The sequence below is a fragment of the Flavobacterium plantiphilum genome (assembly GCF_046000495.1).
Classification (GTDB): Bacteria; Bacteroidota; Bacteroidia; order Flavobacteriales; family Flavobacteriaceae; genus Flavobacterium; species Flavobacterium plantiphilum.
On record NZ_JBELQA010000002.1, the window covers coordinates 57672 to 115342 of the forward strand.

Annotated in this window: 48 protein-coding genes and 2 tRNA genes (3 of these 50 running past the window's edge); 22 read left to right on the forward strand and 28 right to left on the reverse strand. The window is 35.2% G+C overall.

What is annotated here, in order from left to right; translation table 11 throughout:
- The 4 genes from ABS764_RS03015 to ABS764_RS03030 all read left to right on the forward strand — a co-directional run.
- Positions 1 to 657, forward strand: the 3' portion of a protein-coding gene (locus ABS764_RS03015) for a patatin-like phospholipase family protein (RefSeq protein ID WP_408079841.1). Its footprint begins 129 nt before the window's first position; only the last 657 of its 786 coding nucleotides appear in the window; the start codon falls outside the window, past its left edge; its stop codon occupies positions 655 to 657.
- A 61-nt stretch (positions 658 to 718) separates the two neighbouring features.
- Complete coding sequence (gene pyrH, locus ABS764_RS03020) at positions 719 to 1426, forward strand: UMP kinase (protein ID WP_408079843.1); 708 nt, start codon at positions 719 to 721, stop codon at positions 1424 to 1426.
- A 64-nt stretch (positions 1427 to 1490) separates the two neighbouring features.
- A complete protein-coding gene (gene frr, locus ABS764_RS03025; protein WP_408079845.1) occupies positions 1491 to 2054 on the forward strand; it encodes a ribosome recycling factor in 564 nt (187 codons plus the stop codon).
- Between the two features lie 115 nt (positions 2055 to 2169).
- Positions 2170 to 4662 carry a DUF5686 family protein gene (locus ABS764_RS03030; RefSeq protein WP_408079847.1) on the forward strand — a complete coding sequence of 831 codons (2493 nt, stop codon included), beginning with the start codon at positions 2170 to 2172 and terminating at the stop codon, positions 4660 to 4662.
- On the opposite strand, the gene ABS764_RS03035 is transcribed toward ABS764_RS03030, so the two are convergent.
- Both ABS764_RS03035 and ABS764_RS03040 read right to left on the reverse strand, forming a co-directional pair.
- On the reverse strand, positions 4659 to 4988 hold the full coding sequence (locus ABS764_RS03035) for a DMT family transporter (RefSeq protein WP_408079851.1): 330 nt from the start codon (positions 4986 to 4988) through the stop codon (positions 4659 to 4661). The two genes, ABS764_RS03030 and ABS764_RS03035, sit on opposite strands and share 4 nt — an antisense overlap.
- Before the next feature lie 3 nt (positions 4989 to 4991).
- Entirely contained in the window at positions 4992 to 7262 is a 2271-nt protein-coding gene (locus ABS764_RS03040; protein WP_408080738.1) for a cation:proton antiporter domain-containing protein, read from the reverse strand.
- A gap of 191 nt (positions 7263 to 7453) precedes the next feature.
- Between ABS764_RS03040 and ABS764_RS03045 the strand changes: the two genes are divergently transcribed.
- The 7 genes from ABS764_RS03045 (at position 7454) to rpoN (ending at position 19842) form a co-directional block, all read left to right on the forward strand.
- Positions 7454 to 9853 (forward strand): efflux RND transporter permease subunit, encoded by a 2400-nt coding sequence (locus tag ABS764_RS03045; protein WP_408079853.1) that lies wholly within the window; start codon positions 7454 to 7456, stop codon positions 9851 to 9853.
- A 110-nt stretch (positions 9854 to 9963) separates the two neighbouring features.
- Positions 9964 to 10800 (forward strand): mechanosensitive ion channel family protein, encoded by an 837-nt coding sequence (locus ABS764_RS03050; protein WP_408079854.1) that lies wholly within the window; start codon positions 9964 to 9966, stop codon positions 10798 to 10800.
- Positions 10801 to 10932: 132 nt separating this feature from the next.
- Positions 10933 to 12069 carry an MORN repeat-containing protein gene (locus ABS764_RS03055; protein WP_408079856.1) on the forward strand — a complete coding sequence of 379 codons (1137 nt, stop codon included), beginning with the start codon at positions 10933 to 10935 and terminating at the stop codon, positions 12067 to 12069.
- A gap of 201 nt (positions 12070 to 12270) precedes the next feature.
- On the forward strand, positions 12271 to 14895 hold the full coding sequence (locus ABS764_RS03060) for an MGH1-like glycoside hydrolase domain-containing protein (RefSeq protein ID WP_408079858.1): 2625 nt from the start codon (positions 12271 to 12273) through the stop codon (positions 14893 to 14895).
- Between the two features lie 270 nt (positions 14896 to 15165).
- On the forward strand, positions 15166 to 15822 hold the full coding sequence (locus ABS764_RS03065; RefSeq protein ID WP_408079860.1) for a hypothetical protein: 657 nt from the start codon (positions 15166 to 15168) through the stop codon (positions 15820 to 15822).
- A gap of 999 nt (positions 15823 to 16821) precedes the next feature.
- A complete protein-coding gene (asnS, locus tag ABS764_RS03070) occupies positions 16822 to 18255 on the forward strand; it encodes an asparagine--tRNA ligase (RefSeq protein ID WP_408079862.1) in 1434 nt (477 codons plus the stop codon).
- A gap of 126 nt (positions 18256 to 18381) precedes the next feature.
- A complete protein-coding gene (gene rpoN, locus ABS764_RS03075; protein WP_408079864.1) occupies positions 18382 to 19842 on the forward strand; it encodes an RNA polymerase factor sigma-54 in 1461 nt (486 codons plus the stop codon).
- 67 nt (positions 19843 to 19909) lie between these two features.
- On the opposite strand, the gene ABS764_RS03080 is transcribed toward rpoN, so the two are convergent.
- Complete coding sequence (locus ABS764_RS03080; protein WP_408079866.1) at positions 19910 to 20329, reverse strand: YMGG-like glycine zipper-containing protein; 420 nt, start codon at positions 20327 to 20329, stop codon at positions 19910 to 19912.
- Positions 20330 to 20432: 103 nt separating this feature from the next.
- Complete coding sequence (locus ABS764_RS03085; RefSeq protein WP_408079868.1) at positions 20433 to 21023, reverse strand: thymidine kinase; 591 nt, start codon at positions 21021 to 21023, stop codon at positions 20433 to 20435.
- 212 nt (positions 21024 to 21235) lie between these two features.
- Between ABS764_RS03085 and ABS764_RS03090 the strand changes: the two genes are divergently transcribed.
- The 7 genes from ABS764_RS03090 (at position 21236) to ABS764_RS03120 (ending at position 28089) form a co-directional block, all read left to right on the forward strand.
- Positions 21236 to 22261: a hypothetical protein gene (locus ABS764_RS03090; protein ID WP_408079870.1), complete on the forward strand. Its 1026-nt coding sequence runs from the start codon at positions 21236 to 21238 to the stop codon at positions 22259 to 22261.
- 35 nt (positions 22262 to 22296) lie between these two features.
- The gene (rsmI, locus tag ABS764_RS03095; RefSeq protein WP_408079872.1) at positions 22297 to 23022 is read left to right on the forward strand and encodes a 16S rRNA (cytidine(1402)-2'-O)-methyltransferase; all 726 of its coding nucleotides are present in this window, start codon (positions 22297 to 22299) and stop codon (positions 23020 to 23022) included.
- Between the two features lie 86 nt (positions 23023 to 23108).
- Positions 23109 to 23453, forward strand: coding sequence for a HopJ type III effector protein (locus ABS764_RS03100; RefSeq protein ID WP_408079874.1), 345 nt, complete (start codon positions 23109 to 23111; stop codon positions 23451 to 23453).
- 74 nt (positions 23454 to 23527) lie between these two features.
- Positions 23528 to 25219, forward strand: a complete 1692-nt coding sequence (gene recJ, locus ABS764_RS03105) for a single-stranded-DNA-specific exonuclease RecJ (protein ID WP_408079876.1) — start codon at positions 23528 to 23530, stop codon at positions 25217 to 25219.
- On the forward strand, positions 25219 to 26499 hold the full coding sequence (locus tag ABS764_RS03110; protein ID WP_408079878.1) for an MFS transporter: 1281 nt from the start codon (positions 25219 to 25221) through the stop codon (positions 26497 to 26499). The genes recJ and ABS764_RS03110 overlap by 1 nt, the downstream gene beginning before the upstream one ends.
- Before the next feature lie 120 nt (positions 26500 to 26619).
- Positions 26620 to 27660, forward strand: coding sequence for a glycosyltransferase family 9 protein (locus ABS764_RS03115; protein WP_408079880.1), 1041 nt, complete (start codon positions 26620 to 26622; stop codon positions 27658 to 27660).
- A gap of 75 nt (positions 27661 to 27735) precedes the next feature.
- Positions 27736 to 28089: a hypothetical protein gene (locus ABS764_RS03120; RefSeq protein ID WP_408079882.1), complete on the forward strand. Its 354-nt coding sequence runs from the start codon at positions 27736 to 27738 to the stop codon at positions 28087 to 28089.
- On the opposite strand, the gene ABS764_RS03125 is transcribed toward ABS764_RS03120, so the two are convergent.
- The 3 genes from ABS764_RS03125 to ABS764_RS03135 all read right to left on the reverse strand — a co-directional run bounded on the left by ABS764_RS03125 (position 28086) and on the right by ABS764_RS03135 (position 30329).
- Positions 28086 to 28829 (reverse strand): UDP-2,3-diacylglucosamine diphosphatase, encoded by a 744-nt coding sequence (locus ABS764_RS03125; protein WP_408079884.1) that lies wholly within the window; start codon positions 28827 to 28829, stop codon positions 28086 to 28088. The two genes, ABS764_RS03120 and ABS764_RS03125, sit on opposite strands and share 4 nt — an antisense overlap.
- 88 nt (positions 28830 to 28917) lie before the next feature.
- Positions 28918 to 29370 (reverse strand): 6-pyruvoyl trahydropterin synthase family protein, encoded by a 453-nt coding sequence (locus ABS764_RS03130; protein ID WP_408079886.1) that lies wholly within the window; start codon positions 29368 to 29370, stop codon positions 28918 to 28920.
- 191 nt (positions 29371 to 29561) lie between these two features.
- Positions 29562 to 30329, reverse strand: coding sequence for an enoyl-CoA hydratase/isomerase family protein (locus ABS764_RS03135; RefSeq protein ID WP_408079888.1), 768 nt, complete (start codon positions 30327 to 30329; stop codon positions 29562 to 29564).
- A gap of 171 nt (positions 30330 to 30500) precedes the next feature.
- Here ABS764_RS03135 and ABS764_RS03140 point away from each other — a divergent pair.
- Positions 30501 to 30574: transfer RNA gene (locus ABS764_RS03140), tRNA-Ala, on the forward strand.
- Between the two features lie 61 nt (positions 30575 to 30635).
- Here ABS764_RS03140 and ABS764_RS03145 read toward each other — a convergent pair.
- The 6 genes from ABS764_RS03145 to mtgA form a co-directional block, all read right to left on the reverse strand.
- Positions 30636 to 31118 (reverse strand): hypothetical protein, encoded by a 483-nt coding sequence (locus ABS764_RS03145; RefSeq protein ID WP_408079890.1) that lies wholly within the window; start codon positions 31116 to 31118, stop codon positions 30636 to 30638.
- A 131-nt stretch (positions 31119 to 31249) separates the two neighbouring features.
- Entirely contained in the window at positions 31250 to 33736 is a 2487-nt protein-coding gene (locus ABS764_RS03150; protein WP_408079892.1) for a glycoside hydrolase family 31 protein, read from the reverse strand.
- 108 nt (positions 33737 to 33844) lie between these two features.
- Complete coding sequence (locus tag ABS764_RS03155; RefSeq protein ID WP_408079894.1) at positions 33845 to 37837, reverse strand: ATP-binding protein; 3993 nt, start codon at positions 37835 to 37837, stop codon at positions 33845 to 33847.
- A 107-nt stretch (positions 37838 to 37944) separates the two neighbouring features.
- Positions 37945 to 39009 (reverse strand): formylglycine-generating enzyme family protein, encoded by a 1065-nt coding sequence (locus ABS764_RS03160; RefSeq protein WP_408079896.1) that lies wholly within the window; start codon positions 39007 to 39009, stop codon positions 37945 to 37947.
- A 123-nt stretch (positions 39010 to 39132) separates the two neighbouring features.
- Positions 39133 to 40095 (reverse strand): lipid A deacylase LpxR family protein, encoded by a 963-nt coding sequence (locus tag ABS764_RS03165; protein WP_408079898.1) that lies wholly within the window; start codon positions 40093 to 40095, stop codon positions 39133 to 39135.
- On the reverse strand, positions 40096 to 40839 hold the full coding sequence (mtgA, locus tag ABS764_RS03170; RefSeq protein WP_408079900.1) for a monofunctional biosynthetic peptidoglycan transglycosylase: 744 nt from the start codon (positions 40837 to 40839) through the stop codon (positions 40096 to 40098).
- 219 nt (positions 40840 to 41058) lie between these two features.
- Here mtgA and ABS764_RS03175 point away from each other — a divergent pair, with 219 nt between their 5' ends.
- Both ABS764_RS03175 and ABS764_RS03180 read left to right on the forward strand, forming a co-directional pair.
- On the forward strand, positions 41059 to 42912 hold the full coding sequence (locus ABS764_RS03175) for a S9 family peptidase (RefSeq protein WP_408079902.1): 1854 nt from the start codon (positions 41059 to 41061) through the stop codon (positions 42910 to 42912).
- Positions 42891 to 45368 carry a hybrid sensor histidine kinase/response regulator gene (locus ABS764_RS03180; protein ID WP_408079904.1) on the forward strand — a complete coding sequence of 826 codons (2478 nt, stop codon included), beginning with the start codon at positions 42891 to 42893 and terminating at the stop codon, positions 45366 to 45368. Before ABS764_RS03175 ends, ABS764_RS03180 begins: the two co-directional genes overlap by 22 nt.
- Here the strand turns inward: ABS764_RS03180 and ABS764_RS03185 are convergent.
- The 10 genes from ABS764_RS03185 to pdxA form a co-directional block, all read right to left on the reverse strand.
- On the reverse strand, positions 45365 to 46702 hold the full coding sequence (locus tag ABS764_RS03185) for a sigma-54-dependent transcriptional regulator (RefSeq protein ID WP_408079906.1): 1338 nt from the start codon (positions 46700 to 46702) through the stop codon (positions 45365 to 45367). The genes ABS764_RS03180 and ABS764_RS03185 overlap by 4 nt on opposite strands.
- Before the next feature lie 372 nt (positions 46703 to 47074).
- Complete coding sequence (locus tag ABS764_RS03190; RefSeq protein ID WP_408079908.1) at positions 47075 to 47428, reverse strand: hypothetical protein; 354 nt, start codon at positions 47426 to 47428, stop codon at positions 47075 to 47077.
- A gap of 49 nt (positions 47429 to 47477) precedes the next feature.
- Positions 47478 to 47840, reverse strand: coding sequence for a hypothetical protein (locus ABS764_RS03195; RefSeq protein ID WP_408079910.1), 363 nt, complete (start codon positions 47838 to 47840; stop codon positions 47478 to 47480).
- Between the two features lie 61 nt (positions 47841 to 47901).
- A complete protein-coding gene (locus ABS764_RS03200) occupies positions 47902 to 48207 on the reverse strand; it encodes a hypothetical protein (RefSeq protein WP_408079912.1) in 306 nt (101 codons plus the stop codon).
- 250 nt (positions 48208 to 48457) lie between these two features.
- Positions 48458 to 49804 (reverse strand): acetyl-CoA carboxylase biotin carboxylase subunit, encoded by a 1347-nt coding sequence (gene accC / locus ABS764_RS03205; RefSeq protein ID WP_408079914.1) that lies wholly within the window; start codon positions 49802 to 49804, stop codon positions 48458 to 48460.
- A gap of 87 nt (positions 49805 to 49891) precedes the next feature.
- Positions 49892 to 50371, reverse strand: a complete 480-nt coding sequence (accB, locus tag ABS764_RS03210) for an acetyl-CoA carboxylase biotin carboxyl carrier protein (protein WP_408079916.1) — start codon at positions 50369 to 50371, stop codon at positions 49892 to 49894.
- Between the two features lie 24 nt (positions 50372 to 50395).
- A complete protein-coding gene (locus tag ABS764_RS03215; RefSeq protein WP_408079918.1) occupies positions 50396 to 51394 on the reverse strand; it encodes a beta-ketoacyl-ACP synthase III in 999 nt (332 codons plus the stop codon).
- 176 nt (positions 51395 to 51570) lie between these two features.
- Entirely contained in the window at positions 51571 to 51768 is a 198-nt protein-coding gene (rpmF, locus tag ABS764_RS03220; RefSeq protein WP_073242095.1) for a 50S ribosomal protein L32, read from the reverse strand.
- Between the two features lie 9 nt (positions 51769 to 51777).
- Positions 51778 to 52320, reverse strand: a complete 543-nt coding sequence (locus ABS764_RS03225) for a YceD family protein (protein WP_408079920.1) — start codon at positions 52318 to 52320, stop codon at positions 51778 to 51780.
- A gap of 100 nt (positions 52321 to 52420) precedes the next feature.
- The gene (gene pdxA / locus ABS764_RS03230; RefSeq protein WP_408079922.1) at positions 52421 to 53464 is read right to left on the reverse strand and encodes a 4-hydroxythreonine-4-phosphate dehydrogenase PdxA; all 1044 of its coding nucleotides are present in this window, start codon (positions 53462 to 53464) and stop codon (positions 52421 to 52423) included.
- Positions 53465 to 53521: 57 nt separating this feature from the next.
- On the opposite strand from pdxA, the gene ABS764_RS03235 reads away from it, so the two are divergent.
- On the forward strand, positions 53522 to 54109 hold the full coding sequence (locus ABS764_RS03235) for a riboflavin synthase (RefSeq protein ID WP_408079924.1): 588 nt from the start codon (positions 53522 to 53524) through the stop codon (positions 54107 to 54109).
- Positions 54110 to 54129: 20 nt separating this feature from the next.
- Here the strand turns inward: ABS764_RS03235 and ABS764_RS03240 are convergent, their stop codons facing one another.
- Positions 54130 to 54438, reverse strand: coding sequence for a hypothetical protein (locus ABS764_RS03240; protein ID WP_408079926.1), 309 nt, complete (start codon positions 54436 to 54438; stop codon positions 54130 to 54132).
- A gap of 309 nt (positions 54439 to 54747) precedes the next feature.
- Positions 54748 to 54821: transfer RNA gene (locus ABS764_RS03245), tRNA-Ile, on the reverse strand.
- Between the two features lie 129 nt (positions 54822 to 54950).
- Positions 54951 to 55358: a methylmalonyl-CoA epimerase gene (mce, locus tag ABS764_RS03250; protein ID WP_408079928.1), complete on the reverse strand. Its 408-nt coding sequence runs from the start codon at positions 55356 to 55358 to the stop codon at positions 54951 to 54953.
- A gap of 30 nt (positions 55359 to 55388) precedes the next feature.
- Positions 55389 to 57671, reverse strand: the 3' portion of a protein-coding gene (locus ABS764_RS03255) for a hypothetical protein (RefSeq protein WP_408079930.1). 9 nt of this gene lie beyond the right edge of the window; the window shows 2283 of its 2292 coding nt (coding positions 10-2292); the start codon falls outside the window, past its right edge — the gene reads right to left on this strand; it ends in the stop codon at positions 55389 to 55391.
- Positions 57640 to 57671, reverse strand: the final stretch of a protein-coding gene (locus tag ABS764_RS03260; protein ID WP_408079932.1) for a hypothetical protein. The gene runs 970 nt beyond the window's last position; 32 of the gene's 1002 nt are visible here — the last part of the coding sequence; the start codon falls outside the window, past its right edge — the gene reads right to left on this strand; it ends in the stop codon at positions 57640 to 57642. The genes ABS764_RS03255 and ABS764_RS03260 overlap by 41 nt, the downstream gene beginning before the upstream one ends.

The window sequence follows — 57671 nt, forward strand, 5'->3', positions numbered from 1 at the left end:
GCAGGTTCGATTGTGGGAGCCATGTATGCCTGGGGAAAAACACCTGAAGAAATTTTAAGCTTTTTCAAATCAATTTATTTATTTCACTGGAGACATATTACTTTTATTAAAGCAGGACTAATCGATTCAGAAGCTTTCAGAGATTATTTTCATGTGGTTTTTGAAGATGCCAGAATAAGTGATTTAAAAATCCCAACCCAAATCACTGCTACTGACATGATTAAAGGTAAGTTAAAAATATTTGAACCTGAAACCAGAATTGTTGACGCCTTAATTGCTTCCTGCTCTTTTCCGGGAATAATTTCACCCTATGAAATTAATGAAAATTATTATAGCGATGGTGGTATCTTAAATCATTTTCCCACTGATTTAATACGAGAAAGCTGCGACATGATTATTGGTGTATATGTAAGCCCGATAAACATGATCACGGCCAAAGATTTAAATTCCATCCGGGCAGTCACAACCAGAGCTTTTGATATCCTTTCTGAAAATTCCAACAGCACTAAATTTATGCAGTGTGACTGGATTATCCAGCCTAAGGAACTAAGCATCTACAGCACTTTTGAAACTAATAAAGTTAAAATGGATACTATTTTCAACCTGGGCTATCAGGCGGCAAAATACAGTTACGAAAACAAAATTTATAAAATTTAAGTCGTCCTATTTCAGAAAAAAAGAATATCCCTATATTTGCACCAATCAACGCAACAAAGACATGAAATACAAAAGAATTCTTCTAAAATTAAGCGGAGAAGCATTAATGGGAGAACGTCAATACGGAATAGATCCTGTAAGATTAGCTGAATATGCTGAAGAAATCAAAAAAGTTCACGACAAAGGTGTAGAAATTGCCATCGTAATAGGGGGAGGAAACATCTTTAGAGGCGTTGCAGGAGCCAGCAACGGAATGGACAGAGTGCAGGGAGATTATATGGGAATGCTTGCTACCGTGATTAACGGAATGGCTTTACAAGGTGCTCTGGAAGAAAAAGGCATGAAAACACGTCTGCAGACCGCCTTAAAGATGGAATCTATTGCTGAACCTTATATTAAAAGAAGAGCCGACCGTCATCTGGAAAAAGGAAGAATTGTAATTTTTGGTGCCGGAACGGGAAATCCATACTTCACTACTGACACAGCCGCTGTTTTACGTGGAATTGAAATCAATGCTGATGTAATCCTGAAAGGAACCCGCGTAGACGGAGTTTACGATTGTGATCCGGAGAAAAATGCTTCGGCAGTGAAATTTGACTACATATCTTTTGACGATGTAATCAAAAAAGGATTAAATGTAATGGATACTACAGCTTTTACATTAAGCCAGGAAAATAAACTACCTATTTTAATTTTTGATATGAACCAAAACGGAAACTTAGAAAAAATCTGCGATGGGGAAAATATTGGAACAGTAGTAAATATTTAATTAGCAGAAAGCAGTTTTCAGATAACAGAAAAATCCGGAATCTAAAATCTAAAATCTAAAAAAAATGACTGAAGAAATTGAATTTATATTAGATAGCACACAAGAATCTATGGAAGGTTCTATCGCTCATTTAGAAAAAGAATTTCTAAATATTCGTGCTGGAAAAGCTTCTCCTGCTATGTTAGGAAGTGTTTTTGTGGATTATTATGGCTCATCAACACCGTTAAACCAGGTTGCTAAAATAAGTGTTCCGGATGCCCGAACCATCACTTTACAGCCTTTTGAAAAAAACATGCTGCAAACTATTGAAAAAGCCATTATGGTGGCAAATCTTGGTTTTAATCCTATGAACAATGGAGACGTAATTATTATCAGCGTACCTCCTTTGACAGAAGACCGTCGTCGCGAACTGGCAAAACAAGCTAAAGCAGAAGCCGAAGATGCTAAAATCGGGATTAGAAATGCCCGAAAAGATGCCAATACGGATATTAAAAAACTGGAAAAAGAAGGAACATCAGAAGACATTTGTAAAAGTGCGGAAGAAGATGTTCAAAATCTGACCAATACCTATATCAAAAAAATAGATGAACTTCTTGTTTTAAAAGAAGCAGAAATTATGAAAGTCTGATTTACAAAAAAACAACTTTAAAAATCCGTTCCGATAGTTTATCAGGACGGATTTTTTATTATTACTTTTGCGATACCAAAACGGCTTTACAGGCGTTTTGATACAAATATCCCTTATGAAGCAGCTTTTCTTATTCCTTTTGTTCACGGTTTCGCTTCAGGCACAATTTCAAATCAACGGAATTGTAAAAGAATCTTTTTCTAATCAGGCATTAGCTTTTGCTACTATTACTACTAATAACGGCATCAGCAGTGTTACTGATGTAGATGGGAAATTTTCTGTTAGTTCGCTGAGCCCTATTACTTTTTTCACAGTTTCTTATATTGGTTATAATACCAATAAAACGACTGTTCAAAGAAACAATAGCTTTTATAACATCTCCCTGAAACAACAAACGGATCATTTAAACGAAGTTGTAATTAATCCCGAAAATGCGGCTTTATCTGTTATAACAAAAACAATTGCACTCAAAGACAACAATAATCCGCAAAAGAGACTGCCTCACTTTACGTATAAAACATACAACAAACTCATTGTTTCGGCAAATCCTGATTCTATTTCAGGGCAGATTGATTCTATTGTTGTTAAAAGAACTAAAAACGGCATATATTATAAAATTGACTCCACTAATTACAAATTTAAGAATACAGTAAGCACCCGGCATTTGTTTCAAACCGAAAAAGTATCCCAGTTTCAGTTTGACGACAACACCTTAAAAGAAACTATTTTAGGAACTAAAATGGCAGGCCTAAAACAGCCTTTATACGAAATCCTGTCTTTTAATCTGCAATCATTTTCTATTTATGATACTAAATACGAATTGTTTGAAACCAAATACATCAGTCCGATAGCCGATAATGCAGTAGAAGAATATCATTATAAATTACTGGACACCGTCACCATTAACGGTCGGAATTCCTATATGATTTATTTTAAAAATAAAAAGAAAAATAAGTCCAAAGGGCTTGAAGGTGTTTTATATATTGATCAGAACAGTTATGCTGTGGCAAAAGCTATCCTGCGGATTCGAGGCTTATTAAACATTAGCAGCAATCATGAATTTGAATATTTCCCGGATGAAAACATCTGGTTTCCTGTACATAAAAACTTCCGGATTATAAAAGGAAAAAATGACGATGACATCAGAATATTTGGAGGAACCATTCAGTTTGACGGCGATGTGGATGATTTTAAATCCCGAAAAAAGCAGCCTTCGGATTATATCTACCTGCATTCAGAAAGCTATAATTTTGACCTGGAAAAAAACAAAAAAACGGTTCTAAAAAATCCTTATTTTGCCGTAGAAATAGAACAAAATGCCTTTGATAAAACAGAACCTTTCTGGAATAAATATCGCAAAGACAGTATTGACAATCGTTCCAAGCAAACTTATATAGAATTAGACAGCATCGCATCCAGAAAAAAAATTGCCAGCAGAGTCCGTTTAGGCAAGAAAATTATCAATGGCTATTTACCCATTGGTATTTTTGACATGGATTTACGCAAAATTTTCAGTTATAACAACTACGAAGGATTCCGTTTAGGCTTAGGAGGTGTTACAAATGAACGTCTTTCGAAAAATTTCAGAGTAGAAGGTTATTATGCTTATGGTACTAAAGACGGAATATTTAAAGGTAGTCTGGGCGCAGCGGTAAGACTTGAAAAACAAACCAATTCCTGGCTTGGTTTTGCCTATACGGATGATGTCAGAGAAATTGCGAGCACTACTTTTTCAATCGAAAAAAAACCTTTTAAAATATACGATCCAAGACCCATTAACATCAGTACTTTTTATAATTATATAAGTTGGAAAGCCTATTTTGAAACCAGAAAAATTCCAAAAACAGAAAGCATCTGGGAAGTTAATCACAGCCTGATTGAACCTAAATTTAATTATGCTTTTCTTTATAACGGAAAATTACATACTTCATACACCATGACGACCGCAATGGTTTCTATACAATGGAGTCCGTTTAGTGATTTTATGCAAACCCCAACCGACCGGATTGAAACCGAAAAACGCTTCCCTAAATTCAGTTTTCAATACAGCCAGTCCTTAGGGAGATTATGGGATAATGATTTTAATTTCAGCAAATTTGATTTCAAAACTGAATATGAGAAGAAATACTTAAATGGGCAGAAAACCAGCTTGCTGCTTCAGGCGGGCTATGCTTTAGGCAACATTCCTATTACACATTTATACAATACTTCACCTAACAACATCACTAAAGAAACCATACTGGAAAGAATTACTTTTGGAGGTAAAAACAGTTTTGAAACGATGTTTTTCAATGAATTTTTCTCTAATAAATATGCTTTTTTCCAATTCAAACATGCTTTTAACCGTGTTACTTTATTTCAAAAAGTAAAACCTTCACTTGTGTTAGTGACTCGTGCAGCCTGGGGAAATTTAGATCATCCGGAGCAGCATGCCGGCCTGAATTTTAAAACGCTGAAAGATGGCTTTTTCGAATCGGGTATCGAATTGAATCAAATTTTCAACGGTCTGGGTTTAACCACTTTTTACCGTTATGGTCCTAATCAACTGCCAAAATTTGAAGACAATATTGCTATAAAACTAAGTTTTGTACTGAATTTAGGATTCTAATGATTCGAGACAAATTTTAATCCGATGATAGAAGCTATAAGTGTTATAATAAAAAAGATTCTCCAGAAAGTAGCGGGTTCTTTAAACACTAAAATTCCAACTAAAACAGTTCCTACAGCTCCTATTCCTGTCCAGACCGCATAAGCTGTACCAATAGGCAATTCCTGTGTCGCTTTATACAATAAAAACATACTTACTGTTAAACTCAGTAAAAAACCAATCATCCACCAGGCCGATTCCATTCCGGTCGTTTCTTTGGCCTTACCCAGACAGGAAGCAAAAGCTACTTCAAACAATCCGCCTATTATCAAGAAAATCCAACTCATCTTTTATGATTTTATAATTAAAACAGAAGAAACATTTACTAACCAGTCTGCTTCACTATCGATGATGCTTTTCCAGCTTTCTAAACTAATCAGCATCAGATCCTGCTGTTCAAAAAAAGTAGTATTCAAATCTGAATTTGTAATTACTGTTATATTGTTAGGGAATTTTTGCAACAAAGTAACAACTGTACTTTGAATCACAAAATTATTTTTCACAAAATCATTGCTGTCCAGAATATTGATTTTAGAATTGTTGTTTAAAATCATCTTCTGAACATAATCCATTAATATAGCATCATCTGATTTTAAAAGTGGTACAAAAACCTGATTTAATGCTTCAAAATCATTATCAATTAAAATTCCCAGTGGTTTTTTAGTTTTGGCCACGATTTGCCTTGTTCTTTCATCAAAGGGAGAATTTTCAAATAAGCCCTCCTTTCCTTTGAATTTATCCAGCAAGCGGTCGGGATTGATTATCCGGGTAGTAAAACCAATCACTTTTCCCAACAAACTCCCTTCAAAAATTGATTTTCCCAAACCTACTAAAAGCAAATCATAGTCGCCATTATTAGCTACATCGGCAATTTCATTTTCAATATCATTCGTCACTTTAAAAATAGAAAACAGTTTTACCCCTAACTGCTCAGACTCATCAAATATAGGTTCGAAACTTTCTTTTTCTATTTCTTCCATATTAAATGAATGCAATTCATCACTTTGACAAAGATGCATTGCCGTAATTACCGAAGCTGTTTTTTGTTTTTTGGTTAAACTATTAGCCAGACGCAGTAATGATTTGCCTTTTTCATTATTCCCAAACGAAATTAAAATCCGGTATTTATTTTCATCAACAACTTCTACGGACTCTGTTTCATTTTTATGCTTAAAAACAAAACCAAGTACATTTAGTGCAGGTCCGGTCATAAAAGTAGTAACCAATGCCATAATGACCATCATGGTGAAAACTTCCGGTGTCAGAACCTTTAATTCCAAACCGATGTTCAAAACAATCAGTTCCATTAAACCTCTGGTATTCATTAAAGCACCAATAGTTAAACTGTCATGCCAATTTTGCCCTACAAATCTCGCCGCAAAAGCACTTCCTAAAAACTTACCTATGACAGCCACTGCAATAATAGCTCCGGTCACTTTCCATAAATAAACATCATTAATTAAGCCCACCTGAGTATGCAGACCGGTAAAAACAAAAAATAACGGCAACAATAATATCACCGATACATCTTCTACTTTTTCAATAAATATCATTCGGAATTTAGCAATATCAGGCATTATAGCTCCCATCATAAAACCTCCGAAAAGCGCATGAATTCCTATTACTTCAGTGGCATAAGAGGAAAGAATCAGCAGCAACAGAAACAAAGCCATAACGGGTTTTCCGATATTTTCTTTTTCTGCATACAAATCTCCTATCCTTTTCAAAAAAGGTTTTACGATATAAAGCATGGTTAAAACATACAGTAAAGCCAGCGAAATTACATAAAGTGATCCCACAAAATCCCCCGCTTTTACAATGGCAATTACCACAGCCAGCAAACACCAGGCGGTTATATCATCGGCCGCAGCGCAGGTAATCACAATAGCACCCAAACGTGTTTTATGAATTCCGCGTTCCTGAACAATACGTGCCAGAACAGGAAATGCGGTAATACTCATCGCAATACCCATAAAGAGACTGAACGATAAAAACTCGACACCTTCCGGCGCAAACTGATTGTAGACAAAATATGACAGGCCAATTCCCATAGCAAAAGGAATTATAATACTGGCGTGACTGATAACAATGGCCTCACTAGCCTTATTTTTCAGGACTTTTACATCTAATTCCATTCCGATGACAAACATGAAAAGAATCAAACCTATCTGACTTAAAAACTTGAGGTTTCCTAAAGATTCTTCGGGAAATAATGCAGCTGAAAATTCCGGAAAATACATCCCTACCAGAGAAGGCCCCAGCACTATTCCGGCGATTATTTCTCCAATAACCGTAGGCTGACCGATTTTTTTAAAAAACCATCCAAAAATTCGTGCCGTTAAGATAATCATAACGATTTGTGCCAGTAAGATTGCCAGCGGATCTTTAAAATTATGCAGCATCGAATCTATAAAATCATTAAAAGAGTCATTTTGAATATGAACTGCAATATTTGACTTCTTTAATTCCAGTAATTTCCCTTTTTGGATGATCCAGTAAATCAATACCGAGAAGGCTCCCGTAACCCCAAAATAGAACAACGAATTTTTATATTTTTTCAAAACCATATCGCCACAATAATTGATTTAATTCCACACAAAGATGCTAAATTCTTTGATAGAATTTACACGGCTGATATTAATTTCAAAATAAAAAAACAGGCCTGATAAAACCCTAAAATTGATTTAAAATTTACAAAAAAATTACTCCTTTGCTATGGTTTTCACTACATTTGCAGCCATTTTAAAACTTTATGAAAAAGAAATTAAAAGTGGGATTTTGGGAATTTGTAGCCCGAATTGTACTTAAAAACCGTATTGCCATTTTAGGACTTATTTTTCTGATAACTTTATTTTTAGGTTTACAATGGAAAAATATCCGTTTTTCATTTACTGAAGCTAATTTACTTCCTGACAACAATATTATAAATAAAGAATACAATGCTTTTTTAAAAGAATTTGGAGAAGAAGGAAATTTAATTGTCGTAGGTGTAAAAGACGATGTTTTCTTTACCCCGAAAGTTTTTACTGCCTGGAATAAATTAATGCTGGATTTAAAATCGAACAAAGAAATTGATTTAGTAGTCTCAGTAAGTGATTTAAAGAAGCTGCAAAAAAACGAAGTGATAGAAAGTTTTGAGCTGGTTCCCTTTGTAGATCAGAGTAAAACGAAAGATCAGGCGTACCTGAACAGCCTTAAAAAAGATTTGTTTACCAAACTCCCTTTCTATGAGGGATTGCTTTTTAATAACAAAGAAACGGTTCGCTCAGCCATTTACATGGATAAAGAAATTGTAAATACTGCCGCCCGAAAAGATTATATTTTAAATGATTTTATTCCTAAAATTGAAGCATTTGAAAAAGAAACCGATGTAGACCTTCGTGTTTCGGGAATGCCTTACATCCGAACACTGAATGCCAAAAGTATAACTGATGAAATTAGTCTGTTCATAGGGGCTTCTCTGTTAATTACTTCATTGATATTCTTTTTCTTTTTCCGCTCTTTCCGTGCCACTTTAATTTCGATGCTCATTGTTATTACAGGGGTTATGTGGACTTTTGGATTACTGGGACTATTCCATTATGAAATTACAGTACTTACTGCTATTGTTCCCTCATTGGTTATTGTTATCGGAATCCCGAACTGTATTTTCCTGACTAACAAATACCAGCAGGAATTTCGTGCTCACGGAAACAAAGCACGTGCTTTACAACGGGTAATTACTAAGGTGGGAACAGCAACTTTAATGACTAATTTAACCACTGCCGCGGGTTTTGCTACTTTTATCATCACCCAAAGCGAATTATTAAAAGAATTTGGTATTGTTTCTTCGTTAAGTATTATTGCTTTATTCTTTTTATGCCTGATTGTAATTCCTATTTATTACAGCTACCAGCCGGTTCCTAAGGACAAACATTTAGAACACCTGAGCCGGAATTACACCAAAGTTTTTATTTCCTGGATAGAAAAAATGGTCCGCTACAACCGCAGATATGTCTATGCTGTGGCGATATTTTTATTTCTTATAAGCTGTATCGGTGCTTTAAAAATTCAGACATCGGGAAGTTTAATAGAAGACATGCCGAAAAACACCGGTTTTTTTAAAGACATTTTGTTTTTCGAAAAAGAATTCAATGGTGTCATGCCTTTAGAAATTACTATTGATACCCAACGCAAAAAAGGGGTAATGAAACTTTCGACCATGAGAAAAATGGACGAATTTCAAAAAACCATTGAAGAAATCCCTGAATTATCCAAGCCAATTTCGATTCTTAATCTGGTTAAATATTCTAAGCAGGCCTATTATAATGGAAATCCGGAATATTATGATTTGCCGACTTCGCAGGAACAAAGTTTCATTTTAGGCTATGCTAAAAACGGAACTAAAAATTCCCAAGAAAACATCATGAAAAGTTATGTGGACAGCACGGGACAAGTAGCCCGTATTACCACTTTTATGAAAGACATCGGCACCGGAAACATGGCTAAAATCGAAGACAGACTCTGGGCTAAAATCAATACTATCTTCCCTAAAGACCGCTATAAAGTTTCCATGACCGGAAAAGCGCTGGTTTTTGAAAAAGGAACCAAATATTTACTGGATAATCTGGTAAGTTCTATCCTTTTTGCTATATTTTTAATTTCACTGTTAATGGTTTTCATGTTCCGTTCCTTCAAAATGGTGGTGGTTTCTTTAATCCCCAATTTACTTCCGTTGATGATTACTGCCGGATTAATGGGGTATTTTGGAATTCCGTTAAAACCTTCCACTATATTGGTTTTTAGTATTGCATTCGGACTTTCAGTAGATGATACGATTCACTTTTTAGCACAGTACCGTCAGGAATTAACAAACAACAACTGGAAGATAAAAAAATCTGTTTTTGCCACAATTAAGGAATCCGGAATCAGTATGTTCTATACTTCGGTAGTACTTTTTGCGGGGTTTTCTGTCTTCATGCTTTCTGATTTTGGAGGAACAGTTGCCCTTGGCGGATTAATCGCTATTACCCTTGCTTTTGGAATGTTGTCTAATTTAATGTTACTGCCTTGTCTGGTGTTAACACTGAACAAATCACTGGCAAATGAACAGGAATTTATTGAACCTAAAATTGATGTTTTAGATCATTTAGACGAACCGGAAGACAACTAAAAAGAGTTTAAGATAATTTTATTTCATCAGGTGGAGTCCAGTAACCACAAAAAAAAACGGGGCGAAATCGAAAAGCCTGACGAGTAGAAACAAAAAAAAAAAAAATTAAAATGCTTATAGACCAACAGGTAACTCTTGTAAACAAATACATTGATAAAACAATAGACTTTGGTTTTGAATACGCACCTAAACTGCTTGGAGGAATTATAGTTCTCGTAATTGGTTTATGGGCAACCAGAATAATTACTAAAGCAGTGGGAAACTCTCTGGAGAAATCAAGAATTGATCATTCTTTAATTCCATTCTTAAAAAGCTTAACCAATATTGTACTTAAAGCATTAGTAGCTATCACGGTAATGGGAATGATTGGCATTCAGATGACTTCTTTTGTAGCTATTCTGGGAGCTGCCGGTTTAGCGGTAGGTATGGCATTATCAGGAACCCTTCAGAATTTTGCCGGAGGTGTTATTATTTTAATTCTAAAACCTTTCCGGTTAGGTGATTTTATCGAAGCTCAGGGATTTACAGGAACAGTAAAAGAAATTACTATTTTCTCTACCATGCTGAATACTCCTGATAAAAAATTAGTCATCATCCCTAACGGACCGCTTTCCACAGGTGCTTTAATCAATTATTCTGCCGAACCTACACGAAGAGTAGACTGGACATTTGGGATTGCGTATGGAGATGATACTGAAAATTTTAAAAGAGCCATCAATGATTTCATTGCACAGGATGAACGAATTTTAAAAGATCCTGCGCCTTTTATGGGACTTTCTGCACTGGCGGACAGTTCGGTGAATTTTACCGTAAGAGTATGGGTAGATGGTCCGGATTACTGGAATGTGTTTTTTGATATGAATGAAAAAGTATACAACAAATTTGCCGATTACAACCTCAACATTCCGTTTCCTCAAATGGATATGCATTTTATTAAAGAGAAATAGTTTTTTCAAAATACGATCAGAAGTCCCGTTTTCAACAGAAGGCGGAATTTTTTATGTAAAATAGTTTTTTCTTACAAAGGAAGTTTAGAATTATTATATTTGGAATAGCTTAAACTATAAACCAATTCCAAAATGACCAAAACTTTATCCCTGTTTATTGTATTCTTTAACCTTGTTTGTCAGGCACAAAACACCAGCAACGAAGACAAAGTATACACCACAAATGAAAATGACTCAATTAATATTTGTCCTTTTCCTAAAAACTGTGGTTACTACAAAGGCGAATTTATATATGATGGAGTAACCAAAATAGCAAATGGTAAGGGCAAAGCTAATTTTCATGGCAATATTGCCGAAGGCAATTGGAAAAACAATCGACTGGATGGATACGGATCTTATGAAGTTAAAAATGGATTTAAATATATTGGCAATTTTAAAGATGGCCAGTTTTTCGGGCAAGGCTCAATAATTTATAATATTGGCAACAAATATGTTGGTGAATGGAAAGACAACAAATTCTACGGACAAGGTGTTTTTTACACATCAGATGGCACTAAATATGCTGGCAAATGGAGTTCTGGCATAGGTAATGACTTAGGATTTGTTATTTTTATTAAAAACTCAATGTATACTGGCACTAAATATAATGGTAAAGGAACCAGAATAAACCAAAATGGTGATGTTTATACCGGTGATTTTAAAGAGGGAAAACCAAATGGTCAAGGAACTAGAAAATACCCAAATGGAGCTGTTTACACCGGTCAATTTAAAGAGGGAAAACCAAATGGTCAAGGAATAGAAACTTATACAGATGGCTGGAAATATAGTGGTCAATGGAAAGAAAGTAAATTTGATGGCTTAGGGACAACTACAAATGCTGTTACAAGAGAAAATTATACTGGTTATTGGAAGGACGGAAAGCATAACGGCAAAGGAACTTACATTGATACGAAACAAAAATACATTGGGGAATTTAAAAACTCCCAAATGAACGGACAAGGAACAATTTCATACGAAAACAAAGAAAAATATTCCGGAGAATGGAAAGAAGGCTATCGGGCAGGACAAGGAACCTACAGCTGGCCTAACGGAGACAGTTATATCGGTCATTTTGAAAAAAATAAACGCACAGGTCAAGGAACTATGTATTATGCCAATGGAGAAAAATTTGTGGGAGAATGGAAAAACAACAATGAATTTAACGGCATTCTTTATAAAAAAGACGGAACAACAAAATCCAATTATAATAATGGAGTTCTAATCGAATAATGAGCTACAATTTCATCAAAAAACAGCTTCTTTTTTTATAAAAAACAAAAACAAACTTGGCAATATCAATAATTAGACAATACTTCATTAACAAACAAACAGTTGTGTGAAAAAAAGTTATTTTTACTAAAAATCGTATCTAATAAAAGACCTGTAATTTATTAAATATTCGTTTTTTTTAGAATTAATACCACAACTAATATGGGACAGACAACATCAGAAACAGAAAGATTAGCCGTTGCTGACAATTACAGAAATTGGAAAAAATGGGGTCCCTATTTAGCCGAAAGACAATGGGGAACCGTTCGGGAAGATTATAGTGAGCACGGAGAAGCATGGGAATTTATAGACCATGACAAAGCAAGAAGCAATGCCTACCGCTGGGGAGAAGAAGGGATTGCAGGTTTTTGTGATTCCAGAGAAATTGTATGTCTGGCAGCTGCTTTTTGGAACGGAAAAGATCCTATCTTAAAAGAACGTTTATTTGGTTTAACCAATAATCAGGGAAATCATGGTGAAGATGTGAAAGAACTCTATTTCCATCAAATTTCTACTCCCACTCACACCTACAATAAATACCTGTATAAATACCCACAAAACGAATTCCCTTACACTGATTTGGTTCACAAAAATCAACGGAGTCGTGAAGAACCGGAATTTGAAATTTTAGACAGCAACAGCTTTGACAACAATGCCTATTTTGATTGTTATATCGAATATGCCAAAGCCGGAACCGACGACATCCTGATGAAAGTGACCGTGGTGAACAGAGGAAATGAAACAGCCAAAATTCATGTGCTGCCTCATTACTGGTTTCGTAATTTCTGGAAACACAACGACCGCCACCCGAGACCAAATATGGAATCGGTTTCTGAAAACATAGTGCTTTCTAAAAGCAGCCGTATTGAAGATTATTATTTATATCATGAAGACGGAAAGCAGTTATTTTGTGAAAACGAAACCAATAACGAACGCATTTACAATTTCTCTAATGAATATAAATACGTCAAAGACGGCATCAACAATCATGTTATCCATGGAGAAGCAACAGTAAATCCGGAGAAGTTTGGTACTAAAGTGGCTATATGGCATGAATTAGAATTAAAAGCCGGCGAAGAAAAAAGCATCAAAATCCGTTTAAGTCATCTGCTATTAGAAAATCCCTGGGCTGATTTTGACAATTTGTTTGACCAACGGAAAACAGAATGCGAAACCTTTTACAACGAAACTATAAGCGAAAAAATCCCCGAAGCGCATCGTGCTATCGCCAAAAGTGCTTTTTCAGGTTTGTTATGGACCAAGCAGTTTTATTATAACGATGTTTACAAATGGCTTTTTGGCGGTCTAAAGGAAGACCCACCTCATCGTTCGAATATGCGAAATTATTCCTGGCAACATCTTACCAATCGTCATGTGATTTCGATGCCCGACAAATGGGAATACCCTTGGTATGCCGCCTGGGACTTGGCTTTTCACATGGCTTCTTTTGTAGAAATTGACCCTTATTTTGCCAAGCAGCAATTACTGCTCGTTTTACAGGAAAGCTACATGCATCCTAACGGACAAATTCCGGCTTACGAATGGAATTTTAGTGATGTCAATCCTCCCGTGCATTCCTGGGCAGTGTGGACGGTTTACGATAAAGACAAAAACAAAACCGGAAAAGCAGATACTGATTTTCTGGAAACTGCTTTTCAAAAATTACTCATCAACTTTACCTGGTGGGTGAACCAAAAAGACACCAGCGGAACCGATTTGTTCGAAGGAGGATTTTTAGGCCTGGATAACATCGGAGTTTTTGACCGCAATCACATGCCCGAAGGAATTAAAAAAATGCAACAGGCCGACGCTACCAGCTGGATGGCGATGTTTTCGCTGAATATGCTTCGCATGTCACTGGAACTGGCTAAAACGAATAAAATTTACGAAGATGTCTCGGCTAAATTTTTCAGACACTTTTTAAATATTGCCTGGGCGATGCATCATATCGGGAAAAAAGATATTTCGCTTTGGGATGACGAAGACAATTTTTACTATGACGTAGTGGAAATGGCAAATGGCAAAACCGAGCGCCTAAAAGTACGCTCTCTGGTGGGAGTAATTCCACTGTTTGCGGTCGAAATCATGAACAAAGAACTCTTCGATCAATTGCAGGATTTTAGAAAAAGAGCTAACGAAATTATTAGAACGCGCCCTGATCTGGCTTCTTTGATTTCGAATTTAGAAAAGGCCAATGCTGATGGAAATTTCCTGTTTTCGATTATGCGCGGATTCCGACTCGAACATCTTTTAATTCGATTATTAGACGAAAATGAATTCCTGTCGGATTACGGAATACGTTCCCTGTCTAAATTCCACAAGGATCATCCATTTGTTTTTGAACATCATGGACGTCACCAGATTCAATACGAGCCCGGAGAAAGCCGTTCGAATATGTTTGGCGGAAATTCTAACTGGCGTGGCCCTATCTGGATGCCGTTGAATTATATGATTATTCAGTCGTTGCGTAAATATTATACTTTTTATGGACCAACGTACATCTATGAATTCCCAACGGGTTCAGGAGTTAAAATGAATTTAAAAGAAATTGCCAACGAACTAACCAAACGTTTAATCAAACTGTTTGAACGCAATAGTGATGACAAATTCCAATACCATTCGGACGACCACGAAATGCATTTTGCCAAAGACGAACATTTCAGAAACGAACATCTGTTCTATGAGTTTTTTGATGGCGATACCGGAAAAGGGCTTGGCGCTTCCCACCAAACCGGATGGACGGCATTGATTGCTAATTTGATTTTGGAACTGGAAGAAAACAGTTAAAATTTAAAAAAAATTATATTAAAATCCCGTCTTGTTTTTTTGGAAAATGAGATGGGGTTTTATATTTTGGAGCAGAAGATTGGTGTATTCAATTACCATATTTCCTGCCATTCGCTGTATCTTGTAGTGGCTTAAAGTAAGCCACTACAAGGATGCCGCTACTGTCATGGCTAGTAAGAAAATTCGGTTTTTTTAAAAAAATTTATTATATTTAAAGAATAAAACTTTACAAAAAACCAAATATCAATAAGTTATAATTTATTTTTAAAATTGAGAAAACATAAGAAAATATATTATTCAGCAGGATTAATTAGTATAATAATGCTTCCTATTATGTGTATTATATACCTGAAAAGTATAGATGCATTTACCTCCCATGGGGCATTAAGTTTATATGTTTGGAATGGAAAAGATTTTAAAGAACAAACTACACAATTTTTAAACTCGAGAAAGTTCAAAGCTATAAATTTAACGGGGGATTTAGAGTCTGATACCGAAAAATTGAAAATTGCTCAAAAAAATGTAAAACAAATAATCTCAACAAAAGATTCAATAAAAGGAATAAAATTTCATTTTGAAAAAAAAGCCCAATATTGGTCTTATATCAAGGTTATTGATATTTTAAATATTGAAAAAACTCCAACTTTCCTAGTGTATAAAAATGACATCTGGTTCGCAAATCCAAAAATACCGAAACCTGATAAAAACATTCAATATCTTGAGATAAAACCAATAATTTGTATTTCAGGAAGGTTACAAAATGAATATCTTGAAAGAGTACAAAATGAATATCTCGAAAAAAATAAATATAAAATTTTTTACCAAAGAGTAATAGAATTTTCTAAAAAATATTATTTGCCAATTACAGCTTACTTCCTTATGTTTTTTTTTACTTTTAAAAGAATTAAAAATAAAAAAATGTATTAACCTATATTTGACCACCTAATCATTATAACCAATAATCTTGAACATTCTATTCCGTACCTACGGCACCCCAACTGGTGCTCGATTACATCGAGTACCTACTTCAATTAAAAGAAAAATCGTAGCGTTTGTAACGCGGGTAACTAAAACAGAAATAACTTAAAATAGTTACCTCTGTTTTTTTTATTGTAGTTTCTTAAAGCAAACATTTAATTATGTTAGAGAATAGTTCCCGCGTTAAAAACGCTTTGTTTGCTGCTCAAAAATAATTTTGATACTCGATGCAATCGAGCACCAGAATCGCGGGTTACTATACTTTATAAATCTACATTGTAAATTAAATATTCAGTACCTACGGCACTCAAAAAATGCACCGTCAATTGTGGATGGATTAGAATCCATCCCTATAAAATATGTCGAGCCTACGGCTCTTAGATAGCGTGGTATACAACGTATTGAATTTCTAAACCAGATTTTTACAAAAAGTTCCGTAGGAACGCCCCATATTGTAGCCCCTAAATTTATTTCGGGGAAATAGGACAATATCATTAATTAACGAATAGTAAATGAACCACCCCGCCCGCTGGGCACCCCTACAGAGGGGAAAATCACGCAACTTCCCCTCCTCTGGAGGGGTGCCTGTAAGGCGGGGTGGCTTTTCTTTGTTAAATGCTTACTCTTTTTAAAAATTAATTATTACGTTAATAAAAATAGGACGATACCAAAGGATTAATAAATAATGGATTAAACCTTCGTGATTCTATGTGTTCCCTTAGTGTGACCTTGTGAAATAAAAGCTTTTTCGATAAAAACCGATAATTCCACTACGCCCTAGCCCCGATAGAAATGGAAATCCTTATTGTTTTTCCTTTAAAAACAATAAGATTGAAATGTATAGCGGGATTGAGCTCCTAATTGAATGGATTGGGTTTACTGCTTTGAAAAAATGAATTATATTTGTGTCATAGAAACAGGATTATTTTAATCAATATTGATACACCAATGAGGCATACTAAAGTTAAAGACTTACTTAGCAGCACTACTACGCTTCATGAAGTAAATGCTAAAGGCTGGGTTAGAACTTTTAGAAACAATCAGTTTATTGCTTTGAATGACGGTTCGACCATCAATAACATCCAGTGTGTGGTGGATTTTGAAAATATCCCTGAGGAAACCTTAAAAAGAATCACTACCGGGGCTGCGGTTTCGGTTACAGGAACTTTAGCAGAAAGCAAAGGTGCAGGACAGAAATATGAAATCCAGGTTTCTCAGTTGGAAATCTTAGGAGATTCAGACCCGGAGAAATTCCCGATGCAACCTAAGAAACATTCTTTGGAATTTTTACGTGAAAATGCGCATTTGCGTGTCAGAACGAATACTTTTGGGGCAATTATGCGCGTGCGTTCGGTATTATCATTTGCGGTACATAGCTATTTCCAACAAAAAGGGTTTGTGTATGTGAATACACCAATTATTACCGGAGCTGATGCTGAAGGTGCCGGCGAAATGTTTCAGGTGACTTCATTACCAATTGAGAATTTACCAAAAAATGAAGAAGGAAAAATTGATTACAAAAAAGACTTCTTTGGAAAACATACTAATTTAACGGTTTCAGGGCAGCTGGAAGGCGAAACTTTTGCCATGGCTCTGGGACAGATTTATACTTTTGGACCAACGTTCAGAGCCGAAAACTCGAATACTTCGCGCCATTTGGCTGAATTCTGGATGATTGAACCAGAAGTAGCTTTCAATGATCTGGATGCCAATATGGATTTGGCCGAAGATTTTATCCAATACGTGATCAAATACGCCATGGACAAATGTCCTGACGATTTGAAGTTCTTAGAAAGTCGCTTATTAGAAGAAGAAAAATCGAAACCACAGGCCGAAAGAAGCGAAATGAGTTTGCTGGAGAAATTGAATTTCGTTTTGGAAAACAATTTCAAACGCGTATCTTACACAGAGGCGATTGACATTTTGAGAGATTCGACTCCAAACAAAAAGAAAAAATTTCAATATATCATTAACGAATGGGGCGCCGACTTACAATCGGAACACGAGCGTTATCTGGTGGAAAAACATTTTAAATGTCCGGTAATCCTGTTTGATTATCCGGCTAAAATAAAAGCGTTTTACATGCGTTTAAACGAAGACGGAAAAACCGTTCGCGCGATGGACATCCTTTTTCCGGGAATTGGAGAAATCGTAGGAGGTTCGCAAAGAGAGGAACGTTTTGATGTTTTGGTCGAAAAAATGAAAGTCTTAGGCATCGATGAAGAGGAATTATGGTGGTATCTGGATACCCGAAGATTTGGTAGCGCGGTTCACTCCGGTTTTGGACTCGGTTTTGAAAGATTAGTGCTTTTTGTAACCGGAATGACCAATATTCGTGACGTAATCCCGTTTCCAAGAACACCTGGAAATGCTGAATTTTAATCGAAGTTGCTTCGTAACTAAGACACTAAGCAGCTAAGTTTTAAACTAGATATTTTATTAATTTTATTTCATAAAAAACGAGAAAACTAAGCCACTTAGAACCTTAGCAACTCAGAAACTATAAAAATGCTAAAGCAATTCTTAAATTTAAAATTATCACAGAAATTATCTCCACAGCAAATTCAGCTGATGAAGTTAATTCAATTGCCTACGCAAGCCTTTGAACAGCGTCTTTTAGAAGAGATGAATGAAAATCCGGCATTGGAATCCGGAAAAGAAGAGGAGGAATATGAAAAAGACGAATATGAAAACGATGAATATGATGATTACGATGACTCTGAAAGTATAGATGCCGATGACATCAATATAGACGAGTACCTGAGTGATGATGATACTCCTGACTATAAAACGCAGGCAAATAATTACAGTGATGATGACGAAACACGTGACTCCCCACTGGCTGCTCCTATTAGTTTTCATCAGGATTTAATCAACCAACTCAATACGTTTATCCTAGACGATCACGAAAGAGAAATTGCTGAATTTCTGGTGGGAAGTATTGACGATATGGGCTACATTCGACGCAGTATCCCGGATATGGTAGACGATATGGCTTTTACCCAAGCCATCTATACCGATGAAAACATGGTAGAACGCATGCTGCAGGTCATTCACCAGTTAGAACCTTCAGGTGTGGGTGCCAGAGACTTACAGGAATGTCTTTTATTGCAATTAAAGCACAAAACACCGACAGATTCGGTTGAATTGGCTTCGGACATTATTGAAAATCAGTTTGATGCTTTTACTAAAAAACATTACGACAAACTGATTCAGAAATACAATATTTCGAATGAACAACTTAAAAAAGCCATTCACGAAATCGAAAAATTAAACCCTAAACCGGGTGGAGGTTTTACAGGAAATAACAAAGTCACTGAAAATGTAGTTCCTGATTTTGCCATCAGAATTATTGACAACGAACTCGAATTAACCTTAAACGGCAGAAATGCACCTTCGTTGCACGTTTCAAAGGATTATCAGGAAATGATGCAAACCTATAAGGATTCCAGAGATAAATCAAATTCTCAAAAAGAGGCGGTTCAGTTTATCAAACAAAAACTGGATTCAGCCAAATGGTTTATCGATGCTATCAAACAACGTCAGGAAACCTTGTTTGTAACCATGAATGCCATTATGCATTATCAGGAAGACTATTTCTTAGATGGCGATGAAACCAAGCTAAAACCGATGATTCTAAAGGACATTGCCGATATTGTAGGACTCGATATTTCGACCGTTTCCCGTGTGGCTAACAGTAAATATGTAGAAACTCCTTATGGAACTAAACTGATAAAAGAATTTTTCTCAGAAGCCATGAAAAACGATCAGGGAGAAGATGTTTCGACCTTGGAAATCAAAAAAATATTGCAAAATATAATTGAAGAAGAAGACAAGAAAAAACCACTTCCGGACGATCAGTTAGCCGAATTATTAAAAGAAAGAGGTTATCCTATTGCCCGGAGAACTATCGCTAAATACAGAGAGCAACTGGATATTCCCGTAGCCAGAATGCGTAAAAAGATATAAAAACACAACGAAAAAGGCTGTTTCAAAATTCATGAAACAGCCTTTCTTTTATTATAAAAATTTAACTCTATTCTTTTTTCTTACCATCTATAATAGCACCTGTACCGGCACCAACACCAGCACCTGCTAAACCACCAATAATAGCACCTTCACCTTTTTTCTTACTGATTATTGCTCCCGTAGCAGCACCTACACCAGCACCAATAACAGCACCTTTAGCAGTACTACTCCATTTTTTTCTTTCTGCCGGAGTCTGAGCTGCCTGTGGCGTTGTGTTATTAATCACCGTCACCTCTTTTTCTTTGGCCGCTTTTTCAGCTTCTTGTTTAGCCATTTCTATCTTCATGGAGTCAATGGTTTTTTGTCTGACCATTTCCATTTTCATTGAATCAATACTTGCTTGTTTATCGTCTAAAACACCAGCTGAATCTGCTTTTTTACAAGAAACAATCATCAAAGAAGCTACCATTACATAAATAAATTTCATGACCTAGATTTTTTAAAAATTAATTACTTACAAAGATACGAATAGCTATAACGCAGCTATTATAAGATTTATTTAATTTATTATATAATTTAATCCTAACTGTCTATTCTTCCTGACTTTTTTGCATAGCCTCAAAGTAAGCAGCCCGGCTTAAAGGCTCGTATTCCTCTGTTTCACCTAACATCACTAATTTATCATTAGCCGTTTTTCTAAAACTGTAGTGAGCTAAATTTCCGGTTCTGGTACATACCGCATGAACTTTGGTTACATATTCAGCAGTTGCCATCAAACCGGGCATAGGGCCAAAGGGATTTCCTTTAAAATCCATATCTAATCCTGCTACTATCACGCGAATTCCCTGATTTGCCAGATTATTACAAACCGTAATAATTTCATCATCAAAAAACTGAGCCTCATCAATTCCTATTACGTCACAGCCCTGAGCCAGAATAGCAATATTAGCAGCTGCCGGAACCGGTGTGGACCTGATTTCATTATAATCGTGAGAAACAACCCTGTCCTGATGGTAACGGGTATCTATTTCCGGTTTGAAAATTTCTATTTTTTGTTTCGCAAACTGGGCTCTTTTTAACCGGCGAATTAATTCTTCTGTTTTACCCGAAAACATGGAACCGCAAATTACTTCAATCCAACCAAATTGCTCTTTATGATTTACTGTATTTTCGAGAAACATTTTGTATTTTTCTAACTTAAAAAATGAATAGTTTTTATTACTTTGTAAACGTATTAATCGGCTTAAGATTTTATACTTTTACACTTTCTCAAAAGTAGAAAATTTTTAGCAATTTGAGAGTTTGTATCTGCTTTATTAAAAAGCATTTATTCAAATTTTTCTTTGTACAAACAAAAGTCATTCGCCAAAATACATACTATAATTTAACTATTATGAAAAAAAGATTAGAAGCTGATTTAATCAGCATCGCTCACAGAATTTTACAAATTAAAGATAAATCAGATGTTAATCAATTGTATTTGGAAACCCAAAAACTATATGAAAAACTATCTGTTTTAAAATTTGTAGAAGAAAACTACAGCGATGCGAAACCTACCATTGGCAACTATAGCGAAATTGAAAAAGAAGTAGAAGGCTTTTATAACAAAGAAGCTTCCCTTCCGGTGGAAACGCAAATAGAGATGAATGAAAGCAATCTGTATCCAAATACTCAGACTGAAGAAGCAGTTGCTGAAAATGAAGAAGAAATAACGGAACCTGAAACAAGTATTGAAGAAGAAGTTACCGATGAAGAAATAGTAGCAGAGGAAGAGGAAAATGTGGATGATGAGGATGAAGATGACGAATTAGTTACTGTGGAAGAAACTGAAACGGAAGACAACACTATTGAATTTCATGAATCAGAACCTGAAATGGATGAAGAGGACGAAACTGATGAAGAGGAAAAATTTACCGCTGCATTTGAATTAACAGAAGAAGCCGAAGATCAACAAAAAGACGAACAAGAAGAAGTTAAAAAACCGGAAACGGTACAAATTTCATTTGAAGACTTATTGGGTTTAAATTATAACGAACCGGAATTTGTAAAAGTAGATGATGTGGCTGTTCCCGCTGAAGAAGTATTTTTTGAACCTGTTAAAACCACAGAAACTCCCGTACAGAAAGCAGTAGAAAACACTGAAAAATCAACTCCAAAACCAACCTCCTTAAACGATAAATTTTCAAAAGGAAAAGGAATAGATATTGATTTAAATGACCGTATTGCCTTTGTGAAACATCTTTTTGGTAACAGCAATGAAGATTATAACCGTGTCATGAACCAATTGATTACCTATGATAATTTTTACGAAACTAAAAGTTTTATAGATGAAATGGTAAAACCGGATTACAATAACTGGGAAGGGAAAGAAGAGTATGAAGAGCGTTTTATGGAAATTATTGAAAAAAAATTCCTTTAAAACATCCTAACAGCAACCTCTGTTTCAACTAATTTATGTCAAAATTATATATCGTTCCCACGCCCATAGGTAATCTTGAAGACATGACTTTCAGAGCTATCCGGATTCTGAAAGAAGCCGACTTGATTCTTGCCGAAGACACGCGTACCAGCGGAAAACTCCTGAAGCATTTTGAGATCAGTACTCACATGCACAGTCATCACATGCACAATGAGCATAAAACCATCGAAAATGTAATTACCCGACTAAAAGCCGGCGAGGACATTGCTCTGATTTCAGATGCGGGAACTCCGGCGATTTCAGATCCCGGTTTTCTGTTAACGCGTGCCTGTGTCGAAAACGGAATTGCCGTAGAATGTCTTCCGGGAGCAACTGCCTTTGTTCCGGCTTTGGTAAATAGCGGATTACCTAATGACAAATTTGTGTTCGAGGGTTTTCTGCCGGAGAAAAAAGGCCGTCAAACCCGATATTTAGAATTAGCCGAAGAAACCAGAACCATGATTATCTATGTTTCTCCACATAAATTAGTGAAGACTTTAGTCGAATTTGTGACTTATTTTGGCGAAGACCGACAAATATGTGTTTCCAGAGAACTTTCTAAAATGCACGAAGAAAACCGAAGAGGAACGGCTAAAGAAGTTTTAGACCACTTTGAAAAAACAGCACCGAGAGGCGAAATTGTAGTCGTGGTTGCGGGAAAAACCATTGTAAAAGAAGCCAAAAAGAATAAATTTTCGAAAGACGAAGAAAAAGAAGAATAAAAGTTCAGCCACTAAAAGGATTAACACAGATTAAAAATCCTTTAATACTTTTTTTAAATCTGTAGCAAAAAATAAAATTTAAAACCATGAGCATACAAGCCTTTTTAGAAAAACTAAAACAAACACCGGAAACCATTACCTTCCCTGAAACGATAGCAGTAATAGAAGAAAATTACAACTTTACTCCTACTGCTTTTCAAAATGGAAATACCCATAATGCAGCCGGAACTAATTCCGGTTCCTGTAAATTATTTGCTTTTGCCCAATTGCAAAACTTATCTCAAGCAGAAACATTAGCTTGTTTTGGTGCTTTTTACCGTGACGAAGTGTTAGGAGAACCGGAAGGAACCAATCATCAAAACATCAGAAACTTTATGATTCATGGCTGGGACGGAATCCAGTTTGAAGCTGAAGCTTTGACATCAAAATAAAATATATTTTAGATTTCAGAATGCAGCAATTAAAAGTTACATTCTGAAATCTAAAATCTAAAATCTAGAATCAAATGCGTTGGACTCTTAAACCCAAACCTTCGGAAGACAAAATCAGCCATTTGGCACAAGCCTTAAATGTAGCACCTTTTGTAGCCCAGTTATTAGTACAGCGCGGCATTGAAACTTTTGAAGAAGCCAGACATTTTTTTCGTCCTTCTTTAGATCATTTGCATAATCCTTATCTGATGAAAGATATGGATAAAGCAATTGAACGCATTGAAAATGCTATCGAAAACCACGAACGTATTTTAGTTTTTGGAGATTACGATGTTGATGGAACAACAGCTGTTTCGCTTGTTTCTTCTTATCTAAAAAGTTTTTATCCCAATGTTGCCACTTATATTCCGGATCGTTATGATGAAGGTTATGGCGTTTCCTTTAAAGGAATTGACTTCGCAGACGACAATGGTTTTTCATTGATTATCGCTCTGGATTGCGGTATTAAATCTATAGATCATGTAGCTTACGCAAAAGAGCGAAACATCGATTTCATCATTTGTGACCACCACAGACCCGGCGAAACTTTACCCGAAGCCGTTGCCGTACTGGACCCTAAAAGAGCCGATTGCAACTATCCGTATGACGAATTATGCGGCTGCGGAATTGGGTTTAAACTCATTCAGGCATTGGGCATGAACAGAGAGCAGACTATTGAAGATCTGGCTCCATATCTTGATTTAGTAGCTACTGCCATTGCTGCTGACATTGTGCCCATGACAGGTGAGAACAGAGTGCTCGCTTATTTTGGTTTGCAGGTGATTAACAACAATCCAAGACCGGGAATTAAAGCTTTAATTCACCAAATCAAAAAACAAACCCTGGATATTACTGATGTGGTTTTTATTGTTGCCCCCAGAATTAATGCAGCCGGACGTATCAAACACGGTAATCATGCTGTGGAATTATTATCCGAATTTGATTTTGAACAGGCACAGCAATTTGCTTCGGAAATTGAGCAATACAATGCCGACCGGAAAGATCTGGACAAGCACATTACTAAAGAAGCTTTTCAACAAATTGAACTCAATCAGGAACAGCAGCGTTTTACAACCGTTGTTTTTCAGGAAAACTGGCATAAAGGTGTTATAGGAATAGTAGCCTCCAGATTAATAGAGACTTACTATCGTCCGACTTTAGTTTTTACTAAAAGTGGCGATAAATATGCTGCTTCAGCGCGTTCTGTAAAAGGTTTTGATGTGTATAATGCACTGGAAGCCTGTTCAGAACATCTGGAACAATTTGGCGGACACATGTATGCTGCCGGAATGACCCTGAAAGCTGAAAATTATGCCGCTTTTAAAGAAGCTTTTGAAAAACAAGTACAAAAAACCATTCATCCCGACCAGCTTATTCCTGAAATAGAAATTGATGCCGAAATTAATTTTTCGGACATCACACCAAAACTTACACGGATTTTAAAACAATTCGAACCTTTTGGCCCGATGAATATGACACCTGTTTTTTTGACTAAAAACGTAATAGATACCGGTTATGCCAAAAAACTGGGCGCAGCAGATGAACACCTGAAATTATTTGTAAAACAAAATGCAGCAGCCGAAGGTATTGCCGCTATCGGCTTTGGTTTAGGGAATAAAATAGATTTAACTACGAATCAAAAAACATTTCAAATTGCCTATTGCATCGATGAAAATGAATGGAATGGGCAAATTTCGACTCAGTTACGATTAAAAAGCATTCAATAATGAATTCAAAAAAAATAAAGAAAGATCCTTATGCGGCCTTGCGGTACAAAGAATTCAATACTTTTTTATTTCTTCGCTTTGCTATGGTTTTTGCCTGGTCCATGCAATTTATAGTAATTGAATGGGAAGTCTACAGCATTACTAAAGATGCACTTTCTCTGGGAATAATAGGTTTAATGGAAGTCATTCCTGCCGTTTCATTAGCCCTGTTTGCAGGTCACATTGTAGATCAAAAAGAGAAAAAAGGATTGCTGATGAAATGTATTTTTGGTTTTTCAGTGATTAGTTTTGGATTATTTTTACTGACATGGCCAACCGTAGTTGAAGGCTATTCACAACAAATCATTTTGTACGCCATTTACTTCCTGGTATTTCTGGGTGGATTAGTAAGAGCATTTTTAGGTCCCACAATATTTTCACTACTCTCCCTTATTGTGCCTAAAAAAATCTATCCCAATGCGGCCACCTGGAGCAGTACGGTTTGGCAAATTGCTGCAGTGGTAGGTCCAGCAGTCGCCGGATTTTCAATTACTTTAATGGGTGTTCACTGGTCTTTATGTTTGGTTTTTGCCTGTTCTGTAATGGCTTTACTCGCTTTGTCGCAAATAAGCGAAAAGCCCATTTTAAACCCAAAAATTGGAGAACCTGTCATGCAAAGTTTAGCGGAAGGGATCAAATTTGTTTTTAACAACAAAACGGTTTTAGGAGCTATTACATTAGATATGGTTGCGGTACTTTTTGGTGGTGCAGTAGCACTGTTACCCATTTTTGCACAGGATATTTTAAAAGTGGGACCGGAAGGGTTTGGTTTTTTAAGAGCTGCACCTGCAGTAGGTGCTTTTCTCACCATGCTAATTACGGCATATGTGCCTCTGAGCAAAAATGCGGGAATGAAATTGCTGGCTGCTATTTTTGGCTTCGGAGTCTGTATTATCATTTTTGGACTTTCTACCCTGTTTTGGGTATCCCTTTTTGCTTTATTTTTCAGTGGCGTTTTTGATGGGATTTCGGTTGTTATTCGTCAGACAATATTACAGATTAAAACGCCTGATAATATGCGGGGAAGAGTTTCGGCTGTTAATTCCATGTTTGTTGGCTCATCCAATGAATTAGGCGCTTTTGAAAGCGGACTAACAGCCCGGCTGATGGGGACAGTAACAGCAGTAGTTTTTGGCGGAAGCATGACCTTATTAGTGGTTCTGACTACGGGAATAATCTCTCCCACTTTTAGAAAATTAGATTTAACAAAAGACATTGAAGAACACGAAAAAGAAGATTAAAAAAAAACTATTTTTTCTTAAAATTCAGATAAATATTTATCAAATACAAAGCTTAATCTATAAATTGGTTTAAATATTCTATTTAAATTGTATTTTAACCCTATATTAAACCAATACAAGATGAGTTTTAAAACCTATATAAATACACTAAGACGAAAAATTACGCGTGGGTTAACTAAAAATATAGGGAATAATAAATGGACTGAAAATTCAAATTCCAAAATTGAGTTTAAACAAATTCTAATATCCCGTCCCAATCACCGTTTAGGAAATTTATTAATGATAACACCGCTTGTTCAGGAAATCAATACTGTTTTTCCTGATTGCAAAATTGATTTATTTGTAAAAGGAGGATTAGCCCCAGTAATTTTTAAAAATTATTCTTCTGTACAGGACTATATCATTTTACCACGAAAACCTTTTAAAGAACTTATTAGATATTGTATGGTGTGGTACAAAATCAAACGCAAAAAGTATGATTTAGTAATCAACATTGACCAGGGTTCCTCTTCGGGACGATTATCAACTCAGTTTGCAAATGCTAATTTCAAATCTTTTGGGGAATTAAATGATGACATCGTTCAGCAATATCCCGATTATACACATATGGCTAAATATCCTGTTTATGAATTTAGGTATTATTTAGAAAAGTTTGGGTTACCAACCCGCAAAAGTGAAGTTCCTACAATCAACATGAAACTTAGCAATCAGGAAGTTGAAAATGCAAAATTAATTTTAAACAGAATTGTTCCTGACAATAAAAAAACAATTGCCATTTTTACATTCGCAACAGGAGCTAAATGTTATTGTGTCGACTGGTGGGACACTTTTTATGAAAAACTAAAAGCTGCTTTCCCCGATTATAATATCGTTGAAATATTACCTGTAGAAAATGTTTCACAAATTAACTTCAAAGCTCCTTCTTTTTACAGTAAAGATGTTCGTGAAATAGCTGCTTTCATAGCAAATACCTCCCTCTTTATTGGTGCCGATAGTGGCATTATGCATTTGGCCTGTGCCTCTCAAACAACTGTTTTAGGTCTTTTTCATATAACAAATCCTGAAAAATACAAGCCTTATGGCAACAATAGCCTAGCTATTGACACTAAGACAACTCATGCAGATGCAATAATTACACTTATTAAAACACGCCTGACTTAGTCTTACTTTATTTTTTTGTTTTTATTTAGAATTATTATAAATAATAATTATATTTGTTTCATACAATCAGTTATTATGGAACAAATAGAACAAATATATTTAAACAGCCTAGGAATTGCTTTTTACTGGGAAAAAAAAGAAGGTGCTATTCCTAACAGAATTCAATTAATATTTAAAGAAATAGGTTTGTTTTTTACCGTTTCTGAACTAAAAGATTTTAATTATCTGATTGACGAAAGTATTGCAAAAAACACGTGCTGTGAGAACTGTAATCTGAATTCCACCTGCCGGTATTTATTAAAAACCCCTTTATATCCATTGGATTTATCCGTATCTATGAATGAATTAAAGGATATTAAAGACTTAGTGAATGGAACACTATTCCGTATTCAGATGGATGAATATCTTAATAGTGAAGGGAGAAATTAATTTTCGAAAGTTTTCAATTCAAAATTTTCTCCGTCAAAAACACCATAAGTAAAATATGAAATCCAGTCACCCAGATTAACATACTGCGCATTTTCACCTACGGGATAAATCATCGGTAAATGGCGATGACCAAAAACCAGGTAATTATAATGTTTGGTTTCCAGTTTTCGTTTGGCATAAAGAATCAACCATTCTTTATCCTCTCCAAGAAATTTCACATCGGATTCTCCGGAAATCAATTTATTTTTTACAGAAAGATATTGTGCTAAACGCACTCCAATATCGGGATGAAGCCATCTGAAAAACCATTTAGAAAACGGATTCGTAAATACTTTTTTCATGCGTTTATAGCCTAAATCTCCTGGACCTTTTCCATCACCGTGGCCTATAAGAAAGGTTTTCCCGTTAAAAGTAAATTCCTGATTATCATGATAAACCGGAATATTTAATTCTTTTTCGAAATAGTCATCCATCCATAAATCATGATTACCAACGAAAAAATATATTGGAATTCCGCTGTCACGAATTTCGGCCAGTTTACCTAAAACACGCACAAACCCTTTAGGAACAACGGTTTTATATTCAAACCAAAAATCAAATAAATCGCCTAAAAGGAAAATAGCTTCGGCATCTTTTTTCACTTCATCGAGCCAGGCTACAAATTTCTGTTCTCTGGGAAAACTTAATTCGGCTGTTGGCGCTCCAAAATGCTGGTCAGAAGCAAAATAAACTTTTTTCATTTGGATGAGTTATGGATTATGGGGTATGAGTTGTGAGTTATAGCTATGTGTGTAACCCTTAACTTCTAGCTCTTAACGTACAACTTATTTAAAGATTATCACTTGCAAACCATTCGGCAAAAGAAGATTCTGTTTCCTGTAATTTTAAAGAAAACAATGTAATTCCATCAGGCAGTCTTCGGACAATTCTTTTGGCAAAATCGACAACCATATTTTCACTTGTAGGCTGATAGTCAACTAAAATTACATGATGACCACGATTTTTTAATTCTTGTGCCAATTCCACATGAGGGGTTGTTTCGTTAAAAACAGTAGCATGATCAAACTGATCTACAATTTCTTCTTTGACAATTTTTTTTAAATCCGAAAAGTCAATTACCATTCCGAACTTCACATCATTTCTGTCAGTAATAGGTTTACCAATAACGGTGACCGATAATTTATAGCTATGACCATGTACGTTTTTACATTTTCCGTCATAACCATATAACGCATGACCTGTTTCGAAACTAAATTGTTTTGTAATTCGGATATTACTCATTGTAAATTATTTTGACTGCAAATTTAAGGAATTGATATGAGAAATGACCTGAAAATTGCTTCTTTGAGATTTCACGGCATTCTAGCCCTGATGGTAGCGGCATCCTTTTTATTTTGTCCTTCGACAGTTTCACTAGGACAAAATAAAAAGATATAGCGGACAGCAGGAATAGCTTCTAAAAAAAAATAATCTTATTTTTTAAATTCTGCCAGTGCTTTTCGGGTAAAATCAGATAATACTAATTGCCCGGTAATTGCCGCTCTTTCCAACAAAAGTGATTCCCAGTTCTCTGTACCATCCCAAATTACTTTCTTCATTTCAAATAAAGCTTCCGAATTATAAGAAGCCAATTTAGAACTAAAATCAGCAACAGCGGTATCCAGTAATTCCGGAGTATCAAAAACTTCAGCATACAATCCTTTTTGTTGTGCCCAGGCTGCTGATTTCCATTCATGAGCTGCCAGAGTCATTTCGGTCATGGCGGTTTTCCCGATTTTTCTGCTCACGGCAGGTTCAATAACAAATGGACCAATTCCGATAGCGAGTTCGGATAGTTTTACAGAAGCAGTTGCAGTTGCAAAAACATAATCGCAGGCTGCTGCAATACCTACTCCACCGCCAACGGTCTTACCATGAACACGCCCGATAATTAGTTTTGAACAGCTGCGCATGGCATTAATTAAATAAGCAAAACCTGAAAAAAATTCAAGTCCTTCTTCCTGATTGGTAACTGCCAAGAGTTCCTCAAAAGAAGCTCCGGCACAAAAAGCCGCTGTACCCTTACTCTTTAAAACGATGACATTGACAGCTTCATTAACACTCAAATTATTTATTTCAGAGCTTAGTGAATCCAATAAAACCCGAGGGAACGAATTACTTGCCGGATGTCCAAATTCAACTGTGGCAACTTTATTGTCGATGGTCGTAATTAATGAGCCCGAAGAACTGTGTATAGTCATGGAATAGTTTTTAGGTAAAGTTAAAAATATTCAACAAAATGAATAGTTTTTTCAAAAGTTGTTTTTTGAATCTGATAAAATACTATATTTGCCCCTCAATTGGGGGATTAGCTCATTTGGCTAAAACGTCCCGATAGCCTCGGGAAGGTGACCTATCGTTAGAATAAAATTGGGGGATTAGCTCATTTGGCTAGAGCGCTTGCCTGGCAGGCAAGAGGTGACCGGTTCGAATCCGGTATTCTCCACAAAAAAAGTCTTAAACAGCAATTGTTTAAGACTTTTTTTATTGATACTATTTGCTTGAGGTTATTTCTCCTCACAATCAATTTTTGAAAATTTATATTTTACATTTTCAAAATCTATGGGTTCTCCTTTTACAAAATAAGAAGCTCCCATAGAAGTTTCTATTTTTCCGTTACCTAAAACAAGTTCATCTCCTTTTTTAAGAAAAGCCATTGGATTTTTATAGGTTATTTTTTCATTTCCTTCATTAATAAAAGTGTAGCTTACAAATAAAGTATCACCATGAAACTCTCCTGAAAATTCTCCCATTTTGTGAGGCAATAAATCCAGCTTCATGGTCATATCTCCGGAGACTTTGCCACTTTCCAAAGTATTTACTTTTAAATCTATTGTGTCCTTATCATAAAAAGCCTTATAACATGCTGTATTCACCACCATGTCAGCCTCTATTTTAGCTTTCTCAGCCTCCTTTTGTTCTTGGTTGTTTTTACAGCTTTCGATAGCGAAACAAAGGAATAACAAACAAAAAATACCTGATTTTTTCATATAACTATATTTTAAAATGGTTTTATACTACCACTAATTTACAACTAATGGAGTATTAAAGGCTAATTTATCATAATTTTTATAGAACAAAAAGTCTTTACTATATTTTATCACTTTTCAAAAATACAATTTTATAACCTGATGTTTTTTTGTTTTCCGTCGTAGTCAACGATCTTATCATAATTTTTCCCCGTCGGTATTCCTGTTCCTTTTTCCTTAGTTACAAGTACAATGTTAAAGGTTCTGTTTTTTAGCATACCGTTGAAACTACCACTTCTTTTTCCAATCGTTAAAGTTTGAGTTTTATTATTCCATTTAAAAATTATTGTAGAATAAGCTCCTTTTTCATAATTGTAATTATCATTTTCATCTTCATATAAAGTAAACTCCCCATCGGCTCCGGGATAAATCCGGATTTCTAAATTATCCCATTTTTTTTCCGTTGCATACTGCACTTTGGGTCCAAAAGGAATAATACTACCTGATTTAATGTATAATGGAATCTCATCAATTGTTGTAGCTTTGGTTATTTCCTGTCCCCCTTTAAAAGCCTCGTTTGTCCAGAAATCGAACCAGGATGTTCCTTCCGGCAAATACACTTTTGTTGATTTGGCCTGACCAAAAGTAGCCGCCTGGATTTTAGCAACATCAGTATCCTCATTTTTATTCCAACCCGTTTCTTCGTTTGATTTAACAATGGTCTCAGGTGTATATTGTGCATGAACAACAGGTGCAACTAATATTGATTTACCAAATAGATATTCATTGTTCATGTTAACTACCTTCTTATCATCGAAGTCCATTACTAAAGCACGCATCATTGTCGATTGATTTTTTGTAATATCCCATGAAGCGGAATAAATGTAAGGTAACAGTGAATAACGCAAATCAATTGTTTTAGCAATCGCATCATAAATTGTCTCCCCTTTTTTTCCGAAATTGTATATTTCTCTTGGGATATCAGTACCATGCGAACGCATCATAGGAGTAAATGCACCAAACTGCATCCAGCGCACATACAATTCCTGAAAGGATGGATTCTTAGTACCGTCACCCCATCCTTTTTTGTAAGCACCAGCAAAGAAACCTCCAATATCTGTATTCCAATACGGAATAGCACTCATAGAAAAGTTTAGACCAGCAGGAATCTGATTGCGTAAGGATTGCCAGGACGAATTCACATCACCCGACCAGGTATTAGCACCATAACGCTGTTGTCCTGCAAAAGCAGAACGGGTAAGAATAAAAATTCGCTTATCTGAACTTTCTGCACGTTGGTGTTCAGAAACTCCTCCTACAGCCATCAAAGGAAAAGCATTTCGCACCTTTCGGAATGAACCTAAATAGGTAGGAATATCAAAATCCGAAGGTTTAAAATCCATATGATCCGGTTCTGATGAATCGATCCACCAACCATCAATACCTACAGAAAAAAGACCTTTACTCAGGTATTTCCAATAAATGTTACGAGCTTCAGGATTATACGGATCATAGGGCTGAACACCTGATGGATAGTCCCGATTAGGCGGCCAGGTTTCCAGTCCGGATTGCGGCCAGGTACCAAAATTTAAAAGCATTCCCTTCGGTTGCATTTCCCGGAATTGTTTGGTTTGTGGTCCAAAAGAATTCCAGATAGAAATAATTACATGCGCATTCATGTTGTGAATATCATCCACCATTTTCTTTGGGTTAGGAAATTCAGTATTAAGAAATTCCATCGCATTCCATAAATAATTATTGCCCCAATATTGCCAATCCTGAATAATTCCGTCCAGTGGCACTCCTAATTCGCGGTATTTGCTCACAACACCTACCAATTCATCCTGGCTCTTATAGCGCTCCTTACTTTGCCAATAGCCAAAGGTCCATAAAGGAAACATAGGCGCTTGTCCGGTAAGTTCACGCATACCCGCAATAGCACCATCAATATTTCCACCAATCATAAAGTAATAATCGATACAATCCCCTACTTCCGACTTAAATGATGTAACTTCGGGTTTATCTTCAAAAACAGTTGGCGAATAATTATCCCAAAACAATCCGTATCCTTTAGTAGAAACTAAAAAAGGAACATAGTCATCAACATTCCCTTGTACCATATTGATTTTAGCATTACGAAGTGATAACTGACCACGTTGTTGTTGCCCCAAACCATAAATAGCTTCGTCTTTATCTAATTCAAAATTTTGATTGATGCTATACGTTTTAGAGCCTGCATCATTAAAATCAGTAAAGCTTGCTCCTGATGCTGCCTCATTTAAAAGAGATGCTCCGGCAAGAGTATTAAAGGACATCTTACCTGATTTCAAATCTAAATCCACTTTCATTTTATCGCTTTTTAACGAAACGATATCTCCATTTTGTTGCATTGTGAATTTTGTGCTTTCTGGTTTTTTCGTAACAGATAAACTCTCTTTTTTGAAAGCAACTCCTTCGGGTGATTTTAAAACACGAACAATTGTTGGACTGTAAAATTGGACTTCTACATCGAGTGCCTGAATTTTTGTTTTTATCCCCAAAGCTGTTTTTTGAAAACTTTGAGCTACTAAAGACGAAAAAGAAAACATCGCAAGCAATAACATATACTTGGAGTTTCTACTCAGAAATGCATTTTTCATTTGGTTTATTTTTTTAGTTAATCAATAAAGAACCAAAGCTAAATCTATTCACTTAAAAGCATAGGTACGATATGTTGTTTTCATGGGTACATTTCGTTGTTTATTCCTTTATAGTAACTCATTATCAGTATTTTTTTCACTTTGGGCATACTTTGAAGGACTGACTCCAAAAGCTTCTTTGAAATATTTACTGAAATATTTTTGCGTATTAAAACCTACTTTTTCGGATACCTCAGCTACGGAATAGTGTCCCTGAATTAATAGTTGAGCGGCTCGTTTTAATCGAATGGAACGAATGAATTCCGAAGGAGCCAGTCCTGTAATAGATTGCAGTTTTTTGTACAATACCGTTCGATCCATTCCCAGATCCTGACTGAATTCCTGAACAGAATAAGATGCATTATCCATGTTTTTTTCCATACAGCTAAGTGCCTTTTCAATTAACTGTTCATCAAGTGATGTTATGGTAATCTCTTTCGGGTTTACTGCTAATTTTTGAGAAAAAGCAGCTTGACGAAGATTCTTCTGCGCAATTAATTTCTCTATTCGAAGCAACAAAATATCGAGATTAAAGGGTTTTGACAAGTATTCATCGGCTCCTGCCTGATAGCCTGTAATTTTGAGTTCTTCTGAGGAACGGGCAGTTAATAATATTACGGGAATATGTGAAGTTTGCACATTAGATTTTATGCTTTCGCATAATTCAAATCCACTTACTTTTGGCATCATTACATCGCTTATAATTAAATCGGGAGATTTAGACAATGCCAAATCCACTCCTACTTCACCATCTGAAGCTTCAAAAACTTCGTAGGTATTCGCTAACTCATTCACCAGAAAAGACCTTAAATCCTCATTATCTTCCACTACCAAAATTTTCTCTTTTTTTACATCTGTCAGCAAACTTTGACTCTCCGTTAAAAACTGTGAATCTTTATTTTTTATTTCCAAATCTGTTTGTAACGGAACAAGATGAGTTGGAATTGTAATTGTAAATACTGTTTTTATATTAGGTTCACTCGTTACGATAATTTCTCCCGAATGCATCTCAACATATTCTTTCACCAAATGCAATCCAATCCCGCTTCCACCCTGAGTTCTCGAAGCCTGATAAAAACGGTTGAATACATTTGGTAAATCATTTTCTGAAATTCCCGAACCCGAATCAATGATTTCTAAATAAACAGCATCTGCCTTTTTTTGTGAAATCCGAACCATTATAGCTCCTTCTTTTGCAGTAAATTTGAAGGAATTGGACAGTAAATTACTGATTACCTTATACAATTTATCTTTATCAAAATACAGGAACAGCTCTGTTATTTCAGATTGTATCGAAAAATCGATTTGTTTTTCTTCAGCCAATTTACCAAACAAATCTTCGAACTGCATTACAAAATCTACTACATCCCCAAAAGTCAGATTCAGCTTTTCACCCGAAATTTCCAAGCGTCTAAAATCCAATAACTGATTGACCAAATGCTGTAAATGTAACGCATGACGGTGCACTAATTTGATTCTTGATTCAATAGCAGTTTCTTTTATTTCTTTCAAAACAGATTCCAGCGGGCTAATAATCAACGTAAGCGGTGTACGGAATTCATGACTGACATTAGTAAAAAAACTAAATTTCATTTCATTCAGTTTTTCTTCATTCTTTCGCATTAATTGCTGATTGGTCCATTTTTTATAATAAGACAACGATAAATAAAGCAACAGTAAAACACCTGCCAGATACAAAATATAAGCGATTGGTGTTTTCCAAAAAGGTGGGTTTACAACAATCTTGATTTCGGCATACTCTTTCGACCATTCTCTGTTATTGCTGACCGCTTTTACTTTCAAAATGTAAGTTCCGGGAGCCAAATTAGTATAAGAAGCAGTTCCGGTACCATTTTGAGCCACTATTTCACGCCAGTTTTCATCAACGCCTTCCAAGCGATAGCGGTAATACGTTTGCGTGGGATTGACATAATTCAATGCCGAAAAGGCAACACTTATAAAGTTCTGATTGTAGTTTAAGGCTATAGTTTTAGTTGTAGCAATTGTATTTTTCAATATAACATTGCCATCATAGGATTCCCCTGTTTTTACATGGGTTCCAAAAAGCATCAAACCCGTAAACAAAGGCTTTTGTAATTGTTTAGACGACCAGGGCTTCTGTAAATCGATGCTGTTAAAACCATTTACACCGCCCATATACAACTGTCCGTTATCCGAAGTAAAAATTGCCGAAGTGGTAAATTCATTTTCAATCACACCATCCAAATGATTAAAATTTGCCATCGAAAAACGAAGTTGCTTTTCTTTGTTATCCACTGCAATCCGGGAAACTCCTCCCGCAGTAGTAACCCAGATTAATCCTTTTTTGTCTTCTGTAATTCCTTTAATGCTGTTATTAATTAAGCCGTCATCTGTAAAAAGTGTATGTAATTCGGCTTTTGGTGGCTGCCAGACACTTAACCCATCCTGAGTTCCAATCCATATAATCCCACGACTGTCTTTGAAAACAGCGGTGTAATGTTGGTTTTCATTCTTCAAAAGTACTTTCAGAGGTTGGCTGATCTTATTATTTTTATAATTATAAACAAATAATCCAGCATCACTTCTTCCTAAAAAAGATTGTTTGTCAAAAGCAATCAGCTGAGAAACAGAACCTAATTCTTTCCCTTTTAATTTCAGCTGTAACAGTTGGAAAAAACCACTTACAGGATTATAATCAGCTAATCCTTCTGCTGTTGCTGCTAAAAACTGCCCATCCGGTTTTTCAACCATGTAACGACAATTTTTACCTAGTTTATCAATACGTTGTATCTGATTGTTTTGTAAGCAATACACTCCTTTATTTCTGGTACAAATCCAAATCCTGTTTTGGAAATCTTTAGTCATCGAAAGACAATCTGCATCGGCTGGGAATCCCGAAAAAACAGAAAGTTTTAAAGTTTCAGGTAAATAGGTGTACAATCCGTTTTTGGTTCCAACCAAGATCGTATTCTCTGCCGTTTGCTCAAAGCAGCTGACATCAATATCTTTTGATTGCTTTCCAAAAAAAGTTTTACCTACATTCTTAAATTTGAATCGCTCAGGATGATAATATAATAGTCCATGATTGAATGTACCAATCCAGAGTCCGCCCTGTGAATCGTTATACAACGTACTGGCTTCAGTATTTACTTCAGTTCCGTCAACCAATCGGAATGACGGAATAAAATGTTTTTCTTTCAAATTTTTGTCAATAAACCACAATCCGATGGCGCAACTCACCCATAAGTTTCCTTTGTTATCCAATGAAATAGTATTGAGCCAATAATCGGTTTCGAGTATTTTAGTGTGTGTTCGTTTTTTAATATCGTAAACCAGCATAATGCCTGTTGACCCATTTCGGATTTGGTACAATGCGTTGTCTGACTGTACCACCATCAGCGTATTATTATACTTTAATTGTTCCTGATTTGATAACGAATTGGTTTTGTACAACTCTTTAGCCGTATTCAAATCATAACAAACAATTAATCCGTTTTTATAAAAAAGAAAGAGTTGTTGCCGGATAACAGCTACATCATACAGTTGGTCTTTGACTCCATTTCGGGCAGAAACATTTTTAAGAAAAACTGAAATCTTTCCGTTTTTAGCATTTCGAAATAACAACTTATCGGAAGAAGTAAGCACCCAATAATTCTTAGAAGTATCGACAAAAAAATCAGCTATGGGTTCCCGAATTCCCAATTTAGATAAAACACTATCGGGTTTGGTCACAAAATGTTCCTGTTTAATGTCAATACACATCAGCTTTCCTTTGTCTTTTATCCAGACATACTCTTTATCCACATATCCGTGATGAAATCCTGAATAACCAGTTAATCGGGAAATGTTATTGCCTTTTAAATGCAAATATTTAAAGGAAGTTCCGTCATAAATATTGGTAACACCTTCGGTAGTAACAACCATTCGTCCGTCGTGAAGCTGAAGAATAGATCGAACCCTATTCTCCGATAGCCCGTTTTTAGAATCGATAGCTGTAAATACGAAAGATTGTTGCGCATTTAGAAATACACAAAAACACAAGAACAGCATTGGTAAAATTCGCCGAAAATGAATACTCATAATTATTATTTGGAATTCTAATATGGAATTACTTCTGACGAAACTACAAAAAAACCGTTTCGCTTTTTTAAACGAAACGGTTTTATAATTTTTTACAGTTTCAAAAATTAATCTTTTTGAAGCATTTTTAAATCAACTACGGTTCTAAAACCTACATGATTAGAACTGGAACCTTCCGCCATTCCCATTCGGGCAGAGATTCTGAAACTGGAACAATACGATTCATTACATAAAAAAGAACCGCCTTTTATAATTCGCTCTTTTTCATATTGATTGGCAGGATTCCAAGCTTCGTTAGCTCCCTGAGGATTTCTGGTAGTTTCTCCTTTCGAAAATAACTCCTGATAATAATTTACGTTGTACCAATCCTGAGTGTATTCCCAAACATTTCCTGCAATATCATAAATCCCCAATGAGTTTGGAACAAATGATTTTACTGCTGCTAAAGCCGAATAGCCATCGCTTTTACTGTTGTAATTAGGGAAATCACCCTGCCAGGTATTGGCTTCTTTGTCTGTTTTTGAGGCATCATCTCCCCAGCTGTAAACCGGATTTTTTAAATTACCCATTGCAGCCAGTTCCCATTCGGCTTCTGTAGGTAATCGGCGTTTTGCCCATTTACAATAAGCCTGAGCATCTTCATAAGAAATATGAACTACGGGATAATTTTCTTTTCCAATGATATCAGAGTTATCTCCTTCCGGATGACGCCAGTTTGCTCCTTTTACCCATTTCCACCATTGGCGAAAATCAGTATAATTGGTCACATTTTTTACTTTCTCATTAAAAACCAAAGACCCAGGTTGCAATAATGAATCGGCCGGTTTAGGTGTTCCTTCAGGCAGACTTTTTTTGAATTCTTCCCATATAATAGGTCTTTCGGCAGTAGTTACATAATGTGTTTCATCGACAAATTTTTTAAAACTGGCATTGGTCACTTCGGTGATATCCATAAAAAAACCATCCACTGCCACACTATGTGCCGGTTTCTCGTGTTCGAGTGCTAAGCGATCATTTTCCTTTGCTCCCTGCGTAAAACTATTTCCCGGAATCCAAACCATATTAGGAGGCGTCGAAACATCCTTAGGCTGTTCTTTGACAAGCTGCGCTTTGTTATTGCAAGCACTAATAACAATCAACAAAACTCCAAAAATCCATTTGTTTATTTTCATACAATCATAATGTTTATCTAAAAAGTACTATCCTGAAATATAGTACCAGACAAAACTACTACTTTTTTATTCCAATTCTAACAACAAAACTGATTGTGCTGGTATGTTCGATTCGATTTTAAACTAGTGACTTGAATTATTAAAAATATAGGAAATACCTATTGAACCATAAAAATACCCTATATTTCTATAAAACTTTACTTCTTTTCCCCTGTAAACAAAAGCATAAGAAAGATTCAGATTTTTTTTTCGGTATCTCAATCCTGCTTCGGCATTAAAACGAAACGGAATGACATCAAAAGTAACCGGGCTGCTGTTACTAAAAAGGCTTCCCTGTATAGTGGCATCATACATCTGGTAATTAAAATAAGGAGCCATATAAAAATAAAACTCCTCTTTTACACCTTCCTTTTCAGTTGTCAATGAAGCACCATAAAAATTAGACTCCGAAAGAGGAACTAATTTTTTAATTCCAATTCTTGTAACAAACCCTGTAGAAAAAGACGTAAAAATTGTGCCCAATTTTGCCTCAGACTGCCAATGAAAATCAACTCTGTCTCTTTGTTTATTGCCCGAAAAAGCTTTAGCAAACAAAACATTAAATTGCAGTCCGAAGGCATTATGAATTTGATATTTCCACTCTTCAAAAGCAGTGTAATTAAATAAACGGTGCGTTCCCTTTTGTATCTTATCTGCAAAAGAATTAGGTCCCAGAACACCTATCTGGAGCTGTTTTTTAAATACGGACTGATTGCTGTAAAAGGTGGTTCTGCCAAACTGACCAAAAAGGTAACCTGCAAACGGTCTGTCAAACATTTGTTCTTCATCAACATAAATGAATCTGGGGCTGTACATATATTGTCCTGCCTTAATTTCATTTATTCTTTTTAAAACATTCGGTTTATTTTTTGAAGATAAATACCTGTAAAAAATTTCCAGTCCATTGGTATAATACTGGTCATTTTTAGTAGAAGTATATAAATCATTATCGGTAACGATACCTATTTCAAAAGGAGCTTTCTGACTTACTGCATTTGCCGAAATCAATAAAAAAAAACAGAAAAAAAGTACTTTTTTTGATTGCATTTAATATTCTATTTTTCCCACTGTGCGCATTACACGTACAATTTTGTCTTTTCTTCTGTTGATATAGGACGAAGAACTGGTAGCGGTAAATTTTCGGGGATTAGGTAAAATGGCTGCAATTCCTGCTGCCTGTCTTGGTGTTAAATTAGCGGCATCTTTTCGGTACCAGTGTTCGGCAGCAGCCTGAGCTCCATAGACGCCATTGCCCATTTCTATACTATTGAGATACACTTCCATTATGCGTTCCTTTCCCCAAATCAACTCAATCAAAACTGTAAAATAAGCCTCAAGAGCTTTCCTGACATAACTACGTCCCTGCCAGAGAAAAACATTTTTTGCCGTTTGCTGGGAAATAGTGCTTCCGCCTTTTATTCTTCTGCCGCGCTCGTTGTTTTTATAGGCTTTTTGCATGGCTTTAAAATCAAAACCATGATGTTTTAAAAACAAACCGTCTTCACTGGCAATAACAGCTTTTTGTAAATTAACCGAAATGTTTTCCAATGGTTCCCAGTCATGGTTGAAATAAACAGGCTTACCCGCCGCTTTGTTTTCAATAGCACGGATTAGCATAAGCGGCGTAAAAGGTACCGGAACAAATTTAAAAAAGACTACAAAAAACAAAGAAAGACCTATAAACCACAAAATAATTTTTAATACAATCCTCCTCATTTTAGCCATAAATCCCTGCGACTTCTTAGTTTGAGGTTTTGAATTTGATTTTTTAGGTGTGATTTTTGTTGCCATTTATGCTATTCTCCTGATACTTTTTTTGAAAAAAAATAAAATACAGACACTCATAAACTATCCGTATTTTCTAGATAAGGTAAAATTACTTTTTTTAATTAATCATCCAATAACATTTATTCTTATTTCTCAATTAAATCTTAAAACCTTTACAATACCGGAACCAGCCATTTTAAAATTCCTATTTTTATGGTTCTAAATAAATGTTAGCTTCAAAACATGACTCAAAATAAAATGACAGCCTCCTTACTGTGGCAATTAAAACGGATAACAACTCTGGGGATATCCAAAGACAAAAAATATATTGTTTATAAAGTAAGTACACCTTCAGTTGAAGAAAACAAACAGGAAATCAAAAATTATTTTATTCCCATAAATGGCGGAAATCCTACTGAAATTGAAGACCCGAATACAATTTTAATCAATAAAAAACTATCGCCTGATGGCAAATACCTGCTTTCCCATCAGGAAGTAAAACTGGAAAATGTCTTAGGGAAAGATTTTTATCCTGAACTGGAAAAAGCTGACGTTCAAATTTATGATTCTTTAAATTACCGCCATTGGGATAGCTGGAATGAAGGCAAATTTAATCATGTTTTTTATAAAGAAGATAAAGATGATGCTCCGCAAAAGGACATCATGGAAAACGAACTTTTTGATTGCCCGCAAAAACCTTTTGGTGGAGATGAAGATTACATCTGGTCTCCGGACAGTAAAAATATTCTGTATGTATCAAAGAAAAAAACAGGTACACAATATGCCCTTTCTACCAATACTAATATTTTTCAATACGAATTACAAACAGCTAAAACCACTAATCTTACGGAAGAAAATGCAGGTTATGATGTAGCGCCACAGTTTTCAGCTACAGGAATTCTAGCATGGCTGCAAATGAAACGGGATGGTTATGAAGCCGATAAAAATGATATTATTGTTCTTTTTCAAGGACTGAAAATCAACTTAACAGCACATTGGGATGGAACAGTGGATAGTTTTATTTGGAGTGAAGATAGCCAAAAAATATATTTCATCGCTCCCATTGACGGCACAAAACAATTATTTGAAGTCTATTTTCCGGAACTTACAAAGATGCTGCCTCAAGTGCAACAAATCACCGATGGTTATTTTGACATTACAAATCTGACTGGTTTTAATAATACAAAAATTATAGTCAGCAGAGAAGACACCAATCATGCGGCTGAAATATTCTCCTATGATTTAGTTGAAAATATTTGGCAACAATTAACCCATATTAATACTGAAATTTATCAGTCTTTGGCTTTAAGCAAAACCGAAAAAAGATATGTAACTACTACTGATGGTAAAAAAATGCTGGTCTGGCTTATTTTTCCACCTAATTTTGATGTTTCAAAAAAATATCCAACTCTATTATATTGTCAGGGTGGACCTCAAAGTGCGTTGACCCAGTTTTATTCTTACCGATGGAATTTTCAATTAATGGCTGCCAATGATTATATTATTGTGGCTCCTAATCGTCGTGGAATGCCCGGTCACGGGGTTGAATGGAACGAACAAATCAGCAAAGACTGGGGCGGACAAGTAATGAACGATTATCTTTCTGCTATTGATGATGTAGCTCAGGAAAGTTATGTTGATGCCAATCGGTTGGGCTGTATTGGTGCCAGTTTTGGTGGTTATTCTGTGTTTTATTTAGCCGGAATCCATCAAAATCGTTTTAAAACTTTTATTGCACACGATGGCGTATTCAATACCCAAAGTATGTACGGAACTACCGAAGAAATATTCTTTAGCAACTGGGATTTTGGTGGTCCATATTGGGAAAAAGACAATACTGCGGCTCAAAAAGCATACAACGAATTCAATCCGATAAACCGGGTCGAAAACTGGAATACACCCCTGCTAGTCATTCAGGGCGGAAAAGATTTTCGTGTGCCAACCGGTCAGGCACAAGAAGCTTTTCAAGCGGCACAATTGCGCGGAATTAAAAGCCGATTGCTCTATTTTCCGGAAGAAAACCATTGGGTATTACAACCGCAAAATGCACAAATCTGGCAAAGAGAATTTTTTAAATGGCTAAAAGAAACTTTATAGAAAATAATAATCAGAGTATTAAAATGGGAAACAAAAACAGTAACATTCCTGTAAAAGTATTTATCAGTTATATGATTCTAGTAGCACTTGTTGCAGGTGTAGGCTGGATTTTATACACTGAAAATATGGATTATTCTAAAATTGAAAACAAAATAGCTTTTGAAAAAAATAAAGTTTTAAAAGTAAGTCAGCTTTTTTCTAATGTATATAAAACAGAAAGTTTAGCACGAAAAACAATTCAGTCTAATTCTGAGACCGATTATAAAGAATACATTCAGGAAACTAATGCTTTACAGAAGCGGATTGGTTCTTTAAAAAAAACACTCTCCAGCGAATATCAAATAAAATTACTGGATAGTGTAATGGTATTGCTTACCGAAAAAACACAAAATATCAAACACCTCAAAGCAATCAAAAATAAAACTTCTGATGAAGCTTCTGTAAATGAAGCTATTCAGGAATTAACCCAACTTGAATTATCACTCAGCAAATTAAAACTACAGGATTTCACCAGAAATCCTGAAAAATTAAACAGCCATCAACGGAACATTTTACAAAATTATATTGATTATCTCAATCAGAATATTCCCGATGATACCAGCAATACCCTCACCAAAAAAGAAACGGATTCCATTTTAGCAGCTTCTAAACGATTATTGAGCAAAGTAAAACGGGAAACCGAAAAGAAAAAAGAATCCTTAAGTATTCAGGAAAGTAAATTGCTTACTAATGAAATTTTAATTTCAGATCAGTTAAGAAAAGTACTTCGTGTCATCGAACAGGAAATCATTACTTCCTCAGTAAAAAACAACAATGAAAAAGAAAAATCCTTAAAAAAAATCAACCAGATAGTGACCTATGCTGCTATATTAGGTTTGTTGCTCACTATTGTTTTCTCGATACTAATTGCCAGTGATTTTTCAAAAACACAATCGTATAAAAAACAATTGGAAATTGCCAATTTTAAAACTCAAAATTTACTCAGAAGCAGGGAACAACTCATTTCTACCGTCAGCCATGATTTAAAAACACCATTAAGCACCATTATGGGCTATGCTGAATTATTAGGAAAATCAACCTTAAGCAGCAAGCAGTCCTATTTTACGAGTAATATCAAAAACTCTTCGGAATATATTTCCAGACTGGTTCAGGATTTACTGGATTTTTCACAAATTGAAGCAGGGAAAATTAATCTTGAAAAAAAATCATTTTCCTTATTCCAAACCATACAGGAAGTCACCGCAAATTTGCAGTCGGTATATTCACAAAAAAATATTGAGCTACAGATTTCCATTGATGAAAAACTCAAAAAACCAATCATTGGTGATGCTTTCCGATTGAAACAGGTTTTAATTAATATCATTGGTAATGCCTATAAATTCACTGAAGAGGGCTTTATCAGAATAGCGGTTATTTTTGACTCTAAATCTCAAAAAGCGTTTATAATCATTGAAGATTCGGGAATAGGGATTGAAAAAGAAAGTCAGAATCTGATTTTTGAAGAATTTGCACAGGCCAATGAAACTATCGAAAAAAAATATGGCGGAACCGGTCTGGGATTAGCCATTTCAAGAAAAATAATCGCACTTTTAGGCGGAGACTTATATCTGAAAAACAGTTCTAAAAAAGGAAGCTGTTTTGAAATAGTCCTGCCTGTAACTTTTGACGGGCAACAGCTAACTGAAGAGAAAAATCCTGTAGTTTTTACACCTGCTCAGTCAAACAAAACTATTGTAGTAGTGGACGATGATGCTGATTTACTACAACTCACTACCGAAGTTTTAAAGGAGTTCTATACCGTAATTTCATTCTCTAATGCTGAGCAAGCCTTACAAAATTTAATCTCTGAACCTTTTGACATGCTTATTACCGATATACAAATGCCAGTAACAGACGGGTTTGAACTGATTAAAAAATTAAAAAAGAAGAAAAAATCATATCATAAACAGCCCGTTATAGCAGTAACCGGAAGAACAGATCTGGCAGAAGAAATATACAAAAAAGCAGGTTTCACCGCAGTTCTCAAAAAACCCTTTACTCCTTCTATCCTTTTACAAACTATAGATGCTATTTTTAATAAAGAAACTCTTCCTGTTCAGGAAAACGAAATAAAAAAAATAAAAAATGAGAATCAGTTATTTTCTTTGGATTCACTAAAACTATTCTTAAAAGAGGACAACGAAGCGATAAAAACAGTAGTTCAATCATTTATTTCATCAACTAATTCCAATCTTTTTATGCTGGAAAACAGTATAAAAACAGCTGATTATGACAGGATTAAACAGGTAGCACATAAAATGGCTCCTATGTTCAAACAGATTGAAGCCTTAGAAATCGCCAGAATTTTAAACAATCTTGAATCATTAGATTATAATGATGCGGAATTAAAAACACTTTTTACTGATTTAAAATCAAAAATAAAAGTATTGCTCCTGGATCTGGAAAAATCTATTTAATGAATATCGTACAACTTGAGTTTATTGTACAAAGTTTTTCGGGTAATTTGTAAAAGTTTTGCCGCTTCTGATTTGTTATTTTTTGTTTTGAACAAAGCATTTTCAATGGCTTCTTTTTCATTTTCGGACAAAGAAAAAGAATCCTTTTTGGTTTCATTTTGAGTAAAAAATTCAACAGGCAATACAGCACTTTCAATAAAATCGCCCTGCGTTAATAAAGTAGCGCGTTTAACACAATTCTGTAATTCTCTTAAATTTCCGGGCCAGTTGTAATTTTGAAAAATCGCAACCACTTCTTTTGAAAACCCGATGACTTCTTTGTGCAATTGCGCATTGGCTTTTTCAAGAAAAAATTCTGCAAATAAAATCAGATCTTCTTCACGTTCTGCAAGCGAAGGCGAGTGAATTGAAAATTCATTAATCCTATGGTATAAATCTTCCCTGAAATCACCATTTTTGACTGCTTCACGCAAATCTTCATTGGTAGCTGTAATAATCCGGATATCTACTTCAATTTCTTTATTGCTGCCTACAGGTTTAATTTTCCGTTCCTGTAAAGCACGCAACAACTGGATTTGATTTTCATAAGATAAATTTCCTATTTCATCCAGAAAAAGAGTTCCGCCACTTGCTGCTTCAAAGTAGCCTGTTTTATCAGAAATAGCTCCTGTAAAAGAACCTTTCAGATGTCCGAAAAATTCGCTTGCTGCCAGTTCTTTTGGAATTGCTCCACAATCAACAGCAATAAAATTATTCTGTTTGCGGTGACTTTGTTGATGAATGCTTTGTGCTATTACTTCTTTCCCTGTTCCGCTTTCACCAATAATTAAAACGGACATATCCGTAGGACTTACCAGTTTAATATGTTCTGAAAGTTTTTTTGAAGCTGTAGAAATTCCCTGCACATACTCTTTAGAAAGCTTTTCTTTAACCGATGGTTTTTGAGTTTGTTTTGTTGGTTTATCACTAGTCTTATCTTTAGCTAATGCATTACTTATAACTACCAGGACCTCATCAGGATTGAAGGGTTTCGAAATATAATCAGAGGCGCCATTTTTAATAGCTTTTACGGCAGTGCTCACTTCTGAATAGCCTGTCATTAAAATTACCGGAGTCTCAGGATATTTAGTTTTAAATTCTGCCAGTAACTCAATACCGTCTGCATCAGGCAATCGTAAATCAGTTAATATAAGATCAAATACTACGTTTTGAGTCAGCAAACGTGCTTCTGTTGCCGAAAAAGCAATACTAACTGCATAATTATTTTTGATTAGAAACTTTTCTAAAAGTTTGCAAAACGAAATATCATCTTCAATAATTAAAATCTTCAGCATTACTAGCACATTTTATGCTAAAATAAGATTTATATTATTGGAATTTCATAAAATTATGCAAAAAAAAAGAGGTTGTAAATTACAACCTCCTTTTCAATAAACAATAAGTTAATTCACCAACTTATTTTTTACCAGTTCCCATCGACATCTGTAAAAACAGTAGCCGATTGGTCTTTAACTGTCATTTCTAACTTATACTCTTTTTATAATTTACATAGGATTCAGATAAAACAGCATCCGGATACGGTTTTTTAAAAATTTCAGTTTCCGGAGCTGTTTGCTCTGCAGGACTTGCCTCTTCCTAAGTGTGAGTATTAAGACCATTATACTTCCCAGTATAATTTACTGTTGATGTGAATAACTTTTTCAGGATTATTTCTGAATCCATTTCCCTGTTTCATCCATGTATAAAGCACCTTCTTTATCCCCCATTTTCACTTCTAACTTATACTCTTTTTTATCGTTTACATACGCTTTAGTCAGTTCAGCATCCGGATACGCTTTCTTTAAAGATTCAGACACCGCAGAAGGAACATCTTCTGATTTTATTTCATTGTAAACACCGGTTGTCTGAGTTGCCTCTTCAGTTGCAGGAGCTGCCTGATCTGCCGCCGGAGTTGTTTGCTCTGTAGGAGTTGCGTTTTGATCCTGAGCCGGAGTTTCCTGAGCTGACATTGTTGTTAAACTTCCCAATACGATTGCTGCTGATAAGATTAATTTTTTCATGATATATGTTTTTTTAAATATATTATTATTACTTATTTATGTTGTAATTTTAGTTTTTTTCAATCCATTTACCTGTTTCATCAGCATATAAAAGTCCTTCTTTATCGCCAACTTTAACTTGTAATTCATACTCTTTTTTATCGTTTACAGAAGCTTTGTTGAGTACTGCATCCGGATATGCTTTCTTTAAAGCTTCGGTTACTGCTGCAGGAACTTCTTCTGTTTTAATTTCGTTGTATGCATTTACTTCCTGCGCTACAGTGGCTTCTTCTGCCGGTGTAGCCTGATCCGTTGCCGGCGCTGTCTGTTCTGTAGGAGCGGCATTTTGATCTTCGGCAGGAGCCTGATCCTGAGCTGACATGGTTGTTAAACTTCCTAATACGATTGCTGCTGATAAGATTAATTTTTTCATGATATATGTTTTTTAAAAATTATTATTTTGTTGTTATTTGAGTTTTATTAAAAGGGTGTTTTTATTTTTGAATCCATTTTCCTGTTTTGTCAGCATACAAAGCACCTTCTTTATCGCCAACTTTAACGTCTAACTGGTATTCATTTTTACCGTTCATATGGGCTTTATTGATTACTGCATCCGGATATGCTTTTTTTAGAGATTCAGTCACTGCTGCTGGAACTTCTTCCACTTTGATTTCTTTAAATTCATCTGTTGCAGGAGCTGCTTGTTGCGTTTGAGCAGGAGTTGTAGTTTCTTGTGCCTGTGCATTCATTGTTGACAAACCTCCTAATACGATCGCTGTTGCTAAAATTAATTTTTTCATGATGTGTATATTTTAATATTATTATTGTTTTACACTTAGAACATTGAAATTATTATACCAACAATTTATAAAGAGGTAAAAAAAACAATAAAACCTATGATTTACAATGATTTACAAAAACAGAGTGTTTTTACGTTTTGGGTAATAGTGTGTAAAATCGGAGCGAACTGTATCTTTTTTACACACTTTATTGCATAAAAAAAGCCGCACATCACTGTACGGCTTCTCATATTATATCGACAAAGACTTTTTATTCCGGATCATTCATTTTAAAAGTATCCATAAAAGCAGTAGTATAATCACCTGCAATATAACGCGGATCATCCATTAATTGTCTGTGGAAAGGAATTGTAGTTTTGATTCCTTCAATTACAAATTCGTCTAATGCTCTTCTCATTTTACTAATTGCTTCTTCGCGAGATTGTGCAGTAGTAATCAATTTAGCAATCATCGAATCATAATTTGGCGGAATAGTATATCCTGAATACACATGAGTATCTAAACGCACTCCATGACCACCTGGCATATGTAATGTAGTGATTTTTCCTGGTGAAGGTCTAAAATCATTATATGGATCTTCGGCATTGATACGACATTCGATAGCATGCAATTGCGGCAAATAATTTTTACCTGAAATCGGAATTCCGGCTGCTACCATAATTTGTTCACGAATTAAATCGTAATCAATTACCTGTTCTGTAATAGGATGTTCTACCTGAATACGGGTATTCATTTCCATGAAATAGAAGTTGCGGTGTTTATCAACCAGAAATTCAACCGTTCCGGCACCTTCATACTTAATATATTCGGCAGCTTTTACGGCAGCTTCCCCCATTTTCTGACGCAGTTCGTCAGTCATAAACGGAGAAGGAGTTTCTTCTGTTAATTTTTGGTGACGTCTTTGAACCGAGCAATCTCTTTCAGAAAGGTGGCAGGCTTTTCCGTAAGCATCTCCTACGACCTGAATTTCAATATGACGGGGTTCTTCAATTAATTTCTCCATGTACATTCCGTCATTTCCAAAAGCAGCTGCTGCTTCCTGACGTGCACTTTCCCATGCTTTATGAAGTTCTTCTTCTTTCCCGATGGCACGCATTCCTTTACCGCCACCACCGGCAGTAGCTTTCATCATAACAGGATATCCTATTTCTTTGGCTACTTTTTGTGCTTGTTCAAAAGATTCTAAAATTCCTTCAGAACCAGGAACACAAGGAACACCAGCTTCAATCATAGTAGATTTAGCAGAAGCTTTATCTCCCATTCTGTCAATCATTTCTGGTGCAGCTCCAATAAACTTAATACCATGTTCCTGACAGATTTTAGAGAATTTGGAATTTTCAGAAAGGAATCCATATCCCGGATGTATTGCATCAGCATTAGTAATTTCGGCTGCTGCAATAATATTTGACATTTTCAAATAAGAAAGGTTACTTGGTGCAGGTCCGATACAAACAGCTTCATCAGCAAATTTTACGTGTAAACTTTCTGCATCGGCAGTAGAGTAAACGGCTACTGTCTTAATACCCATTTCTTTACAAGTTCTGATTACACGAAGTGCAATCTCCCCTCTATTTGCAATTAATATTTTTTTAAACATCTCTTTTGAGTTATGATTTATGAGTTATGAGTTTTTAAAATTATGATCGATTACAAAATCACTTCATAATTTATAATTCATAATTAATTAAGATGGATCTACTAAAAATAATGGCTGATCAAATTCAACCGGAGACATATCATCAACTAAAATTTTAACGATTTTTCCAGAAATTTCAGACTCGATTTCGTTGAATAATTTCATCGCTTCCACAACACAAAGTACATCTCCTTTTGAGATAGAAGTTCCTACTTCAACAAACATAGGTTTATCCGGAGATGGTTTTCTATAAAAAGTACCAATCATTGGTGATTTTATAGTAACAAATTTAGAATCTTCAGCTACTGGAGCGGCTGCAACAGGTGCTGAAGCCGGAGCTGCAGGTGTTGCTATAATTTGTTGTACCGGAGCCTGAGCAGGTAATTGCTGCACATAAGTTGGCTCTGGAGCTGTTGTTTCTAATGTAGTTCGAATGGTAATTTTAACATCATCCATTTCCAGTTTTACTTCGGCAACACCAGAATTAGATACAAATTTGATTAGGTTCTGAATTTCTTTTAAATCCATAATATTTGTGATTTTAGTTTAAATTTATTGTTTGTTATACGCCCATTTCAGGTAGATAGAACCCCAGGTAAAACCTCCTCCGAATGCTGCAAAAATAATAGTATCTCCTTTTTTAAACAAATGTTCAAAATCATTTAAAACAAGTGGTAAAGTTGCTGATGTAGTGTTTCCGTATTTTTCAATATTCATCAAAACCTTAGATTCTTCCAGATTCATCCTGCTGGCAGTAGCATCAATAATACGCTTGTTTGCCTGATGTGGCACTAAGAAACTCACATCTTCATTAGTCAGATTATTTCTTTTAAGAATTTGTTCACTGGCATCGGCCATGTTAGTAACAGCATATTTAAACACCGTTTTTCCATCTTGTCTTATACTGTGTCTTTTTTCTTCTATTGTTTGAATAGTTGTCGGGTGAAGAGAGCCTCCGGCATCAATTTTCAGAAAATCACGACCTACACCGTCACTTCTTAAATACTCATCCTGCAATCCTAAACCTTCATGATTAGGTTCAAATAAAACTGCTCCCGCTCCGTCTCCAAAAATAATGCACGTAGTTCTGTCTGTATAATCTACTATAGATGACATTTTATCAGCACCTATAAGTAAGACTTTTTTATATCTTCCTGATTCTATATAGGCTGCAGCTGTAGACATTCCGTATAAAAAACTGGAACAGGCTGCCTGTAAGTCATAAGCAAAGGCGTTTGTAGCACCTATTTGACTAGCAACATAAGCTCCAGTTGCCGAAACCTGCATATCCGGAGTGGCTGTTGCCATTAAAACCAAATCAATTTCTAACGGATTTATATTGGCTTTAGTTATTAAATCCTCAGCTGCTTTTATGGCTAAGTAAGAAGTTCCTTTATCAGCATCTTTCAAAATTCTTCTTTCTTTTATTCCTGTACGCGATGTAATCCATTCATCGTTTGTGTCCACCATGGTTTCAAGAATCTGGTTTGAAAGCACAAAATCTGGAACATAAGCTCCAACTGCAGTAATTGCGGCTGTAATTTTATTCATTTTATTCGGATATTTTCCTTTTTGTGAGCACACAAAAAGAAACGTTTAAAAAGGGGTTAAAAATACAAAAAAAATCTAAACCCTTTATCTTTAAAAACCTCTTATTTAACGAAAATTGCAAACAATAAAAAACTCTCACATAGTGTGAGAGTTCTCGTATTATCTATAAAAACGTATTATGCAAAAGTAGCTTCTGACTTATCAATAACCACTTGTCCTCTATAGTACATTTTCCCTTCATGCCAGTAAGCTCTGTGGTATAAATGTGCTTCACCTGTAATAGGACAAGTAGCGATTTGTGCTACTGTAGCTTTATAATGTGTTCTTCTCTTATCTCTTCTTGTTTTCGAGATTTTTCTTTTAGGATGTGCCATTTTACTATATTATTTATCCGTTAATAGTTGCTTTAATTTGTCCCAGCGCGGGTCTATATCTTCTTCTTTATTCTCTTTTTTATCTGCCTCTTTAATTTGTAATTCATTCAGTTTTTCTAAAGCATCGGTTTTTAAACTTCCGTCTTTCACTCCCGGATGAACCCGCTTTAAAGGTACTGACAGCACAATCATCTCATAGATATACTGTATAATATCTATTTCAAATTCACCGAAAGGCAAAATCAGCAACTCTTCATTATCATTATTAAACTCTTCACCAAAACGAACGATCAATTTCATTTTACCTTTAATTGGCAAATCAAAATCTTCACCCGTTAAGTCGCAAGGCACATTTACTGTCCCTTTGTGCTTAAAACTCAACTCAAGCATGTTGCTTTTTTTTTCTAACACTACTGAAACTTTGACCTCTGAATTTTGAAATTCATCATACTCAAAGTTCTCAAAGAACGCATTATTTATCTGATATTCAAAATGATGTTTCCCCAGTTTTAAACCCACGAAAGGAATTAAAAATTCTTTTGTCCTGTTCATTTCAACATAATTTTGCCCAATTCTGAAGCTTCAGAACGGGGTGCAAAGATATAAAATTATTATAAATCCAATAACGTTATTAATCTTTTTTTATTTACATTTATTTTTCTCTAACTTTTAGCGGCTTTTCAGTCATTTCTTCATACTGAATCCTTGAACGATAGACATCTATCGCCAAATAGACTGCTTCTTTAAACGAATTAAAATCAGCAACCCCTTTTCCGGCGATATCATATGCCGTTCCATGATCCGGAGAAGTCCTTACCTTACTCAATCCTGCAGTAAAATTAACCCCTTTTCCAAAAGATAATGTTTTAAAAGGAACCAATCCCTGATCGTGATAAGCAGCAATAACAGCATCAAATTTTTCATAATGACCGCTGCCAAAAAAACCATCAGCTGCAAAAGGTCCAAACACCGCTGTTCCTTTATCAAACATTTTTTTCAAAACCGGCTTAATCAGCTCCTCATCTTCTTTCCCAATAACTCCTCCGTCACCACAATGCGGATTTAGTCCTAAAACGGCAATTTTAGGAGTAGCAATACTAAAATCACGTATCAGTGATTTTTTTACAGTTTCTATTTTTTTTACAATCAATTCTTCTGTCAATCGCGAAGCTACTTCATTAATAGGCACATGATCTGTCAACAAACCTACTCTTAAATTATCCTGCACCATAAACATCAAAGCATCTCCTTCTAATTCCTGATCCAGATAATCTGTATGTCCGGGAAATTTAAAATCTTCCGATTGTACGTTATACTTATTTATAGGAGCAGTCACCAAAACATCTACCAATCCATCTTTTAATGCTTTTGTAGCAGCAACAAAAGATTTTATAGCATATTCCCCTACCTTATCATCATTTACTCCTAAATTCAAATCCACACCTTCCCTCCAAACATTCAACACATTAATTTTACCCGGAACAATTTGGTCTAATTTATCAATTCCGTGAAGAACGACAGCAGATTCTAAATTTCTTTTTATAAAAGATAAGATTTTCACATTTGCAAAAATAACAGGTGTACAAAACTCTAACATCCGAATATCTTCAAATGTTTTCAGAACAACCTCGCTTCCAATACCATTTAAATCCCCAATTGAAATTCCTATGATAATATTTTCTGCATTTTTAATCATATCCACAAGTTTTTTATTGCTAATTTTGAAGTGCAAATTTAGTAAAATAAAACAAGAATGTTTACAGGAATCATAGAAACCCTTGGAACCATCCAGGAAATAAAAAAAGAAAAAGACAATATCCACGTAACAATAGACGCAACCATTACTAACGAACTCAAAATAGACCAAAGTGTAGCCCATAACGGAATATGCCTTACTGTTGTAGCGATAAAGGAGAACAGTTACACAGTAACCGCTATTGATGAGACCATAAAAAAAACAAATTTAGGTGAATGGGAAGTCGGCGATCTGGTGAATCTTGAAAGAGCCATGAAACTGGGAGACCGCTTAGACGGACATATTGTTCAGGGTCATGTGGACCAGACGGGTAATTGTATTTCCATTCAGGAAACAAACGGAAGCTGGCTTTACACCTTTGAATATGACGACAAACTAAATAATCTCACCATTGAAAAAGGCTCTATTACCGTCAACGGAGTAAGCTTAACGGTTGTAAATTCTCAAAAAAATCAATTTAGTGTAGCAATCATCCCTTACACTCACGAACACACTAATTTTAAAAATTTCGTAGTTGGTTCTAAAATCAATCTGGAATTTGATGTTATAGGGAAATATGTCTCTCGACTGAATCAATTGAGATAACCCATAAAAAAAACTCTAATTTACATGGGAGTTTTTTTTCGTTTTATTCCTCTATATACAACTAATAAAGCTAATACCCCTCCACCCAAACCAGTTATCAAAACATAAATTGAGTTATCAATAGACACAATAGGATTACAATATGACCCAGGCTCTTCTGTCTCCGCTTCGATACAATCTAAATATTGTTGAGAAGGAGGATCCGTACCTTCTGGCTCATAATCTTTGCAACACTCTAATCCATTAGGAGGAGGAATATCTGCCATCATAACAAAACTCACAAAAAAGCAAGCAACTAAAAAACTATATTTATTTAATATTCTTATCATGAATTTTAAAAAAAACACTTATAGAAAAAATTTATCCTGTATCAGGAACAAAGATATACATTTAAACGAATTCCGCACATAAGAAAAAGCCCTTTAAAACGTTAATTTCAAAGGGTTTTTATCGATTTTTTGAGTGATTTAAACCTAATTTAATAGCCCGATTCAAAAAATAAAATTACAAAATAAACCAAAAAGTTTTTATTCTTAACTCGTTTTCAAGTATTTCTTCTTGTTTACACTTATCAATCTTTACCAAATTTATTCAATAAAAAAAGCCTCTACATTGCTGTAAAGGCTTGATTTTACTAGTGGTCCCACCTGGGCTCGAACCAGGGACCACCTGATTATGAGTCAGGTGCTCTAACCAGCTGAGCTATAGGACCGGTTAAGAGTTTGCAATATTACTACTATTTTTTGTTTGCTCCAAATATTTTTAACTTAGTTTTTCAGTATACACCGACATTAAAAAAATGACAGTAGAAAAGAGCTGATTCTTAGAACCCTAAAGAATTTTATAATTCCTTAATAGTTTGACACAACTCTATCAAAACACCATTTGTACTTTTAGGATGCAAAAAAACCACTAATTTATTATCGGCTCCTTTTTTAGGATTTTCATTCAAAACATCAAAACCTTCTTTTTTCAATCTTTCCATTTCATGCTGAATATCATCTACCTCAAAAGCAATATGATGTATGCCTTCTCCTTTTTTTTCTATAAACTTAGCAATTACACTGTTCTCATGAGCAGAAGCCAGTAGTTCAATTTTATTTGTATCACTTTTAAAAAAAGAAGTAATCACCCCTTCACTCTCTACTTCTTCCTGCTTATAGGGTGAAACGCCTAATAATTTTTCGAATAATACATTCGAAACAGTCAGGTCTTTTACCGCAATACCTATGTGATCGATTTTTTTCATTTGCAAAATATTTATTCTAAAGTTACACTATCACTGATTCACATAAGTATTAAAATAACCACATTCTCTAATTACATCCTGATAATATTTAGTATCTGAATAATCTTTTTCTAATGTTTTAAATCCGTTCCACGCCAGAAAATTAATTTTATCACCATACACTTCCCAATAATTTTTGTTCTGAAAATAATATCGCTGATTGTAAAAATCATTTCGTTCACACTTGGCCAACATATAGATACATTTTGCTTTTTGTTCCTTAGTTTTCGCTGCCAAAAGTGCTGTTTGGTAATACATTTTAGACACTGAACCATCTATTATCATTCGTTTCATAGCCTCTCTAAAATAAGTGGGGCTCGAGCCATAACCTACAATGCTGATTTCATAAAAAGTTCGCGCATTTCCAAAATGGGATATATTATAAAATGCATTTCCCAGCAGCAGACTGTTATTATAAACATCTTCATTGTTAGCTATTTTACGCTGCATTTCATTTATCAGATTAAGAAAATCTATTTGAGTAAATTTTCTTTTTTGATAAGCTGCATGCTCACAATCATGGCAATCTTTTATGTTTCCGTTAAACGGATTCCCTAATAAAACATAATGCTGTACGCTATCGGTTTCTTTCATATAAGCAATTGCCTGAGGAATTTTATTTTCGAAAGTAGCTTTGACAGCCTGAAAATTAGAAATATCCCTCCACTTTAAGTTATAGATTTTTTCGGCTATTTGCTCCATTTGTGTTTTATCTGATTTCTGTAAAAAGCTTTTCATAGCCAAGAGATTTTTTTCATCATCATAAAATGAATTCCCCGCATTACCGGAATAATATGCTGTGGACTGCGAAAACAACTCTGCCATAACAACATTATTTTGTGCTTTATACAATGCTGACAAATACTGTCTGCTCCAATTAGAGGCGTTATAAAATCTTAAATTTTCAATATTTTTAGCAGGAAGTTCTTCGTACAGCCATTTCAAATCATTCAAAATAGTTTGCTCTGATTTACTGTCGATTTTACTGATTTTATTCAGATTATTGACAAAACGAAGCAATCGTAACTGACTTGAGGCCAAAACGGTTTCAGGCAAATCTTTTTCAGATGCCGCATACATTTTGTCGGCTTTATCATAATCTCCGTTCAGAGATAGCAGATAACCTAACGCCATTTTCCACGAATAAGGTTTATCAACCGTATCAGAATTTGCTATTGTATCCACTAATGCCAGTACAGACTGATTTAGTTTTGCCTTTTGTTGTTTTTTATTTTCGGCAACAGTATTTTTTTGATAATCAGCACTTATTTTATTTTCCTGATTGTTTATTAATCGCGTTAAAAGATAATTCAGATGCGAACTGGAAGGATCTAGCTCAAAAATAGCGGCAATGGCTTCCTGTTCATCATTATAATAACCCCGGATAGCCCAAAGTGCTGCTTTTTCCTGATTTGTACTTGCCATTTCTAAGGATTCTTTCCAATCATTATTTTCCTGCGGATGAAAGTTGTAAGCCGCTACAACCCGCATTTCAGGGCATTTATCAAAAACCCGGCTGTACAAATAATTAGAAACCGCATAGTTTTTTTGCTTATAATGAATTCCGGCTATATAACTGACCGCTCTGTAATACAAGGTGTTCTGAGGAACTTCAGAAGCTGTTTTATTAAAGAATTCGATTGCTTTTTGCTTATTATCACTATAAAAATAAGCTTTAACCGTTTGAAACCAATACCGGTTTTTTAAAAAAGTATCTTTTATGGCAGAGTATTTATTTTCAATTTCTTTAATTATTGCTGCATCGGTAAAACTCTTATAAACAACCGGATCATAACTCCAGTTTTTCTCGACAACAGAAACCGATTCAATATGCTGAGCTAAATATAAAAAGGTGATAAACTCTTTTACTTTTGGTTCTTTCAAATTTATTTTCGAAGCAAAACCTATCGAAGATTCATTTTTTTTCCCGGTTTTAAAAAAGAAATACAACTCCTCAACCTTAATTTTTCTGTCATTATCTAATAAAAAAGCTTTCACCTCTTCCGGATTCATCTTTCCTTTTAAAAACGATTGCCAGTCAGCAGTAATTTGATCATTAAAACGGGAATTATGCTGATCATCAAAACCAATTCCGTAAAAAACATCTCCTGATAAAAATAACGGCACATAAGATTCATCAGCAAAGGTTTCAGGTGTGAAATTAGAATTGTAATACCAGTTATCAAACCAATCTCCGCCACCGCAAGCGTAAATTATTCCATACCCGAACAAAAGAATACTACTAAAAGTGATTAGTAATTTGCTTAAAAATGT

What these genes read in the sequence shown, in the direction of transcription:
- pyrH (WP_408079843.1), top strand. Translation starts at nt 719, where the DNA reads ATGAAATACAAAAGAATTCTTCTAAAATTAAGCGGAGAAGCATTAATG.
- ABS764_RS03130 (WP_408079886.1), bottom strand. Translation starts at nt 29,370, where the DNA reads ATGAGTAATATCCGAATTACAAAACAATTTAGTTTCGAAACAGGTCAT.
- ABS764_RS03145 (WP_408079890.1), bottom strand. Translation starts at nt 31,118, where the DNA reads ATGAAAAAATCAGGTATTTTTTGTTTGTTATTCCTTTGTTTCGCTATC.
- ABS764_RS03190 (WP_408079908.1), bottom strand. Translation starts at nt 47,428, where the DNA reads ATGAAAAAATTAATCTTATCAGCAGCAATCGTATTGGGAAGTTTAACA.
- ABS764_RS03155 (WP_408079894.1), bottom strand. Translation starts at nt 37,837, where the DNA reads ATGAGTATTCATTTTCGGCGAATTTTACCAATGCTGTTCTTGTGTTTT.
- pdxA (WP_408079922.1), bottom strand. Translation starts at nt 53,464, where the DNA reads ATGATTAAAAATGCAGAAAATATTATCATAGGAATTTCAATTGGGGAT.
- ABS764_RS03235 (WP_408079924.1), top strand. Translation starts at nt 53,522, where the DNA reads ATGTTTACAGGAATCATAGAAACCCTTGGAACCATCCAGGAAATAAAA.
- ABS764_RS03100 (WP_408079874.1), top strand. Translation starts at nt 23,109, where the DNA reads ATGAGCATACAAGCCTTTTTAGAAAAACTAAAACAAACACCGGAAACC.
- mce (WP_408079928.1), bottom strand. Translation starts at nt 55,358, where the DNA reads ATGAAAAAAATCGATCACATAGGTATTGCGGTAAAAGACCTGACTGTT.
- mtgA (WP_408079900.1), bottom strand. Translation starts at nt 40,839, where the DNA reads ATGGCAACAAAAATCACACCTAAAAAATCAAATTCAAAACCTCAAACT.
- rpoN (WP_408079864.1), top strand. Translation starts at nt 18,382, where the DNA reads ATGCTAAAGCAATTCTTAAATTTAAAATTATCACAGAAATTATCTCCA.
- ABS764_RS03110 (WP_408079878.1), top strand. Translation starts at nt 25,219, where the DNA reads ATGAATTCAAAAAAAATAAAGAAAGATCCTTATGCGGCCTTGCGGTAC.
- ABS764_RS03115 (WP_408079880.1), top strand. Translation starts at nt 26,620, where the DNA reads ATGAGTTTTAAAACCTATATAAATACACTAAGACGAAAAATTACGCGT.
- recJ (WP_408079876.1), top strand. Translation starts at nt 23,528, where the DNA reads ATGCGTTGGACTCTTAAACCCAAACCTTCGGAAGACAAAATCAGCCAT.
- ABS764_RS03050 (WP_408079854.1), top strand. Translation starts at nt 9,964, where the DNA reads ATGCTTATAGACCAACAGGTAACTCTTGTAAACAAATACATTGATAAA.
- ABS764_RS03165 (WP_408079898.1), bottom strand. Translation starts at nt 40,095, where the DNA reads ATGCAATCAAAAAAAGTACTTTTTTTCTGTTTTTTTTTATTGATTTCG.
- ABS764_RS03080 (WP_408079866.1), bottom strand. Translation starts at nt 20,329, where the DNA reads ATGAAATTTATTTATGTAATGGTAGCTTCTTTGATGATTGTTTCTTGT.
- ABS764_RS03150 (WP_408079892.1), bottom strand. Translation starts at nt 33,736, where the DNA reads ATGAAAAATGCATTTCTGAGTAGAAACTCCAAGTATATGTTATTGCTT.
- ABS764_RS03180 (WP_408079904.1), top strand. Translation starts at nt 42,891, where the DNA reads ATGGCTAAAAGAAACTTTATAGAAAATAATAATCAGAGTATTAAAATG.
- ABS764_RS03125 (WP_408079884.1), bottom strand. Translation starts at nt 28,829, where the DNA reads ATGAAAAAAGTTTATTTTGCTTCTGACCAGCATTTTGGAGCGCCAACA.
- ABS764_RS03160 (WP_408079896.1), bottom strand. Translation starts at nt 39,009, where the DNA reads ATGAAAATAAACAAATGGATTTTTGGAGTTTTGTTGATTGTTATTAGT.
- asnS (WP_408079862.1), top strand. Translation starts at nt 16,822, where the DNA reads ATGAGGCATACTAAAGTTAAAGACTTACTTAGCAGCACTACTACGCTT.
- ABS764_RS03055 (WP_408079856.1), top strand. Translation starts at nt 10,933, where the DNA reads ATGACCAAAACTTTATCCCTGTTTATTGTATTCTTTAACCTTGTTTGT.
- ABS764_RS03185 (WP_408079906.1), bottom strand. Translation starts at nt 46,702, where the DNA reads ATGCTGAAGATTTTAATTATTGAAGATGATATTTCGTTTTGCAAACTT.
- ABS764_RS03085 (WP_408079868.1), bottom strand. Translation starts at nt 21,023, where the DNA reads ATGTTTCTCGAAAATACAGTAAATCATAAAGAGCAATTTGGTTGGATT.
- ABS764_RS03090 (WP_408079870.1), top strand. Translation starts at nt 21,236, where the DNA reads ATGAAAAAAAGATTAGAAGCTGATTTAATCAGCATCGCTCACAGAATT.
- ABS764_RS03195 (WP_408079910.1), bottom strand. Translation starts at nt 47,840, where the DNA reads ATGAAAAAATTAATCTTATCAGCAGCAATCGTATTAGGAAGTTTAACA.
- rsmI (WP_408079872.1), top strand. Translation starts at nt 22,297, where the DNA reads ATGTCAAAATTATATATCGTTCCCACGCCCATAGGTAATCTTGAAGAC.
- ABS764_RS03060 (WP_408079858.1), top strand. Translation starts at nt 12,271, where the DNA reads ATGGGACAGACAACATCAGAAACAGAAAGATTAGCCGTTGCTGACAAT.
- accB (WP_408079916.1), bottom strand. Translation starts at nt 50,371, where the DNA reads ATGGATTTAAAAGAAATTCAGAACCTAATCAAATTTGTATCTAATTCT.
- accC (WP_408079914.1), bottom strand. Translation starts at nt 49,804, where the DNA reads ATGTTTAAAAAAATATTAATTGCAAATAGAGGGGAGATTGCACTTCGT.
- ABS764_RS03225 (WP_408079920.1), bottom strand. Translation starts at nt 52,320, where the DNA reads ATGAACAGGACAAAAGAATTTTTAATTCCTTTCGTGGGTTTAAAACTG.
- ABS764_RS03215 (WP_408079918.1), bottom strand. Translation starts at nt 51,394, where the DNA reads ATGAATAAAATTACAGCCGCAATTACTGCAGTTGGAGCTTATGTTCCA.
- ABS764_RS03240 (WP_408079926.1), bottom strand. Translation starts at nt 54,438, where the DNA reads ATGATAAGAATATTAAATAAATATAGTTTTTTAGTTGCTTGCTTTTTT.
- ABS764_RS03030 (WP_408079847.1), top strand. Translation starts at nt 2,170, where the DNA reads ATGAAGCAGCTTTTCTTATTCCTTTTGTTCACGGTTTCGCTTCAGGCA.
- ABS764_RS03045 (WP_408079853.1), top strand. Translation starts at nt 7,454, where the DNA reads ATGAAAAAGAAATTAAAAGTGGGATTTTGGGAATTTGTAGCCCGAATT.
- ABS764_RS03175 (WP_408079902.1), top strand. Translation starts at nt 41,059, where the DNA reads ATGACTCAAAATAAAATGACAGCCTCCTTACTGTGGCAATTAAAACGG.
- ABS764_RS03135 (WP_408079888.1), bottom strand. Translation starts at nt 30,329, where the DNA reads ATGACTATACACAGTTCTTCGGGCTCATTAATTACGACCATCGACAAT.
- ABS764_RS03035 (WP_408079851.1), bottom strand. Translation starts at nt 4,988, where the DNA reads ATGAGTTGGATTTTCTTGATAATAGGCGGATTGTTTGAAGTAGCTTTT.
- frr (WP_408079845.1), top strand. Translation starts at nt 1,491, where the DNA reads ATGACTGAAGAAATTGAATTTATATTAGATAGCACACAAGAATCTATG.
- rpmF (WP_073242095.1), bottom strand. Translation starts at nt 51,768, where the DNA reads ATGGCACATCCTAAAAGAAAAATCTCGAAAACAAGAAGAGATAAGAGA.
- ABS764_RS03200 (WP_408079912.1), bottom strand. Translation starts at nt 48,207, where the DNA reads ATGAAAAAATTAATTTTAGCAACAGCGATCGTATTAGGAGGTTTGTCA.
- ABS764_RS03120 (WP_408079882.1), top strand. Translation starts at nt 27,736, where the DNA reads ATGGAACAAATAGAACAAATATATTTAAACAGCCTAGGAATTGCTTTT.